This window comes from Methylophilus rhizosphaerae (assembly GCF_900100975.1).
In the GTDB taxonomy this organism is placed as follows: domain Bacteria; phylum Pseudomonadota; class Gammaproteobacteria; order Burkholderiales; family Methylophilaceae; genus Methylophilus; species Methylophilus rhizosphaerae.
In genome coordinates this window covers 1-53,097 of the sequence record NZ_FNFX01000005.1, presented here as the reverse complement: position 1 = coordinate 53,097, position 53,097 = coordinate 1, and the positions used below count along the sequence as shown (strand labels likewise).

Sequence of the window (53,097 nt, the reverse complement as noted above, 5' to 3'; positions counted from 1 at the left end):
CCAGCGTCGCGTCGTTTTCATGAATCCGCTGGATATCACCCGCATGGGGCTGGAGGCAGGGGACTGGGTCAATCTGGTCAGCGTCTGGCAGGATGGCATCACACGCCGTGCAGACAAGTTCCTGGTAGTCTCCTATGACATTCCGCCAGGCTGCCTGAGTGGCTATTATCCGGAAACCAATAACCTGGTGCCGCTGGAAAGCGTCGCGGATGGTTCGCGCACACCCACTTCGAAATCCATTCCCGTGATTCTCGAAAAAACCACTGCACCTGGAGTCCCTCATGCTGTTTGAATCCCGTCATGAATCTGTGCCTGATGAAGCTTCCGTGCAGGAAGATGTTGTCCCGGAATATGCCTCGCTGGATAACAGTACCGTGCTGATGCTGGGTATCCTGGAACTGCTGCATGCAGAGCACGAACAGGGTCGTGGGCATATTTCGCTGGCCGTGATCTGCAAACGCCTGGGTTTGCGCATGAGTACGCTGCAACGCCTGATGACGGCTTTAAGCGAGCAGGCACTGGTGGAAATCTCCGTGCAGAAAGACCGGCTGGTGGCTGTACTTACACCGCAAGGCGAAGAGGTTTCGCTGGCATTACAGCTTACTTAAAGGGCCTGCCACCGCTGCAAAACTTCAGCCGTGCCGCAGATGGCTGAAGTATAATGGCCGGCATCAAAACTCCTCCCTGCCTGGCTACCCATGAAGCTTTATGTCTCGTTTGCCGCCCGCATACGTGCAATGATTGATGAAGGCGTGTTGCGGCCGGGAGACAGGATTTTCTCGGTACGGCAGGCCAGCCAGAAATACGAGCTCAGCATCAGCACGGTGTTACGCGCCTATCTCTTGCTGGAGCAGGATGGCATTATCAGCAGCCACCCGCAGTCCGGCTATTACGTCACCCCACGCCAGCGCCTGCAGCAGCGGCAGGCTTCCCCGCTCGCCAAGGATATTAACCTTGCTGAAATAGATGCGGGCAACCTGGTACTGACTACGCTCAAATCCATCCGCGAGTTCGGCACCGTGCCGCTGGGGTCGCCATTTCCCGATCCACAATTGTTCCCGCTCAAGAAAATCCACCAGTACCAGAAGGCTCTGACGGGTGATGAGGGTGAGTGGGGCATTCTGAGCGACCTGCCGCCCGGCAACGAACGCTTGCGTCAGCAGATTGCCCGCCGTTACCTGGCCAACGGCATGGATGTGTCGCCGGAGGATATCGTCATCACGCATGGCGCGACCGAAGCGATCACCCTGTGCCTGCAAGCCGTGGCCAAGGCTGGCGATACCATTGCGCTGGAGTCGCCCGGCTATTATGCACTGGCACACACGGTGGAACGCCTGGGCATGCACGTGGTGGAGCTGGCGACAGACCCCGCATCCGGTATCGACCTGGAAGCTTTGCGAACTATGATGGCCGAGGTGCGCATTGCCGCTGTGATCCTCACCTGCAATTTCCAGAACCCGCTGGGCTTTGTCATGCCGAATGTCAAAAAACAGGCGCTGGTGGCCTTGCTGGCAGAACAGCAGATTCCGCTGATTGAAGACGATGTCTACAGTGAACTGTATTTCAGTGATGAGCCGCCATTACCTGCCAAGGCGTTTGACCGCGCAGGCATGGTGCTGCACTGCTCGTCATTTTCCAAATCACTGGCACCCGGTTACCGCGTGGGCTGGACCCATGCCGGACGTTACCGGCAGGAAGTCGAACGGCTGATGTTCCTCAGCAGCCTGTCACTGCCGCCGGCCCCGCAAATCGCCATTGCCAAATTCATGCAGCGCGACAGTTTTGAGCAGCACCTGAAGCAATTGCGGCACACCCTGCGTTCAAATTATGTCCTGATACGCAACGTGATCGAGCAAAGTTTCCCGGCAGGCACGCAACTGTCCGAGCCGCAGGGTGGCTACGTCATCTGGGTCAGGCTGCCACCGGCACTGGATGCACTGGCTTTGTACCGGGCTGCCATCGACAACGGCATCACCGTCGCGCCAGGCACGATTTTCTCACGCAAAAAAGACCTCACCCACTATATTCGCCTGAACTTCAGCCACTTGTGGACATTGACCATAGAGCAGGCCGTGCGCGATGTCGGCGCACTTGCCTGCGAGATGCTGGCGGCAGACAAGTCAGCCAGAACCAGTTCAGAGTAAGGCATATAGCTGCATTACCCGTTCGCCATCACCACTTGCCGCATACGTTGTGCAAGCTCCCTGGCATAGATGAGTGAGTGCACATTGGTGAAACTCATGACCAGGCCATGCCCGCAGGGATACTCCAGTGTCCAGTCCGAAAGTGCTTTTACTGCCAGGCCAGCTTCGTTGAGGTGCTGCACCAGGTATTGGTCGTCAGCATCCTTATTAAGACGTACCACCAGGTGCATGCCGCCTGCCTGCAATTCTATGCGTACTTCCTGACCAAAAACTTCCGTGAGTGCCTGGGTGAGCAGTTCCCGCCGCTGCTTGTAGAGTGAACGCATTTTTTTCAGGTGCCTGGAAAAATGACCCTGGTTGAAAAATGCGGCGACCGTGGCCTGTGTTAACCACGGGCAGCCATTCTGGAAAATCTGGCAGATGTGTTCGAGATGGTTGACCTGTGCTGCGGGAATCACCACATAGGCGAGCCGGAGCGCTGGTGACAGCACTTTGCTCAGGGTGCCGCAGTAAATGACGCGATCCTGGGCATCCAGGCTTTTGAGGGCGGGCAGCGGGCGCGAGGTGTAGCGATATTCACCGTCGTAATCATCTTCGATGATCCAGGCCTGCTGGCTGGCAGCCCATTCCAGTAATGCCAACCGTCGTTCCAGCGATAAAGTCACGCCCAAGGGGCTTTGGTGCGATGGCGTCACCACGGCCATACGTGCCTGTGGTGCTTTTGCAATGCCGCTACTCACTACCATCCCCGCCTGATCCACCGGCACAGCCACAATGTTGCCACCGGCGGCGCGCATCAGTGCCGAGGCGGCAGGGTAGCCCGGATCCTCCATCCAGACCTGATCGCCGGGTGACAGGAAGGCACGGCATATCAGGTCCAGCGAGCCTCTATAGCCATCGGTGATGATGACCTGGGCAGGCGTGCAATAAATGCCACGGGAGACATTCAGGTAGGCGGCCAATGCCGTGCGCAGGGGCATCAAGCCAAGCGGGGAGGGGTAGGCCATATCCGCCGCCGTGGCCGACTTCAGAATCTGGCAGCCGAGTTTGGACCAGAGTTTGCGTGGAAATGCATCCAGCGCGGGCAAGCCCAGGCTGAGCGGTGGCGGGCGGGTGCCCTGGCTGTGAAATGGCAGGGAAGGTGCGTGGGGTAATGCCCCGGTAAGAACATGTTGTATGGGATGTGCGCTTAAAAACGGGGCGATGACAGTACCGGCCTGGCCACGTGACAGGAAGTAACCTTCACCCAGCAGCATTGCATAGGCGGTTTCCACCGTGCCCCGGGCGAGGTTCAGTTCGGCAGCCAGGCTGCGCAACGAAGGTACACGATCACCGGGTTTGAGCAGGCCTTCGGCAATGGCTTCACGGAAGCGCTGGTATATCTGCAGGTAGATTGGCTGCGAGTGGTTTGCGTCGAAATGAATATTCATGTTGCCCTCATCATGGCCCAGTTGTTTTGTGAAAACATGGCTCTGCTCATTATGTCACCAACTGGTTAAAGTGCGTACCTGACAATCAATCACCGGGAGGTAAACATGACAACACACGCTGCCCGTACGCAGCTCGCTCTCAAACACGCCGAGAGCGAGGCCGAGATTCTGGCCTGCTTCAATGTCATGCGCGAGTTGCGCCCCAATCTTGCCAGCGCGGAAAGCTTCCTGGCGCAAGTGCAGCGTATGCAAACACGCGGATATCGCCTGCTGGCCGCACTGGAAGATGACGTTCCCATCGCGCTGGCCGGGTATCGCGACAAGGAAATGCTGATTCATGGCCATTTTATTTACGTGGATGATTTGGTTACCACTGCCAACCATCGCGGCCAGAAACTGGGCGAGCGCTTGTTGCAGTTTATTTTTGAGTTGGCAAAAACACAGCATTACAGCCGGGTGATTCTGGATACCGGACTGGGCAATGCGCTGGCACAGCGTTTTTATTACCGTATGGGCATGCTGGCCACCGGTATGCATTTTGTCTATGAAGCAGGAATTAAGCTGGAATTAGGGAGTTAACATGAAAAATATCCTGTTTATCCGCTGCAGCCCAAAAACAAGCGGCTCTTATAGCGGCACATTTGCCGAGTCGTTTGTGACCCAATTACAGGAGGTTTTGTCACCGGCCAATGTGGTGCTGAGGGATCTTGGTCGTGCGCCGCTGCCGCATGTCACGCATGCGCATACACTGGCATCAGAGAAACAGGAAGGTGCGCGCAACGAGGCCGAGCAGGAAGCCCTGCGCCTGTCAGACACCCTGATTGAGGAGCTGGAGGCTAGCGATGTGCTGGTGATCGCCACGCCCATGCATAACTTTACGCTGCCTTCCGTGCTCAAGGCCTGGGTAGATCATGTGGTACGTGCGCACCGTACCATCAGGTTGACGCCGCAAGGCAAGGTTGGCCTGATTGGTGACAAGCACACTTATATCATCGTGTCGTCTGGCGGCCATCATTCTGCGCAACCGGCCTGGCAACCGGATTTCCTGACGCCCTATCTGACCGAAATCCTGCGCACGGTTGGCATTACCCGTATTGAATTCATTTACCTGGAAGCCATGAACCATGGCCCGGCAGCGGCTGAACAGGCGGTGAGCGCTGCGCAGCTGCGCACACAGGCCATCCTGGCAACACTTACATCTACAACCATTTAATTATTCAGTTATTTTTTGAATCTGAAAGGAAACATCATGACACTACGCCTGGCATTCTGGGAGCTTTCTCCTGCGCTGATGAAAAACTACACCACACTGAATCAGCAACTGGAACAAAGTACTTTGGGCAAAGCACTGGTGGAATTAATTTACCTGCGCGTTTCACAGATCAATGGCTGTGCCTATTGCCTCGGGCTGCATGCCAAGGCCCTGCGCGCGGCTGGTGAACCTGATGCACGGATTGACCAGGTCGGCGGCTGGCAGGTCAGTGACCAGTACACGGAAAAAGAACGCGCCGCGCTGGCCTGGGCCGATGCGGTCACACATATCACGACTTCAGGCACGTCAGACGAAGTGTTTGCGGCACTCAAACCGCATTTCACCGATACTGAAATCTCCGACCTGACTTTTACCATTATCACCATGAACGCCTTGAACCGCCTGGCGGTCAGCCTGCGTAAGTAATAGCTGGCGCCGGATATGCACTGCAGGCATGGCTGCATATCCGCCGGGCTTTTATTGTCTGCGGATTCCTACAGAAAATTCAGCGGCAACTGTCTACATTGATGCGTCGCACGCCCGCATGATAGAGCTTCCCTCGAGTTTATTCATGAGATAACGCTCAGCATTGCTTCGTGTTTGGCAATCGCTGGCGTGATTGCCGGAGCGTGTTATGCCAGTTGTTTTATTGATTGTGCGGTTTGGATTGCGGCATGTAGCCGTCAATGTGTGAGCGTGCCCGGCATGACGCAACCGACAGTTTCCAGCCAGACATCCAGTAGTGCCATTTCGCTTATCGCCATTGCCGCAGGCGTGGTGGGGTTTGCATTGCTGGTTCTTTCCATTGGCGCAATTGTGGCCATGGTTTCCTTGGGCGAGGCACCGGAACAACCGCCTCAGCGTACACCGCCAGCTACCCATGACAATGCCATAGAAAAACAACCTGCGCATACGGCCGTGCCGCCAGGCCGGAATACCCTGCGCGATTAAAAAGTCACCGGCAACAAACTATCCTTCTTTGCTGAACAGCACGCCTCCGCAAGATTCCGGTTGTGCAGAATCAATCACGCGCCGGCGATGAGATACAATGCATGTCATCCTGGTTGAACAAGTGCATCCATTGAAAAATACGGAGTAAACAAATGATGGATTTTAAAGTGTTGTCTGCATTCTATCTGATCCCGCTGTGCATCTCTGCCATTGGCGGGCTGCTGGAGTTCCGTAACTGCAAATTCGCGACCACCAGGCACGCCATTAGTAAGGCGTTTTTTCTGGCGTTCCGTAGCATGGTCCCGGTACTCAACATCTTCTCTGCCATTCTTTACCTTATCACTTGCGGTACCTATACCTGGAAAAAATCAGGCGCCTGGAAGAAATCCGGGCAATAGAAATCGTGCCTGTTTTCTATCGGGTGAATCCACCTGAATAGCGATGTTTTCCATACTTTTCCCGCATTACCGGCAGGCGATGGCCTGACAGGTATCCTGCTGAACCAGCAAGGTAAATTTTTTTAATACTGCTGGTCATTTTGACCCGTTTGGTCGATGATTTGGTTCAAGTATCAGGGCTACGGTGCCGATATCACATCATGATCAGCAGTATCGTTGTGTGACCCGGCATTACTTTGCCATACACTGGTATTGACGCTGCTTGTTCGAGGTTGCATGCCTTATTCCGGGAGAGTCCAATGAAAAAATTTCTGTGCCTGCTGAGCCTGGCCTGGCTTACTTGCCTGGCTGCACCTGCAGCGGCGGCAGGGGATCATGTTGCGCTGGTCAAAAGTGTTTCCGGTAGCGTTAAAGTGATGCGCGCAGGAAAAACGCTGGACGTGGCGAGTGATACCACATTACAGATTGATGACCAGGTGATTGCCGCACCTAAGGCCACCGCGGCGATTGTTTTCAGGGATGGCACCTTGCTGACCCTGGGGAGTGGTGCGGATATCCTGATCCGGGATTATGTATTTGAGCCTAAAGCTGACAAATACGCATTTTCGCTGTATATGGCCAAAGGTTCAGCCATTTATGAGTCCGGCAAGATTGGCAAACTGGCGCCAGAATCGGTCAAGGTGGAAACGCCGACTGCCACGGTAGGCGTGCGTGGAACCCGTTTCCTGATTGAAGCGAATTGAGGCTGCCATGTCATCTTTTCTCGTATTGAAACATCCCAAGCATTTATTTTCCGTCGTCCTGTTAGGGCTGCTGGCCATGCTTTCCGGTTGTGCCGGGACAGGTAGCCGCATTACCTTGCTGCCTGAAGTCCTGCAGGTGGTGCGCGCCCGCCTGCCGACGGAAGTCACCGTGTTCGGTTATGACGATGCTGCTGGCAAGCCGGATTACAATCTCGCACTGTCAGCACGGCGTGCCAATGCCGTGGCGGAACTACTCCGGAAAATGGCGCCGGACTTGCCGGTGAATGTGCAGTACTTCGGAGACAAGGCGCCACTGATCCCTACGCCCCCCGGCGTGCCGGAACCACGCAACCGGCGTGCGGAGATTTTTGTTCTGTAGACCGGTATCATGCAGCGCCTGCATCCTGTGTCCGCGAAACTGTCCCGTCGTCAGGCATGGGTGTTCCTGGCGGCCAGCCTGGTACTGGCAGTGCTGGTTGGTGTGGGTGGCCTGGTCCAGTTGGCACCGGTGGCGCAACTGGATCGGGTGATCTTCGATACATTGCAGGCACAGACTGCACCCGGGCAAGCGGCGCGTGATACCGTGGTGGTCGATATTGATGAAGTATCCCTGGCTGCCGTGGGCCAGTGGCCATGGCCACGTTACCGTATCGCCGCGCTGGTTGAGCGGATTGCCGCCGGGCAACCCGCAGCCATCGCGCTGGATATCCTGCTGCCGGAGGCAGACCGCACTTCACTGAGCGAAATCCGGCGGACGTTCAAGCGCGATTTTGACGTCGATATCTCTTTCGGTGGTGCGCCCCCCCGGCCTGCTGGATAACGACGGTTACCTTGGCCAGCAAATGATGCGTGCCGATGTGATCGGTGCGCGTTATTTCTACTTTGACCACGCCACGCGGGATGACAGGCCGTTGCGTCCCGGGCTGGGGTTTGACGGGCGTATTGATTTGCTGGCACCTGACCAGGCCACTGGCGTGCTGGATAACGTCGAGGCCATAGCCCGCCAGACGCGTGTGAACGGGTTCATCAATATGCGAGTGGATGATGACGGCGTGTTACGGCGCATGCCATTGCTGGTGACCTATCACGGCGTGATGCATGCCAGCCTTTCCTTGGCGGCCGCAATGCGTGTGCTGGGAGCATCGTCCGCCCGCGTAACCTCTGGCCGTGATGGTCTTTCCCTCCGGATTGGCCAGCGCGAAGTGCCGGTGGATGCATCCGGCTATGCGCTGCTGCGTTTCAATGGTCCGTCAATTCATTACGGTAGCATTCCGGCCGTCGAAGTGCTGGCCGGCCGCGTGCAGGCAGCATCATTACGCGGCAAGGTCGTTTTTATCGGCTCCTCGGCCGCCGGGCTGAATGATTTGCATGTGACTGCGGTAGACCACAATTTTTCCGGCCTCAAGCTGCAGTCGGTACTGGCACAGAACATCCTGGATGGCCGTATGCTGCGGGTGCCGGTGTGGGGCGGGATGGTGGCGCTTGTCACGGGGGGATTGCTTGCCTGCCTGTTGGGATGGCTGTTCGTCAGCGGGCGTAGCCTGGCACTGCTGGCTGCAGTCAGCCTGTCCGTTGCCGCCCTGCTGCTGGCACTGGCGACAGCGGCCTTCCTGCATGCCGGTATGGTTATTCCGGTGGCCGTGCCATTGCTGGTGCTGGGCCTGTTGCAGGTGCTCTGTATCGTGACGCGCCAGGTCTTTTACCGTCGGCACGCACAACGGTGGCGGCAGCAACTGGAAAATGCGCGTCAGGTGACCATTGAGTCGATGTCTGCCGTAGCTGAAACACGCGATCCCGAAACAGGTGCGCATATCAAGCGCACCCAGAATTATGTGCGTGCCATTGCACGGCAGTTGCAGCGTACGGGGCGTTATCTCGATATCCTGACCGAGGAATATATTCAGCTGTTGTTCCTCTCCGCTCCCTTGCATGATATCGGCAAGGTTGGCGTGCCGGATCATATCCTGCTGAAACCCGGCCCGCTGACGGATGAAGAGTGGGTCACTATGCGCAAGCATGCCGAGTTTGGCCGGCGCATTATCCTGAGTGCCGCCGACCGGATTGAAGGGGATAATTTCCTCATCATTGCCGGCGAGATTGCTGCCACGCACCATGAAAAATGGGATGGCAGCGGCTATCCGCTTGGCTTGCAGGGGACTGCCATCCCGCTTTCCGGCCGCATCATGGCGGTGACCGATATTTACGATGCCTTGATTAACCGGCGTTGCTACAAGGAACCCTTCCCGCACGCACAGTCCATGGCCATGATGCGTGAACTGCGTGGTAAAACCTTCGATCCGGAGGTACTGGATGCTTTCTGCGCGATTGAAAGCGAGATTCAGGACATTGCTGACCGTTTCCGTGACGAGGATGTCGCGGCCTCATAAAACCGGCCAGCCCCGGTACGGCTACCAATGCTGCCGCTTATTGGCAGGCACTGCCAGCATGGCCAGTTAATGGATGTCCACCACGGCGGTGACCAGCCGCATCACAATCGGCCTGACCATCAGGACGCACACAAAGGCGACCGGCATGGCCAGTGCATAGGCATGTCCCACGCGCAGCAAATAGCCGTGCTCAATGCCACTATTGGCGGCCACAATCACCATGGACATTAAAAACGCCATGATACCGGCCATAAAGAAGGCGAATACATAAGGGGTAAACCGTTTGGGGATTTTCCGCCGCTGATTGTTTGATTGACTCATTCATACACTCCAGATTTCGAAGCGACACTTTATCCGGGTTCTTTTGCCACCGGTAGAGGATTGATTATTGAAGCAGCTTATAGATAAACTATCGAATCTCCACGTTCATTCGATAGTGATATGGATACATTAAGAAGCATAGAAAGTTTTGTCAAAGCGGTACAGGCTGGCAGTATTGCCGCCGGCGCCCGGTTGCAGGGAATCACGGCTGCGGCGGCCAGCCAGAATATCCAGCGCCTGGAAAAATCCCTGGGTACCCGCCTGCTGGTACGCACTACGCGCAAACTGGCGATGACCGAAAGTGGCGAGCTGTATTACGCGGAAGTACAACACCTGGTGGAGGAGCTGGCGCGGGCACAATCTGCGGTGACCGAGTTCCACGGGCAACCGCAAGGACGGTTAAGGATTGGTGCTTCGGTAGCTTTCGGGCGGCATGTGCTGATGCCTTTAATCCCGGCGTTTACCCGCAGTTTTCCCAAGGTTTCCATTGAAATTGTGCTGTCCGACAGCAACCTGGATCATGTCACCGAAGAGATTGACGTGAGTATCCGCTTCAAGGAGCAGCTGGAACCTGGCCTGGTTGCCAGGAAAATTGCCACGGTGCCTGTGCTGTATTGCGCCTCGCCTGACTATTTGCAGCGCAAGGGTGTGCCGCAGGTACCTGAAGAGCTGTCAGCACACACTTGCCTGATGTATCGCGTGCCGGTGGATGGCCGCCTGTTTGGCTGGGCATTTGAGCGTAATGGTATCCGCTATGCGCCGGTGATCAAGCCTGGCATCGTTTGTAATGACATCGACTCGCTACGCTGCCTGGCCGTGGAGGGCGCGGGTATCACGCGCCTGGCTGCATTTGTTGCACGGGATGACCTTGAAACAGGCGCGCTGGTGGCCTTGTTCCAGGCGGGTCCGGTGAGTGATACGCAAGCAGGTCATTCCGTGCAGTCTGAGAGTGTGCCACTGGAGTTTTATGCCTGCTTTCGTGACAAGCATGCCGTGACCAATAAGGTCAGGGCGTTGATGGATTACCTGGTCAGTGCCATCCCGCAAACCTGGTAAATCCTCGTGGCTTTCCTGCAAGTTGTGCCAATTTTTACTAACTGGACGCACACTTATGGCGGATGATGGCATCACATGCAAATAAGGAGAGAGAAATGGGAAGTTTCAGTATCTGGCACTGGATGATTGTGCTGGCTGTGGTGACCATGATTTTTGGTACCAAGCGCCTGCGCAACCTGGGTGGTGACGTGGGCGGGGCGGTCAAAAGTTTTAAAGAAGCGATGAATGAACAACCTGCTGCCATAGAAGACCAGTCCAAAAATGTTTGAAGTCGGTTTTTCCGAGATCATCGTGATCGCTGTGGTCGCACTGATTGTCATCGGTCCTGACAAGCTGCCCAAGCTGGCCAGGACCTATGGCCTGCTCTATGGCCGGGTACAGCGTTATGTCTCCGGCATCAAGCAGGACATGGAACGTGAAGTGGCGCTGGACCAGATGAAAAAAGCCACGGCAGAGGCCCAGAAAAAACTGTTGGCCTTTCAGTCGCAAATGATCAGCATGGAGGCGGCTGAAGCGGAAGTCATTGCCGAAATGCCACTGCCTGAAGTGGTTGAAGCAGTACCTGTTGCAGAAGCCGTGAAGTGAGTCCCGCCATGGAACAAAAATCCCTCACCGAGACCATGAGCCACTTTTATGCGCTGAGGACTACCTGCATACGTATCGTGATCGGCTTGCTGCTCGCATTGGCGGTGACCTTGCCGTTTGCCAATCAGTTGCACCAGTTTTTTGTCGCCCCGTTGTTGAGCCAGTTGCCGGCCGGCGGCCAGATGATTGCAACGTCGGTCACCTCGCCATTCCTGATTCCCCTGAAAATCGCGCTGTATGTGGCGATTGCCCTGAGTTTGCCCAACACCTTGTACCAGGTGTGGAAGTTTGTACAACCGGGTTTGTACCCCAAAGAGAAGCTGGTCAGTGTCATCGGCGTACTGTCCAGCATCGTGCTGTTCCTGCTGGGGGCAGGCTTTGCCTTTTATGTAGTGATCCCGGTCGTCTTCAAATTTATTATCGGCAGTGCGCCTGCCGGGGTGGCGGTGATGACCGAAATCGGCAATTACCTGGATTTCCTGGTGTCTATCATGCTGGCGTTCGGGGTATCGTTTCAAACCCCGGTCATCGTGGTCGCCATTGCCTATATGGGCATGGTGGATATCAGTACACTGAAAGCGGTCAGGAGTTATGTGATTGTCGGCGCGTTTGTGATTGGCGCGATTTTCACGCCACCCGATATCATTTCGCAATGTATGCTGGCAATCCCGTTATGGCTGTTGTATGAACTGGGCGTGCTGGTGGCGAGTGCGCTGGTTTACAAGCGTGACCGGGAAGGTGCGCAGCTACTGCCCAATCCCTGAATCACCGGTAGATATAAAAAAAGCCATAAGGTCACTTATGGCTTTTTGCTCTTTGCAGTGTATCAATCGGACACTCGCCGAATAGCTCCCGGTAATAGCGGGAAAACAGGCTCATGTGCCAGAACCCCCATTTGGTGGCGACATGGGCGATGCTGGAGAAATCCTTGGGTGCATTCAGCAGCTCCTGCCGGATACGCTGCAGGCGTACATTACGCATATAGGAGACTGGCGTGATGCCAAGTACCCTGATAAAGGCGTGATTCAGTGTCCTGCGGCTGACCCTGAGGGAAAGACAGAGTTCTTCGATTGATAGCGGAAACGCCGGATTGGTTAAGGTAGAGCTCCGGACGCGGTTGACAATATAGCGCGGGATTCTGTGATCAAAATGCGGATGGGTGTTTTCACTGGCGTGGAACAGGGCGTGCAGGCAGGCGGACATGAGATCCTCTTCAAAGCTTTGCCATTTTTCCTGCAGATTGATGTCCTGGGCATCACTGGTGTCGAACTCCATGCCATACATCAAGGTGGTCAGTAACAGCCTGGCCACATTGGGATGCAGCAGTTCCACCGGTTTGATTGTACTCATCACCTTGCGGAAATCTATCCAGTCAATTTTCTCGGCGTATTCTTCGAGCCGCCTGGCCGGAATGACGGCCACGGTGATTTCCGAAATCATCGAGGTCTTGAAGTACAGCTCGGCATTTTTATCGAGTGTGATCAGCGAGTGTGTCCTCACCGGCAGCAAGCCCCAGCTTGCCTCGCCTTCAATAATGGTCGGCAGGCCAATCACGTAACAATCCTGCGGCGCGCTGGCAATCTGGTCGACGGCACGGTTCATGGTCTCCGTGAAAATCTGGATACCGTTATGACTGATGCTGTTGACTGAACCAGAGAACGAGCCCTTGGCCAGTTGTGTATAGTCCTGGGACCAGAACGGCACCGCCTCGGCCTGCTCAAGCACGTCGGTGGTGTTGCGTCTCACCAGATGAAAGCTCGCATCGACCAGCGGGTCAATGTCGAGAAAAGTTTCTTTAAACCCCATGTTATCGCTCCTGATATCAACCCTCCAACGTACGGGGTTGTATCTGTCAAAAAAGTCCATTTATATCAATAAATATTGACTAATCTGCTGTTTTTGTTGTTCTTTTTTGTATTTCCGTGCTGCGTCGACCTTAATCGGCCTGTTTTCCTCTGGAAATACTCTTGGAAAGTCTACTGTAGAGATGAAGTTGCCGCTTGAATAGCAATAAATGGCATAACCCGCACGGTTTTTTATCAAAAAAGAGAGGTTTGCCGTTTCTTGTCACACCCCCTTCATGAACACCGTTATCGTCACATCGCTTCATGCATGTTTACCAGCTTGCCGCAGGCAACAGGTGGGGATATCACAATAGCATGGATGCTGAAATGAAGTGTGCATGACGGCACTGCAGGGGCATTTCAGGCATCCGGCAAACGGGTTGGCGCTGGTTTAACACCGCTTCCCTTGCTCCTTCCGCTCCTTTCAAGCCTGCCTGGTAAGCACTAATTAAAACAGCAATCACTATTTGAGAGGGTTTGTATGCGAAGGAAAAAGACAGCGTGCCTGCTGGCCGCCGTGCTATCGGGATTAAGCGCCTGCGGGCAGGCGGAAGAGGGCAGCATGACTGCGACCGGCGAGGGGGATGCCTTCAGTGCATCGCCACATCATCTTTCAGGCAATGCGGGCTTGTACAGCGATTACCTGTTCCGGGGCATTTCATATGGTCGCGGCCATGTCACTGCCCAGGCTGCCATTGACTACAGCCATGATAATGGCTTCTTCCTGGGTCTGGGTTATACCAATGTGAATAAAGACGCCATTTATGGCAATACCTACGAGATTGACCTGTATGGTGGATGGAAGAAAGCCTTTGCCAATGAGCTCACACTGACCACCGGCCTGATTACCTATTATTACCCGCAAAATAATCACTATGTCCACCAGCATCCGCACGTGACTGAACTCAATGCGGCGGTGGATTACAAGCAGTTCAACCTCAAGTACTCACATTCGCTGACAGACTGGTTCGGCGTCAATACGGTCTCCATGGGACACGGCATGATAGGCCATCACGAAATGGGGACCGGTGACTCCAAGGGCAGCCATTATATTGAAGCCAGTTACACCACGCAGTGGCCGGATACCGGCATCAACTGGGTGTTTCATGTGGGGCATCAATCGGTGCATAACTACCACATTGCGGATTACACCGACTATTCGGTCGGCATCAATAAAGATTTTGCGATTGGCAGCCTGAAGGGCTGGAATGCCGGTTTAAGTTATTTCGTACTGGATGCGGATGACGACTGGTATGTCGCCGGCGATGGTTACAAAACCGCCAGGAACAAATTGTTTGGATATTTGCGCCTGAGCATGTAAGGCAGGCGGGCAATCGTGATGGCGGATCAGTGGGGTGACGGGTTCAAGCAGCCTGTATCCATATTCCGGCACTGCCGCCACCTGCGGATTGATCGCCCCTTCCATCGCTTGCATCCATCACATGAAGGAGGGGGCTTTTCCCCCAATAGCAAAAAATGGCATCACTTGGCCTTCATCAATAGTTCACAAAAGGGATATGCCGATTTTTGCTAAAGCGCATGAATGAAGCTGGCTATATTGGAGCTTCATTCAAACAACACCGGGCCTGAAGGCCGAAGGAGGAAATATGAGTATGAACATGGGGGCAGCAGTGAATAGCCGTGCGTCCCAACCTTACGCAGCCGAGACCTGTGTCCCTGATGCGTATCATTTTTCAAAATCGCAATCGACAGGCACACGCTTCGTCATGATGGTGACTGCGCTGGTTTCTGGTGTATTCGCCGGCAAACTTATGCATGGCAGCATGCCTATGGAAACAGCACTCACATCTCTATTTGTGTTACTGGCATTTGTGGGTGGTTTGCTGTCTACCTGGTCGCCATGTGGCTATTCCAGCCTGAGCCTGCTCAGACCGGCAGGCCGCTACTCGTTCGGTTCAGTGATGCGCTGGGCGCCAACCTTCTTCACCCATGCGGTGGGTTATGCCATTGGTGCCGTGATTCTGGGCAGCATGCTGGGCTTTACCGGCTGGTTGCTGTTCTCGGAAGCGCCTGCACAGTATGCCATCGCTGGCCTGGCTATTCTGGCTCTTGCTTACGGTGCACACCAGTTCGGTTTCCTGCGCATGCCTTATCCGCAACGCCGCGCCCAGGTGCCACATGATGCGCGCTTCCGCTTCAGATCTTCCGTCATCGGTTTGCTGTATGGCTTTTCACTGGGCATGAACTACCTGACCTATGTGCAAACACCCATGCTGTACATCGTGACTGGCGTGGCCTTGTTCAGCGGTGGCGTAAAAGCAGCCATTGCCGCCATTGCCATTTTCAATATCGGCCGCTGCCTGCCTGTAGCGGTTAACTTCTTACCTGTTAAGGATCAGTCAGTCCAAGCCTGGCTGGCCCGTTGGCAGGAAAGCGCAGTAGAAATCGATGGTTTCCTGTTACTGGCGATCGGTTCCGCAGCCTTAATGCTGCTGGTGCTGTAAACCTGACATGAAATCAGAAGATGTCATCCATTTAAAAATATCAGGAGGATTTATGACAACACTCGATCATCCATCGGTGATTCGTCAAGCGAAGCAAACTAAAGGCTACGCTGGAGGGTTAGTACTAGCAGCACTCATGTTATCCAGCAGCATGGCGATGGCAGATGCAACGCCTAACCAGCTCGGTTCGGAAATTACTGCCAAGTTGCAGGACGAGACTTCTATCGCCATTGCACCAGCCAGCGATTCCAAGCGCGTCTATGTGCTGGACCCAGGTAATTTCCATATGACGTCTACCGTGTATACGATAGATGGCAAATCCAGCAAATTACTGGGCATGACCGATGCCGGTAAATTGCCAAACGTCATGGTGGCTTCAGATGGCAAGTTTCTGGCCATTGCCAACACCATGTACTCCCGCGTGGCCCGTGGCAAGCGTGATGACTATCTGGAGTTGATAGACACCCAAACGCATCAGCCTATCGCCGATATCGACATTCCTGAAGGTCGTTTCCTGACCGGTGTATTTGAGCGTACGGCTGGCTTGAGTGTTGATGACAAGCACCTGCTGTTCCAGCAATTCTCACCCTCACCAGGTGTAGGTCTGGTTGATCTGCAACAAAAGGCTTTCGTGAAGATCATGAACGTGCCTGATTGCTACCATATTTTCCCAACGGCCAATCAGAACTTCTTCATGCACTGTAGAGACGGTTCTTTGATGCAGTTTACCTATGATGCCAAGGGCAATACCAAGCAGAAGCCAACCAAGGTTTTCCATACTGAAAAAGAGTATTTACTGAATAACCCATACTACTCCAATTCAAATAACCACCTGGCCTGGCCGACGTATGAAGGCAAGATTTTCCAGGCCAAATTATCTGAATCCGGTGCCGAGTTCCTCAAGCCGATTGAAGTGTTTACGGATAAGGAAAAGGCTGATAAATGGCGCCCGGGTGGCTGGCAAACCATTGCTTTCCACAAAGCCCGTAACGAGCTGTACCTGCTGGCCGACCAGCGTGAAAAATGGACACACAAACTGCCTAGCCGTTATGTGTTCGTGGTTGACGCGACTTCCGGCAAGCGCCTGCGTCGTATCGAGCTGAAGCATGAAATCAACTCCATCGCCGTGAGCCAGGACGAAAAACCGTACTTGTACGCCGTGTCCGAGGAAGCGAAAACACTGCTCACTTTTGATGCAGTGAGCGGCAAGGCCTTGTCAAGTATTGATGAACTGGGCCGTGCACCTTCCATGATTTTCATTGCGGATAAGTGAGAACGTTATGGACTCGATGGTGAATGATCCTACGGTTGCGATATTTGCGTCATTGTTTGTGGCGCTGATTCTCGCCGCGGCAGCAATTCCCAAGCTTCGCAGCCAGGACGAGTTCCTGGGCGTGGTGGCGAACTACAAGCTGTTGCCTAATTTCCTGGTAGCCCCCTTTGCGAAGTTATTGCCCTGGGTGGAACTGGGATGTGCAATCGCCTTGCTGGTACCTGCGCTACGTACAGGCGCAGCCAGCGTCGCCGCTGGCCTGTTCATCCTGTTTGCGATCGCCATTGCCATCAACGTCGGCAGGGGACGCACCCACATTGATTGTGGCTGCGTACGTCGCCCGACCAGCATGAGCCGCATCGGCATGTTCCATGTCCTGCGTGCGCTTGCCCTGTCGGGAGTCAGCCTCTATGCCGTAGCTGTCCCGTTAGATATCAGTGGGATTTCCGTAGAGGCGGCCCTGATCGGCCTGGCTTCTGCGGCCATGCTGTCTCTGCTCTATCTGGGCGCTGACATGATTGTTGGCTTTCCCACCGCAAAAAACAATTTAGATATTTATAAAGGAAATACAAATGAGTAACGGAATCTTGATTGCATCAAATGTGCTGTTATGGGGGTCTTTCCTGGCATTGGCTGCGCTGATGCTGGGGGTGATCCGTCAAATCGGTCTGCTACATGAGCGTTCGGCGCCACTGGGCGCGATGATGATCGATCATGGCCCGGACGTTGGCGAGCGTTCCCCGATCTTCAATGCCAATACCTTTGACGGCCAGCCTGTACTGGTGGGTCGCTCCATCACTCCAGGCCGTCCAAGCCTGCTGATGTTCACAGGCCCTTCCTGCCCGATCTGCCAGAAACTGTTGCCTATCATCCGCGACGTGGCCGGCATCGAGGAGACCGATGTCGTGCTGATCAGTGACGGTACACAAGCCGAGCACCGCGAGTTCCTGCAGAACCACCCGCTGAATGGGGAGTTGTATGTGGTGTCTGCTGAAATCGGTATGCGCTACCAGGTATCAAAAGTACCTTACGGCGTATTGCTGGACCAGGATGGCAAGATTCTGGCCAAAGGCCTGTGCAACACCCGTGAGCATGTGGAAAGCCTGTTTGAAACTATTCGCCATGGCCATTCTACTTTGCAGAATTATCTGAAAGATGATTCTACTGCGACCAAATTCAAACAAGTCACCGCGAACAAAGTGCATTAATTGCCTGGTCGCGAATAATACGGAGAGTACGAAATGAAAAAAAATACAGGGTTTGACTCAAAAATTGAGAAGCTGGCACGGACCACCGCCAGCAAAACCGGCAGACGTAGTTTTATCGGCCGCCTGGGTGGTTTCCTGGCAGGTTCAGCCTTGCTGCCACTGTTGCCGGTAGACCGCCGCTCACGCCTGGGGGGTGAAGTACAGGCTGCGACCACGGGTAACCTGACCAGAAGCGGCTTCAAGCCACAGGACAAGGATCCCAAGGCTTGTGACTACTGGCGCCATTGTACGATCGACGGTAACTTGTGTGACTGCTGTGGTGGTACGCTGACTTCCTGCCCACCAGGCAGCAGCCTGTCCCCAAGCTCCTGGGTAGCAAGTTGCTTCAACCCGGGTGACCAGCAGACTTACCTGATTGCTTACCGTGATTGCTGTGGCAAACAGACTTGCGGCCGTTGTAACTGCGTCAATACACAAGGTGAGTTGCCGGTTTACCGTCCGGAGTTCAACAACGACATCGTCTGGTGTTTCGGTGCTGACAATGATGCCATGACTTATCACTGCACCATTTCACCAATCGTTGGTAAAGCCAGCTAATCCTGGACAAGCAACTCAGGTTTTAATGTAGAAGATAATCAGTATGTGGTTTAGAAGCTTTATTCTAATGGCAAGCACACTGATGGTGATGGGATCTGCCTGGTCCGCTGAGCTTCCTGCCAGGGAAAAATTCAAGCGGCCGGACAGTATCCCGGCACCCACGTCCAATCCCCTGACCCCTGAAAAGATCACGCTGGGAAAAACCCTGTTTTTCGATGCGCGCCTTTCACGGACAGGGGAAATGGCTTGTGCAACGTGCCATGCACCAGACAAACGCTGGAGTGACGGGCGCATCCTGCCCCTGCAAGCCGACGGTGTCAAAAATGCCCGCCGTACTCCCACGGTGCTCAATAGCGCCTGGTTAAGTACGCTGATGTGGGATGGCCGCGCCGGCACACTGGAAGTGCAGGCCGTTTTGCCCATTACCACGGTACACGAAATGAATTTTGACCTTGCCAGCCTGGCGAACCGTTTAAACCAGATCCAGGGCTACCGCCCGCTGTTTGCGCAGGCGTTTGGCAATGACACGATTAATCCGGAACGGATTACACAAGCACTGGCGAGTTTCCAGCGCACACTGGTCTCCAATCAGGCGCCGTTTGATCAATGGATCAACGGCGATGAACAGGCCATCAGCGAAGAGGCCAAGCGCGGGTTCGCCGTGTTCAATGATAAAAATAAAGCCAATTGTGCCGCCTGCCATAGCTCATGGCGTTTTACCGATGATGGCTTTCATGATATTGGCCTGGCCAGTGCGGACCTGGGGCGTGGCACCAGGGTACCGGCGGAAGTCACCTTGATGCAGTATGCGTTCAAGACACCTTCGTTGCGTGACTTGCCGATTAGCGGTCCCTATATGCATGACGGCTCCATGCACGACCTGAAAACCGTGATCAGGCATTATAAAAGTGAGGCTATCCAGCGCCCCAGCCTGTCCACCGACATGCATCAGTTTGAGCTTTCTGAGCTGGAAGAGAGTGACCTGATTGCATTTATTAAAAGCCTGGATGGCGGCCCGCTGGGCATTCAGGCGCCCGCCATGCCGCAATAGCCATGATCGAATGAAACGGTGTTTATGAAGAGATATATATTATTAATGATGAGCATGCCACGCAAATTCGCTACCTGGGGGCTCTATACGTTGCTGGGTGCTGGCACCTTATTCCTGGTGAGTTGCGCGACCATGAACAGTCCCGCTGACAGCACGTCCGCACCTACGCATACCATGACGCTGTCCGACCACGAGTTTGCACCGGTGGATTTTGTGCCGCAGGCTGGCGACAGGATCCTGATCAGCAACCACTCGGATATTTCTCACAGTATCTACGTCACTTACCCGGATGGCACTATGGTGAATCTCGGCGTGCAAACACCGGGCAAAACTGTCAGTTGGGTTGTGCCAAAAGAGGCCAAGGGGGAATTTCTGCTGCAATGCTGGATACACCCCATCATCCGGGCCACACTGGACGTGAATGATACCCGGGTGTCGTCCTCCGTTTCGCCCGTTTCCTCTGTTGTTTCATCAGGACTTTCCGGCCAGGAGATACGCAATGGCAGACAAAATATCTGTAGCAGCAGAAATCGAAGAGCCTGAACGGCGCAAAGTCTTTCGCAAGGTGTTCCGCAAACTGGGTGCGGCTACCGTCATTACCGTGTTTGGCAAAGCCATACTGGATTCGCGCCCGGCGCCTGCCGCCAGTGTCCTGCGGCCACCTGGTGCGCTGCCTGAAGCGGAGTTCAATGCCGCCTGCATCCGCTGTGGCTTGTGCGTAGAAGCCTGTCCTTACGATATCCTGCACCTGGCCAGCTGGAGTGACCCGGCACCCACCGGTACGCCTTATTTTGTCGCACGCACCGACCCCTGCCGCATGTGTACCGATATTCCGTGTGCCCGCGCTTGCCCGACCGGCGCGCTCAGTCCTTTACTGACCGATATCAAGAAAGCCGATATGGGCGTGGCTGTGCTGGTGGGGCATGAAACCTGCCTTAACTACAAAGGCCTGACCTGCAGTATTTGCGTGCGCGTGTGCCCGATTATCGGGGAAGCCATCTCGTTGAAACCGGTTAAGAATGAGGTAGGTTTGCTGCAGATTCCTACGGTAGATAGCAGTAAATGCACCGGTTGTGGCACTTGCGAAAAACACTGCGTACTCTCCGAAGCCGCGATCCGCGTGTTGCCCCGCGAACTCGGCCTGGGGGTCGAAGGCGCGCAATCGGTGGGCCGCTGGTAAACGCTATGCGTCGTACTCTTGCCTTCTTCTACCGCAATCGCTGGTTATTCAGCCGCCGCGTGATGCAGTTGTTAATCATTGCCGCTTTTGCGATGGAGTTGCCAGAAGGGGGCTATTTCGCCCAGGGCAATTTATCCTCCAGTACCTGGTTCGGCATAGGGTTGACTGATCCCTATATCTGGCTGCAATCCCTGTTGGCGGGCGCTCCCCTGGGTAAAAGCGCATTGATAGGCATGCTGATTGTGGCTGGCTTGTATGCCCTGTTTGGTGGCCGTATTTATTGCAGCTGGGTGTGCCCGATCAACCTGCTGACGGATTTGTCGTACTGGATACGCCAGAAACTGCATATCAAAAGCAATTTCACGCTGTCGAAAAACCTGCGCGTGGCGATCCTGTTGCTATCCCTGTTACTGTCACTGCTATCCGGCAAGCTGGCGTGGGAAATGGTCAATCCTATCACCCAGTTCCAGCGCGAGCTGATGTGGGGCTCCATGACGGGTGCGATGGTGCTGGCGAGTATTTTCCTGTTCGATATTTTCGTGACACGCCGCGGCTGGTGCAGCCATCTGTGCCCGGTCGGTGCGTTTTATTCCGAACTTGGCCGCTATGGCCGCTTGCGTGTCAAGGCGACGCAATCCGGCGCCTGCAATGGCTGTGCCGAATGTATCAAAGTCTGCCCGGAACCGCATGTGCTGGCGCCGGTAGTGGCCAGGAAGGCGGACCTGGTGACTCATGGGGATTGTACGCGTTGCGGCGCCTGCCTGGATCAGTGTTCCACCGGCGCATTAGCCATGAGCCTGAACCTGAAGCGTGCGGGTTCGTTTAAAGGCATTCCTGTTGTCAGCCAGGATTAGGTGCTTCCTCTCTACCTGGCAAGGCCTGGAGCATGCTTGTTTGACGCCAGTATGTCAGCGTTGTAACTCATGCCGATTCTTGCCATTCGGGCGCCATGGCCAGCTTTAGAATTTGATTACCGCAATTATTTTGGATTTCAGGAACATTATGCATACTCAACCATTTGCTTCATCTGGCCGACCGTCCAAAGCCACAGGCGCGGCACTGCTGTTAGCGGCCTCCCTGGGTTTAAATACACAAACTGTACTGGCCGACGGCTTGGCCCTTGCCGACAAAGGCGGCTGCCTGGCGTGCCACAATGTGGACTCACGTAAAGTCGGTCCTGGTTACAAAGAAGTGGCTGCCAAATACAAAGGCCAGGACGTGCAGGACATGCTGATTAAAAAAATCAAGGAAGGTGGCCGGGGTAGCTGGGGTGTACTGCCTATGCCGCCTAACGCCGGAAAATTAAGCGATGACGAATTTAAAGAAGTCGTACAGTGGATCACCTCCTTGTAAATCTCTAACTTGCAGATGTACAAGTTACGGGGCTGAGGCCCCGTTTTTTTCGTCGCAAATATTCATTGAGTGCGTGTGTGATGCTGGCATACTCTTTTGTGTGCAGGCATTCAAAAGCAAGTATCGGAGTGTTTACCTCCTGGGGGTCAGGTCTAATGTCATTCATTCATAAAGACTTAATTCAATACGATGAATAAAGAGACAAAAATGCAGATGCTCGACCCGCGCTGGCAGCAAGTGCTGGCACGGGATGTCAGCGCGGATGGGCAGTTTTTCTATTCAGTGAAAACCACAGGCGTGTATTGCCGGCCCTCTTGTGGCGTGCGCCAGCCTAATCCCGAAAATGTCGAGTTTCATGCCACTGCTGCGGCAGCGGAGCACGCTGGTTTCCGTCCTTGCAAGCGTTGCAGGCCCGACCAGCTGGATTTGCCGCTGGATATCCAGGGAGCGGTGTTCCAGCAACGGGTATGGCAGGCTTTGCGCGAAATTCCTTACGGTACGACGCTGAGTTACAGCGAACTTGCCAGCCGGATTGGCCAGCCGAAAGCGGTACGCGCCGTTGCCAGTGCCTGTGCTGCCAATACGTTGGCCGTGGTGATTCCCTGTCATCGGGTTGTCCGCAATGATGGTTCGCTTTCCGGTTACCGCTGGGGGCTGGCACGCAAGCAGGCGTTGATTGAAAAAGAGGCCAGGGAGTGAGCCTGGCCTCGCCTGAATAACCGGAAAGTGTTATTGTTTGAGCGGTCGTGTATCAGGCAATAGTGCCGTCATGATACCCAGCAACGGCAGGTAAGCGCAGATGCCATACACCCAGACGATGCCCAGTGAGTCTGCCAGCATGCCCAGGCCGGCGGCGCCTATGCCGCTAATGCCGAACATCAGGCCAAACATCACCCCTGACACCATGCCCACCCGTCCAGGTACCGCTTCTTGCGCATACACCACCAGCGCGGCAAATGCCGATGACATGACCAGGCCAACCACGACTGACAGCGCAGCCGTCCAGAAAAGATTGGCATAGGGCAGCAACAGGGCAAATGGCGCCACGCCCAGAAAAGATGTCCAGATCACGGCCTTGCGGCCTATTTTGTCCCCGACCGGGCCACCGGCGAAGGTGCCGAGTGCGACGGCTGCCAGGAAGGCGAATAAATACAATTGCGATTGTTGTACCGCCAAGCCAAACCGTTCAATCAGGTAAAACGTGAAGTAATTAGTGAAAGCGGCGATATACACAAACTTGGCGAACATCAGGATGGCAATCACGACCAGGGCGCGGATAATCTGGTGCCGGCTCAGGTGTGCAGTCACATGCTGTTTTGCCGCCATGAGATGGGCATGTGCATGGCGTACACGCCAGCGGGTAATTTTCAACAGCACCCAGATGGCCAGTAATGCCGCCAGCATGAACCAGCCAATCGCCACTTGCCCGAACGGAATCACGATCAGCGCGGCCAGCAAGGGGCCGATGGCAGAGCCGGTATTGCCGCCGACCTGGAACGTCGATTGTGCCGTGCCAAAACGCCCGCCCGAAGCCAGCCGTGCCACGCGTGATGCTTCCGGGTGAAAGGTGGATGAGCCCACCCCAATCAGGGAGGAGGCGATCAGCAACATGGTATAGCTGCTGGCAATGGCCAGCATGCCGACGCCCAGCAAGGTGACGCCCATGCCCAATGGCAGCAGGTAAGGCTTGTGGTGTTTGTCGGTATATAAGCCTATCCACGGTTGCAGCAAGGAAGCCGTGACCTGGTAGACCAGTGAAATCCAGCCTATCTGGGCAAAGCTCAGCGCAAAACTGGTTTTCAGCATGGGATAGACAGAGGGTAATACCGCCTGTATCAGGTCGTTGAGCAAGTGCGCAAAGGCGGCTGCGCCGACCACTTTGAAAATGAATCCTTCAGGCTGCACCGGCGGGAGTTGCCTCTGGTGGGTTGCGGGATTTGAAGCAGGGGTTGCGATGTTTTCCATAGTCGTGTCGATATTCAATTAAATCGTGCAGCCAATATAAGGCTTTGAATCAGGTCCGTCTCGCTCTATAGTGACAATATATGTCGTATTTGGGACATTTTCGGCAATGAGCACTGATCCGTCAAAAAAATACCTGGATTTTCATGATGCACTACGGCCCATGGCCGCCATGGATGTCAATTGGCCCACAGGCACCTCGACTGGCTGGCACAGCCATCCGCGCGGGCAATTGCTGTTTGCGATTGAAGGCATGATGATGATCAACGTGGCTGGCGGTGCCTGGGTGATTCCGCCTAACCGGGCATTATGGGTCCAGGCGGGAGAAGCACATGACGTGAAAATGTCTGGCAATGTGCAGATGCGTACGGTGTTTATTGATACATCAAAAGTCGATGCGCTGCCTGCCAAAACCCGTGTGCTGAATGTTTCCCCCTTGCTGCGGGAGCTGATTGTGGCGGCAACTTCAATCCCGTTAAATTATGCGGTTGGCAGCAGGGATGAGCGTGTGATGCAACTGCTGATTGATGAATTGCACGGTGCAGATGTGTTGCCTTTATTCCTGCCCATGCCTGCTGACCCTCGTATTGGCGAAATATGTAACGCCCTGATCAACTACCCGGCAGATACTTCTACCGCAGCACAGTGGGCGGGAAAGCTGGCGGTTTCATCCAAAACCATTCATCGAGTATTTTTCAAGCAAACCGGCATGAGTTTCGCACAGTGGCGCGAGCAGGCCAGGTTATTTATTGCAATACGCAGGCTGGCGGCTGGCGATAAAATTATTGATGTGGCGCTCGATTGCGGCTACGCCAGTCCAAGCGCATTTACCGCCATGTTCAAACGGCATTTTGGCGTACCCCCCTCCGAATACTCGTAATTCCTTAAATAATTAAAGCTGCGCCACAATGGTTTCAGTCAGCCAGTCCATAAAAATACGCACCCGTTTTGACAAGTTGCGCCGGTGGGGAAAGAGGATGGAAACAGGCATGGGTGGCGCGGTGTAGTCGTGCAACACTTCTACCAGGTCACCGCTACGCAGTAACTCGTGTGCGCCGAATCTGGGTGCCTGCATAATGCCGAGCCCGGCTGCGCAGGCGGCACGGTAGGCATCGGTATTGTTGACGCAAATACGGCTGTTCATTTTGCAGGCATGGACTTGATCACCTGCGCGATATTCAAAGGCATCAAAGCGTTTGTGGCTGCTGGTCTGGTAATGGATCAGGTAATGATGCTCCAGGTCAGCAAGGGTTTCAGGCTCACCATATGCCGTAATATAAGACGGGCTGACAAAGTTGGTTTGCTGCATTTCGCCGATTTTGCGCATAAACATACCGGTTTCTTCGGCTTCGCCGGTTCTCACCACACAGTCATAGCCTTCGCTGATCAGGTCTACTTTGCGATCTTCACTGCTGATATCTATGGTCAGGTTGGGATAACGTTGCAGAAAGGCAGGCAGGGCAGGGATAACCAGGTGGCGCGCCATCGGATGCGACATATTGACGCGAATTAACCCTGAAACCTGCCGGTCATCACTGATGAACAAGGTTTCCAGTTCCTCAATTTCGCTGAGTACATTTTTGCTTTTTTCATAAAACAATTGCCCATCCGGTGTCAGCTGTACCTTACGTGTAGTACGGTGAAACAGCTGGGTTTGCAGTTTGCTCTCCAGCTGCTGCACCGCCTGCGAAATGCTGGCTTTGGGCAATCCAAGACTCTCAGCCGCTTTGGTAAAGCTACCAAGTTCGGCCACACGTACAAAGCGTTTCAAACCTTCATTACTATCCATAGTCTTACCGGTAGTGGTATAAATTGTTCATGAATATTGAACAGTATAATCAAATGTTGATTATTTATCTTTGAACTTGTAATCAATAAACTGCGTATACATTTGATCACAACAGGAGATAACACATGCGTGCAAAAATTGGATTAATCACAGGTGCCAGCCGTGGCTTGGGTAAGAATACTGCATTGGCGATGGCAAGGCAGGGTATCGATGTGGTGCTGACCTATCATAGCCAGCAGGCATTGGCCCAGGAGGTTGTTGATGAAATTAAGGCCCTGGGTCGCCAGGCAGTCGCTTTGCAACTGGATGTTGCGCAGGCTAAAACGTTTGCCGCATTTACGGACAATTTGAAGCAGGCATTGCAGGCCAATTGGCAAACGCAGCAATTTGATTTCCTGGTGAATAATGCCGGTACGGGTATCCATGCGCCTTTTGCCGAGACCAGCGAGGAAATGTTTGACAGTATGGTGAATATCCACCTGAAATCCACATTCTTCCTGACCCAGAAACTGCTGCCGCTACTGGCGGATGGCGGACGTATTGTGAATATCTCCAGCGGCCTGGCACGCTTTACCTTGCCAGGCTACAGCGCTTATGCCGCCATGAAAGGGGGGATTGAAGTGTTGACCCGTTATATGGCAAAAGAACTGGGTGCCAGGCAGATTGCCGTGAATACCGTTGCGCCTGGCGCGATTGAAACTGACTTTGGCCAGGGCCTGGTGCGTGATAACAAGGATGTGAATGCGTTTATTGCGTCGCAAACAGCGCTGGGCCGGGTGGGTGTGCCGGACGATATTGGCCCGATGATTACTGCCTTGCTGTCAGAAAACAATCGCTGGGTAAATGCGCAGAGAATTGAAGTGTCTGGCGGCATGAATATTTAAGCCATGAATATTTAGGTCGAGATAGGCGCATTAAAAAACAGGCCGCGAATAGTGCGGCCTGTTTTTGTTTAGCGTGGATAACCTGGCGGTGGAGGAGGGGGCGGGTAATTACCAGGGGTGCTGGTGGCTGGGGCAGCACCCTGTGAATACGTTCTTGCCATGCTGGCCGGCACCGGGATGCGGTGTCCTTCCGCATACATGCATTGATAATAGGCATTATCATATTTCTGCTGGGCATTGCCGCCGCTTTCAGCCGCCGCATTGGCGCCAATGGCACCGCCTGACAGTGCACCCATGCCGGCCCCTATGGCTGCGCCTTCACCGCCACCTGCGGCGGCACCGATCGCTGCGCCGACCACTGTGCCCACTGCTGTAGTTTTTGCCAGGCTGGCGTCATATTGCTGGTTCACGGTTTGGCCGCCAATTTGCGTCAAGGCGTAATTACGACAGGAGAGGTCACTGGTCCTGAACTGGTTAAAATCCTTACCTGTGCCTGGCAGGGCCATGCTGCTGGGGCCCGTGGGCGTCGTTGCACAACCCGCGATCAGCAGGCAGCCGGCAAGGAGGGGAAGCGTAGATTTCATCATAGTGTACTTGATCCCGGTCGCTTATTTGGCTGAACTGGCTGGTGGTGACGGTGTCACTTGTTTCCATCCGGCCGGACATTCCTTGACGTAAGGATAGTAGCCATCCGCTTGCTCGCAGTAGTACCAGTAGCCTTGTGCGTTGTTGTTGCCTGCACTGGCTGCAGGTGGAGCGACCTGGGCAGGCGCGGTGGCGCCACTGCCCTGTTCGATGTATACCTGCGGTTGTGGTGGCTGGGCAATGATCACGGGTGGCGGACCATAGGCATACGGGTAGCCATAGGGATACCCGTACGGGTAAGCGTGGAATGGATAAGGCGAACCGAAATACACGCCGACACCCCCGTGCCAGCGCGGCCCTGGCGGGTGTGCCTGGGCCAACTGGCTAGCCAGGCACAGGCCGGCCAGCAGGCTGGTGAGTAACAGGTGTTTTATTTTCATTGTGATATCTCCAACAATTACGAATATGCTTAACCACTAAGACACAAGCATAATCAAGATTATCCGTTCGACACAGTCCTTTTTGTATCGGAATGTATCGGGTGGCCGCTGCACCGTGCGCGGCGCCAAGCCATTTTTTTGTAGGCGGAGGACCGGTGACAGGGTATGCTATTAATGAACTCTACAGAAGGTGTTTGAATGATGGCACAGCAATCCGTCCAGCAGATTAACTTGTCCTATGACCGTCACCAGGACCGGTTGCTGCTGAAAACGGCCATTAACCAGGACCAGGAAGTCCGCGTCTGGCTGACGTATCGCCTGGTGCGGCAGATGTTCTCCGTGTTAAACCAGGAGGCGCATTTACCGGTAGCCCCCGCGCAGGCGAGACTGGCAGACATGCCTTCCCCGGCAGAAGCGACGCGTCAGTTTGCGCAGGAGGCGGAAGCGGTGCATGGACTGGATACACTGGATTTTGATACCGCTTACCAGCAACGTGCTTCGTCGATCGGGCCGGCATTATTAGCCATTGAGGTCAGGTTTGTCTCGATTAACGATCAGCTGCATCATATGCAGCTGGTGTGTGAGGGGGGCGCAAACGTGAATATGGGGTTAAATAAAGAGGTGGTGCTGGCGATCAGCCGCATGTTGCAAATAGCAAGCAAAGATGCCGGCTGGCTTTTGAGCGCGCAAAAGGAACCCGGGGCTGTTTCCAGCATCGTAATGCAAGAACCCACAGAAAAACAGGTGTTACATTGATGGATAAGACCTATCTCGGAGACAGTGGTCTCTGTGTCTCTAGAATAACCTTGGGAACCATGACCTTTGGTGACCAGAATACCCAGGAAGAGGCTGAAAACCAACTGGATTTTGCACTGGCGCAAGGGATCAATTTCATTGATACCGCAGAAATGTACCCGGTGCCGCCACGGGCGGAAACGGCGACACGTACTGAAACCATACTGGGCCACTGGATTAAAAAACAATCGCGTGACCGCTTCGTGCTGGCTAGCAAGGTGGCCGGGCCCCGCCGGGGCATGGACTGGATCCGCGGCGGCCCCAGTGGCATGGACAGGGCCAATATCCGCCAGGCCGTGCATGACAGCCTCAAACGCTTGCAGACAGATTACCTGGATGTGCTTTACCTGCACTGGCCGGAGCGTAATGTGCCGATGTTCGGCCAGTACCAGTTTGATCCGGCAGCAGAGCTGGATGGGAGCGGCCAGCCTATTGCTTGGGTACCTGTCCAGACCCAGCTGGAAGTGATGGCTGAACTGATCCGGGAGGGGAAAATTCGTGCCATCGGCCTCAGCAATGAACAGCCGTGGGGAGTGATGGAGTTCCTGCGCGTGGCGCGTGAACAAGGCCTGCCACGTATCGCCGTATTACAGAACTGCTATAACCTCATGAACCGTGGCCTGGAGTTCGGCATGGCAGAAGTCCTGTATCGCGAGCGTATCAGCCTGGCTGCCTACTCGCCGCTGGCATTCGGCCACCTGAGCGGAAAATATGTTGAAAAAACCAATGCGCAGGGCCGGGTCACCTTGTACCTGGGCTATGCCCAACGCTACAAGAAACCGGGTGTGCCCGCGGCTTCTGCGGCCTACGCCAAACTGGCGCGTGCACATGGCCTCACGCCTGCCCAGATGGCACTGAGTTTCGTCTATCACCGCTGGTTTATGGGGACTACCATTATCGGTGCGACCAATATGACCCAATTGCAGGAAAATATTGCCGCGTATACCGTGCACCTGAGTGAAGAGGTATTGCGCGAAATTGAACACCTGCATTTGACCATGATGAATCCTGCCCCTTAATCCCCGTGTGTGACCCGCGCCGTGATTGACGTGCGGCAGTGAGCGAGCAATAAGGAAATCGTATGCTAAGAATATCATTGCGCAGTGCCATCCTTCTTTTTATGCTGATTGGTGTGGCACATGCAGCAACCACCAGCGATATGCAAACTGCACTGCACACCTGCCAGACGGAGTTTGCCGACGATGCCAGTCGTCGTCTGGTGTGTTTCGACCAGGTGGCCGAACATTATGCCCCCGCCGAGGTAGCTGCGCCGATGCTTTCTGCCGGGCAGGAGAAGCTGGTGCAGGCGGTGGGCGCCAGGACCGCTTACCTGGCACGCAAATGGCATTTGAATGCGGACGATGAATTGCACTTCACCGACCTGGAAACGCATCAGCTCAATTATCTCGTCGCAAGTTACTCCAGTAACCCCAATGAGGTGCCGACATCGCCCTCCCGGCCCAATACGCAGGACAGGGACTTAAGCCATAACGACCTGCATTTCCAAATCAGCCTGAAAACCCAGCTGCTGAATTTATCTGACTGGTTGCCGGAAAACCGGTGGGTACACAGTGCACGCCTGTGGGGGGCTTATACCCAGCAGTCTTTCTGGCAGGTCTATAACCAGGGCGAGTCCCGGCCCATGCGCGACCACAATTATTCACCCGAGCTTATTTTGTCGCTTGGCTTGAACAAGCCTGGTGAACCCAAGCAATGGGCGGCACTGCCGGATATGCTCAATCTGGGGATGGTGCATGAATCCAATGGCCGCTCCGAGCCGCTCTCGCGTAGCTGGAACCGGATTTACCTGCAAGGCGGCTGGCAACTGAATGACCGTTACAGCCTGTTATTCCGGCCATGGTGGCGGGTGCCGGAAAGCAAGTCGGACGATGACAATCCGGATATCAGTAAATACATGGGTTATGGCGACATGACCTTGCGCTGGGAAAATGAAGCCAATAACACGGCAGCCAGTGTGACTTTACGTAACAACTTGCGCAGCGATAACAAAGGTTATGTAAAATTCGATGTGCAGTACAAGCCGTTAAAAAGTGAGAGTGTCAAGTTCTATGCCATGCTGGCCAGTGGTTACGGCGTATCATTGCTGGATTACAATCAGGCACAAACCATGTTCGGCATCGGCTTTGCCATTGGCGAGTAGCCCTGTGCATGCCAGCCAATATTGGCGCTATTGGAAATTTCATTATCCATGTGTTCATTTCGTCAGATAGTACAACGCTTCTTTGCTTCTTCGCAGGCCAGTAGTTTCCTTCTTTTGCTGGCCACCTTACTGGCCCTGTTGATAGCGAATAGTGCGTTTGCGCCACACTATCATTTGTTTTGGCATCGCCACTGGTTGCACTTGAGCCTGGAAGCGTGGGTCAACGATGGTCTGATGGCGGTTTTTTTCCTGCTGATCGGCCTTGAGCTCAAGCGTGAGCTGATGGTGGGTGAACTGTCCAGCCTTAACCATGCTTTATTGCCAGCGATTGCAGCCATCGGCGGCATGCTGGTGCCAGCCTGGATGTTCTGGCAATTCAACCAGGGGTCGCCATACCAGGCTGGCATAGGTATCCCGATGGCAACGGACATTGCCTTCGCCCTGGGCGTGTTATCGGTGCTGGGCGCGCGGGTGCCTGCCTCGCTCAAAGTATTCCTGGTGACCCTGGCGGTGATAGATGACCTGGGGGCTGCCATCATGATTGCGGTATTTTATGCAGCCTCGCTGTCGCTTCACTACCTCGCGGCGGCATTGGTGGTGCTGGCGGCACTATACCTGTTCAATCGACTGCGAGTGTGGTCGCTGACCCCCTATCTGCTGGGTGGGGCAGTCATGTGGTGGCTGACCCTGCAGTCCGGCGTGCATCCTACGCTGGCCGGGGTGGCGCTGGCATTTGTGATTCCCTTCAGCCACACGCACGGCTCACTTTCGCATATGGTGGAAAAAGCGCTGCAATGGCCGGTCGCTTTCCTGATCCTGCCGGTGTTCGCTTTTGCCAACACCGGCTTGCAGATCACTCCGCAAAGCTTGCCAGCGCTATTTTCCCATTCCTACAGCTTCGGCATCATCATCAGCCTGCTGCTGGGCAAGCCGATCGGGATCACGCTGGCCGCCTGGCTGGCTGTATTGACCCGGATATGTGCCTTGCCATCCCAATTGCGCTGGGGCCATATTGTCGGTGTCGGCATGCTGGGCGGTATCGGCTTTACCATGTCCATTTTTATCACCAACCTGGCGTTTGATGGCCAGGATGCAGTGATTCAGCTTGCCAAGATGGCTATCCTGACCGGTTCATTGTTTTCGGCCATGGCTGGCTGGTTGTGGTTAAAAGCAGTTTTGCCATCAAGTAGAGATGACATTACGAATCTGTAGCCGAATCCCAGCGATTGGTTAAAGTTTCTGCTGCTTTGCCAGGAAAAAATAGTACGCCAAACATTCCCGCAACTTCCAGAAATCAAATGCTGACTGGTTGATTCACGCTGAGCTTGGTGTGCGCCAGCGCTAGCGGAAATACAGTTTTCATACTGATTGGTAGGAATTTGCACCGTCATTAAATAAAATTTAGTTTGCTGGCACGCGCCAACACTGCTGAAACAATTCTATCGCAGCGCACACCATCGAAGGAAAACGCATCAAGCAGGGCCGTGTCGACAGCGCCGGCTAGACCTTCTCTCAGTAGGCTGCGCGCGCGGAAAAAGCGCGTACGCACGGTTGCTTCAGGAATTCCGAGCGCTTGTGCTACTTCGGGCACTTCCATCTCTTCCACAGCACGAAGTATGAATACGGTACGGAATGCATCGGGTAACATATCAATCCGCGACTCCAGGATTCCGCGCAATTGGACACGTTGAGTTTGATGCTCCGGTGTTTCATGAGAACTGGCCGTCAAAGCAGCTTGAATTTCAGGATCAGGCATAGTCATAGCCACCTCCAGGGGAATAATCTCGGCTCTCTTGCGTCGCAAGCGACCTAAGGCTTCGTTGACGACGATGCGTACAAGCCAGGTTGAAAGTTTGGCATCGGCACGAAACTCCCTCAGGGCTTGCCAAGCTCGCAGATAGGCATCTTGTAACGTTTCCTCGGCTATTTCATTGCTTTTCAGGATGCCTCTTGCCGTACGAAACAATAATTGATTATGACGACGCATGATCGTTTCAAAAGCCTGCGCATCACCAGTTGCTGCCCGGGCAACGAGCTCGGCTTCTGGCGTGGTAGATATTCTCATGAAAATACACCACTATCCTCATGCACCTGAAGCATATCAATGAGAACGGTGTCTTCGAGGCGGCGACCGGCGCGCAGTAACGCTAAGGACTGTGATGAATGGACGTGTGCCGCGTGGCGGAGCATGTTCATAAAAGGCTTAGTTTCTTGCGCCAGCTGATGACGCTGGTTAAGCATACTTTTTTCTGTACGCATCACTCACTCCTGTTCGTTAGCAAATATCATGTCTTTTGGTAAGCGTTTGATTATCTGCCCTTCAACATGATGGGCTTTTATTGCCGATCAGGCTCAAGAACTCACTTCGTAAAGCCGGATCCTTTAAAAAAGCGCCTCGCATCACTGAATTGCGCATCAAAATATCATTGTCTTTAACCCCACGCCAATGCATGCAGAAGTGATTGGCCTCCATCACAATGGCTAATCCGTTCGGGTAGATTTTTTGCTCTAGTTCATTGGCCAGCATCACTATCGCCTCCTCTTGAATCTGCGGTCTGGTCATTACCCATTCAGTCAGTCGTGAAAATTTGGAAAGGCCAATCAAATTAGACAAAGCATTGGGAAGAACGCCGATCCACACTTTGCCCATCATCGGGCATAAATGGTGTGAGCATGCACTACGTACGGCAATGGGGCCAATCACCATTAACTCATTGAGCCCAGATACGTTAGGGAATGTCGTAACCACCGGAGGCGCTTCATAACGCCCGCGAAACACCTCTTGCACAAACATCTTGGCAACACGCTTTGCGGTATCGATGGTGTTGTGGTCATTTTGCGTATCAATCACCAGTGCGCGCAAAACACCTTGCAGTTGATGCTCGACTTCAAGGCGCATCTCATCCAATTCACCCTCTTGAATGAACGCCGAGATATTGTCATTGGAATTAAAGCGCTCTCCCGCATTAATAATTCTCTGGCGAATCCGCTCAGAAACGACCGGGCCTGGCATTTCTTGATCGGTTTTTGATTTTAATTGCATTAACATAACACTTTCTCTTGTTCGTAAAGTTGGCGACTATTTATTTGGTGAGTCGCCTTACATTGTGGTGATAAACCAATTTACCTCCCAACCACCCTCCGAATAGCAATGCACTCAAACCGAAACTATCCAGTATCAATGAAACTGCATTCGGTTGCATGGATTGAAAGTTTTCCAATCTCAATAACAATCGTGCACTAAACAAGGCGCAGGCTGCCAGCATCAATCCCATATGCCAGTATGTGGTGTGCATCGCAGGGCCTTCAGGAACATAAGATAGCTCCAGGAGGCCCGCAAGCATGGCTATAACAGCCATGCCACAACCGATTGCCAGCAGGCCCGCAGACCAATGCCATGTATTATCGCCTGGCCATAAACTGGCAAAATCAGCCACTGCGGCCAGCGACCAGCACGTAATGGGAAAGTGCACTAGCGCAGGATGCAATGGGTGATTTTGTTTCATAACAGAATACTTGCCAGGGTGAGAAAGCCTGCAACCGCAACGCCTGCATGAATAATAACCACTGCTTTCGGAGGTAATTTTTTACGCAAATGAAACGAAGCCAGGAAAAAACCACCCAAGGCCGCAATGAGTAGTAAAACAAAACCAATGATCACTTTTTGCGAGGCGTTACCCTGAAGCAGCAAGATGATTAACAGAATCAAACCTGTTGCGCCAAACAGGGCATGAATGAGCGATAGAGGCCAAGGGGCAAGTTGACCACGCAAAACATGAGCGGCAAGCACTAATCCACCAACCGCTGCGATGACAAGTACGATGAGGGTATAACTAAACATAATTTTTCTCCTGGAAAGTGATGGTTGTGTTAAACAAGCTATCTGAAGAACTCCTCTTAGCTGCTTTTGTTATTGTTCGAATTTGTCTGGGAAAGTCGCAATGGGCACCACGCTTAGAGCCGGAGCAGAGCCCAACGGCAATCACCGGCATGGTGAAACGGCGCACACTGGTTGACGAGTATTTGACATAGAGCATCTTCAGAAAACTGTTTACGATATAGGCGCAGATCTCGTGCGCTTGCCCATTAGATGGAGACAGTTTTCGCCGCGTTCCCAGGCCTAAGAGAGCTCGCTCACTGTTTGCCTTGTCAAGTCTGCACAGTCTCCGGTTTGCGTTGCATCCTCTCGTGGCAGGACAGACACACTCCTTCGTGCTGCGATCGTTCGAACACTCAGCCCCGGTTCTTGTATGTAGCTTCGGCGGGTCTTCCCGCGCTCGCTATGACCGTTCCACCTTGGGTTAACGCGGATCAACACAAAACAGGCAGTACCCAAAGGAAACTAATAAAAATTAAGATGAAATAATCAAACCTGAAATATGATTATTGAAGAATGGAAGAGGATGCAGGTGAAAATAATGTAGCGCTTAACTAGTGTCACTATTGCAGATGCAATTCAAGATGGTTTTAAAATAAAACAATATTAATCAATAAGTTAAATGTGTTTTTTGACGGATTTTACCTTTGCCATGAAATACTGGTTACGTAAAATCATGAGTGTTTTTTACGGGTGCTACGCAAGCTTTTTGCCTTGGGGGTGCGTATTATCAATCCTAACGAGATGCATCAAGTGATGCGCTCCTCACCCAATCAAGGAGAATATTATGTGGACTAAACCAGCTGCGACTGAAATGCGTTTCGGTTTTGAAGTAACCATGTACGTGATGAATAAATAATTCACGCTTCACTTGTATTATCTTCATTTGCATCAAGATAAACCCGGCCACGTGCCGGGTTTGTTGTTTCTAACGCCTGCTTGAAGCGGTTAAAAGCAGCGCTTTTTTTCCATCCCTGTATGTGGCGCGGATGGGTTTCTCTCATGTTTTCCCTGGTGCCGTTTGCAAGGTGAGTCTGCCATTCAGGGCGCAAGGGATTGCTCTATCGGGTCACCAGTGGCCACAATGGTGTAATCCGCACTATCCAGATCCGGATTCTCCGCTTCGAAACGTGCTTTGCCAATCCGGTAGCCTTCTTCCATATCTTGCGCGATGACGCTGGAAGTCCAGAACGGCAGGTCTGCTTTTGGTTTGCTGGCACTGACATAAAATAGGGCCATTACATCTCCTCCTCACGTCCGAATAAATCATTGGGCAACGGCCAATGGCTGCTGCCAGCCTATGGGCTTATCTGTATGAGTCTATCTTAGGCCAATCCTGCTAGCCAATACCGTAGGATATTTAACGATTTTTCTGTCAGTCAATCTTGTTGGCAAGTCCGGGCACGGTTATGGATTCCTACACCGGATTCAGCCAGCACTGCCTAGTGTGGAACCTGGCGAGCTTGCACAATGACACTACTTCTAACTATTTTCATGGAGAGCACGCAATGATTGATGCCAAGGAAATTAAAAATGATATGCCAGTGATTACCACCGGGGCAGAACAGTTTGCCGAAGTTGACCATCTGGTCGGCCCGGATGTGATCAAGCTGAAAAAAGATGCTTCCGGCACGCATCACTATATTCCGCTAAGTTGGGTGATCTCTACCGAAGGCGGCCGTGTAAAGGTTAACCGTACGTTATCGCAAGTGAAAGAGGACTGGGGAGCCGATGAGGCGGCTTGCCAGGTCACGGCAGCCAGGCATTAACCAGGCATAAAAAAGCCCCTCAGGCTGAGGGGCTTTTTTTGTGCGTATGATTTAATGTATGGCTGCCTCGGCGCGAAAAGCGTTACGTAATTGTTTTACCTGGTCATGATTGCGTTTGGCACCTTCCAGCTGGCGTACCACCACAAACCTGACATGGGTAGGCAAGTCCTGCTCTGCCGCTTTACGATAGGCGTTCAACGCGACATCCTCACCGCGTTCCGTCTCGTTCAATACCGCCACTGTATCGTTCCTGGTAAAGGCGGTTTTGATATCAATCCAGCGCCTGTGCAGGGCGCCACCAATCGAGCTGGAAGCTGCCGGTTCACCCCCCAGGGAACGTACCAGGTCTTGTAGCTCGCGTACGCTGGCGCCCACTTCCTGCGAGCGGCGCAGGAAAAATTCTTTCAGGCGGGGATCGTCTACATTTTCCGCTGAACTGCGGAAACCTTCCTCCCCGTCTTTTGAGACTTCAATCAAGTCATTTAAGGTGGAAATGATATCGTCATTGTCTGCCATGTCGTTCTCCTGAAAGTTGATGATTAAATCGCAGTTCCAGTATAGTGCGTGGCGGAAAAGCGTGGCATCGGACAGGTCGTAAAACCTTGTCAGAATTACTTTATCTGCGTGTGAGGGTTAATGCTTGGCTTGCTGTCGTTTGCCTGTCGTCGACTCGCCAGAACTACCGTTAAGCCCGGTATGGCTATTGTCAGGTTGTAGATCAGGGACATTCAGTGTCATGGTATTAAAGGCAAACAAGACCTTATGTGCATGGAATTCTTTCATGAGGTAAAGGTTGACTGCCTGCTGGATATCCATAAACAGGTTGAAGTCCGTCGTGGTAATGAAATAAACGGTTTCGAACACCAGTGCGCTGGCACCAAATTCCTTGAAATGAGAACGGTCAAACCGCGTGTTGTCGAAGGATTCAATCGCTTGACGCACAATGCCCGGAATCTGCGCAATCATGTCGGGCGGCGTGGCGTAATTGACATTGAAGTTAAACACCACGCGGCGCTCCTCCATACGCTTGTAGTTGTGTATGGTATTTTTTAGCAACTCGGTATTGCTGCAGATAATCTGTTCACCACTGATACTGCGGATACGCGTCGTTTTCAGGCCCACGCGTTCAATCGCACCGGCGACCTCGCCAAATACAATAAAATCGCCCACTTCGAACGGCTTGTCCAGGCCAATGGCCAGCGAGGCAAACAGGTCGCCGAGAATATTCTGTACAGCCAGCGCCACCGCGACACCGCCTACTCCCAGGCTGGCGACGAAGGCCGTGATATTGATGCCCACATTGGCCAGGATGGTTAACAGCAGGACAGACCAGATCGCGATACGGAAAATCCAGGACAGTACCGAGGTAATGACAGGATTGACCGCGGGCGTCGGGCCATTGATGGCGGCGATATGGTCACGGGCCCAGATACCCACGCCCCTGTTCAGCCACACTGCCACCTGAATGCCGATCACAATAAACGAGACATGATCCAAACGGGTTTCCCATTTAAGGGGAAGTTCCAGCACATGCAGGCCGAACAGGAGGGAAAGCAGCAGAATGGTCAGTTGGTGCGTGCCTTGCAGCACCTCCAGCACGACATCATCCAGCCGGGTGGCGGTGCGTTGTGCAATGCCGGATAGTTTTTTGATGCTGATCTGCCAGAGATTGTACAGCACCAGGTAAATGACCGCAGAAATGAGGGCGGCATACAACCATTCATATAGCGGGATTCCAAGCAATGTCTGCGCAGCCAGCCAGTCCGGCATCTGACTCTCCTTTATATTGATAGGCGTTATTGAGCCATTGATTTTAAGCAGGGCAGTATGATGAGGCTGTAGGAATCCACTGATTTCCCTGTCAGTGACCGCGCAAATTCTGGGGAGAGGGGCGTTTGTGGGAATCTGCGGCGGGTAAAAGGTGATTCTTCCTACACGTGAATCAGATACCGCCGAATGATGGGCCGCAGGGGAGACCGCATAATGGCGACTGGGCAGATTCCCATAGTGAGGCCTGCCGGAAACATGGGTTGCAACAATGAGTTGCAACATTAGTTGCACCGCACCAGGAGGTCATCATGAATCCCATTCGATTGTTTTATTACGTCACACCCAGAAGCACAGAAGCCAAATTACTCACGGCAGAAAAACCCAGCGCCCTGCGGTTGCTGCTGTTTTATGTCTTGCCACTGTCACTTATTCCTTGCCTCATGATGTATTTCAGGCTTTATCACAACTATCCGAAATTATTCATGGATAACCTGCCCGGCAACCGTTTGCTGATCATTAGCGCCGAGTTGCTGTTCCTGCAAGTCGGGGTGATCCTGATTATGGCCTGGATTACACAAAACCTGGCCGAAATGGTCAATGTCAAACCGGGATTCCGTGACTCGCTGCTGATGATGTCTATTGCCACGACACCGTTATGGTTGACCTCGTTTTTTTACCTGGTGCCCAGCCTGAGCTTTAATGTGGTGATTCATGGTGTGGCCGTACTGATTTCTATTGCGCTGGTGTATCGCGGCGTGAAATATATTTTCGGTATCCGTGAACGCGGGGCGGTGGGGTCGCTGACGCTGGCAATTGTCTGTACCGCTGGCCTGGGATTTGCCGTGATTCTCATCGGTTCACTGATTTCATGGGAAGCGATTGAGCAATTGCAATTTACCGTGAAGAAAACCTTTTAATAGGCCATCACGAGGGGACTGGCCAAGCCAGTCTTTGCCGGTAATGCTTACTGGATAAGGTGATGTGTCAGTGCATAATGAATCAGTGCGGCATTGTTATGCACATTCATTTTCTTGAGGATTTTTGAGCGGAATACGCTGACCGAACCAGGGGCAATCGACAGTTCTTCGGCCACCGAATTCACGGTTTGTCCTTTGACCAGTTTGAAAAATACCTGTAGCTCACGCAGGGACAAACGGTCATGTGGCAGGGGCGTGGGCCACGGGGCGGCTGGTGCAGCAGGTTGCGGCCTCACATAAGGCTCGCCGCGCGCAATGGATTTAATTGCAGGAATGACTTGCTCACTGCTGGTGGTGTAAGACAAATAGCCCTGGCAGCCCAGGCGGGTAAAGTTGGCCATGCGGCCTGCGTGCTCACTGCCATTAATAATCAGGATAGGAAGGTGCGGGATGGCCTGTTTCAGGTCGCAGAACGTTTCCAGGCCATTTTTTTCGGGTGCCGAAATATCCAGTATGACCACGTCGAATACCTGCTCGCGTAGCGTGGGGATGGCCACACTAATATCTGCCGCCTCCTTTGCCAGGTGCAGCGTGCTATCGGCCTGCATCAGGTCGCGCAAGGCGCAATGGCTTAATTCATGGCCATAGATTAATAAGGTATTGATCATTTCTTGTCCGTCTCCAGTTGAGTTCAGGAGGGCCGGTAACACTTCTGGTATTACCGGCTTCATCTGAAGTATGTCATGCCTCACGCTCAGGTTGCCTGTGCTTATTGCTGCGCTGCAACAGGTTCAACATATATTGTTCCGCCGTGCTGAGTCCGGCGCTCTTCTGGTCCTCTGTATGTGTCAAGGGTACGAAACAGCTTCCTGACAAATAATGGTCAAGAATCAGGGGATGTACATAGCTATTACGGCAGATCGCCGGGGTGTTGCCCAGCCTGGTTGCCGCGATACGCACCGCTGCCACAATATTCTTTTTGGCTTCGGCTGTGTTACCACATGGTGGGCACTCACTCAATGCCAGCAGGGTGTGCAGGCTACCGAACCAGGTACGGAAATCTTTTGCCGTGTAATTGCCTTGCGTGATTTGCTGCAAATAGTCATTCACATCCGCGGAACCGATGGCGTGGCGCTGGCCTTGCTCATCCACGTACTGGAAAAGCGCCTGGCCTGGCAACTCCTGCAGGTGGCGGATCAGGCGGGCCATCCGGCGATCACGTAACGTCAGTGCATGTTCTACCCCGCTTTTGCCGCGGAAATGAAATATCACGGTGCTGCCTTGAATATCGACATGGCGATGACGCAAAGTCGTCAGCCCAAACGACTGGTTGGTTTTTGTATATTCATCATTACCAATCCGGATCAGGGTGTTTTCCAGTAAATCAATCAGCATGGCCAATACTTTTTGCCTGCTTAACCCCGGGCTGGACAGGTCGCTTTCTACCTGTTGACGGATGCGCGGTAATTGCAGGCCAAATGCGATCATATGTGCGTATTTCTTTGCTTCACGCAATTTCCGCCATGCCGGGTGATAGAGGTACTGTTTGCGGCCTTTGCTGTCCCGGCCAGTTGCCTGCAAGTGACCTTGGGCGCTGGTGCATATCCATACCGATTGCCAGGCGGGCGGTATGGATAATGCTTCAATACGCTTCAGTTGCTGCCTTTCTTTCACTGGCTGGCCCTGGGCATCCAGGTAGCGGAATTTTCCGCGATGCCACTGTCGGCTGAAACCGGGCGTCGCATCCTGGATATAGTGCAGTTTTCCTCGTGTGGCATGGTTATCTGCGGCAGGCATTCAACACACCATTAATTGCTGGCAGTCTTATCGCCTCCCTTGACGTTCCAGATGACGTTGCCAACATCATCTGCGACCAGTAAATGTCCCCGCTTGTCCACCAGCACGCCGACCGGGCGGCCTTGCGCTTCGCCGTTGACATTGAGGAATTCGGTCAGCACATCAATCGGTTTGCCGGTGGGTTTGCCACTTTCAAACGGCACAAAAATGACCTTGTAACCACTATAGGGAATACGGTTCCATGAGCCGTGCTGGCCGACAAACATGCCATTCTTGAATTGTGCCGGCAGGTTGTTGCCCCTGGCCGCCGCCAGGCCCAGGGAAGCGGTATGCGACCCCAGCGCATAATCCGGCGGGATGGCTTTGGCCACCAGGTCGGGCCGCTGTGGCTGGATGCGATTATCCACGTGCTGTCCGTAATAGCTGTAAGGCCAGCCATAAAATGCACCTTCTGATACCGAGGTCATATAGTCCGGCACCAGATCGCTGCCGAGCTCATCACGTTCATTCACCACCACCCACAAATCACCGCTATCAGGCTCCCATGCCATGCCGTTGGGATTGCGCAGGCCGGAAGCATAGATGCTATGTTTGCCGGAAGCCGGCTCCACCTCCCAGATAGCTGCACGTTCTTTTTCAGTTTCCATGCCATTTTCACCGACATTGCTGTTGGAGCCGACCGTGACATAAATTTTGCTGCCATCTTTATTGGGCAGGATATTTTTGGTCCAGTGATGATTGCGCTCTGCCGGCAGGTCAGTCACTTTGGTGCCTTCGGCGGTGATTTCGGTCTGCCCCTGCTGGTAAGGGAATTTCAGCAGGGCATCCGCGTTGGCGACATAAAACGTATCGCCGACCAGTGCCATGCCAAAGGGCGAGTGGAGATTGCTGAGAAACAGATGCCGTTCGTCGGCGACGCCGTCACCATCCGTATCACGCAACAAGGTGATCTGGTTCATGCTTTCTGCGCTGGCGCCGCCGTCTTTCATGAATTTGCTGGCAATCCAGCCTTTGAGGCTAAACCCTTCCTGTTTCTCATGGTGGTTGGTTTCTGCCACCAGGATATCGCCGTTGGGTAATTCATACAGCCAGCGCGGATGATGCAGGTCTTCGGCAAACGCGACTACATTGGTGCCGGGGGCTGATAGCGGTTTTTTGCCTTCCGGCCATCCCACGGCTTTTGCCACTTTCACCGTCGGTATCCAGCCCGGATTATAGGAGGATAAATCCGGGTCAGGGCCTATGCCGGCGGCTTCCGGCAGTTTTGCTGGCTGCGAACAGCTACTGAGGGCAAGCAATGCCGTGGCGAGAATGAGCGGGAAGTGGATGTTCGGACGTGGCTTTATTGACATCACGCGTGACTCCTTTGCAGCAATAAAAGTGACCATGTTAGTGACGCGCGACAAGCATTTGATGGATGCCGGTCACCCCTTGCTCGAATTGTATCGCGCAAGCGGCCATACACAAGCGCCAGAGGCGGTAGGTGCGCTCACCTGCCAGCGCAGTCACTTGTGAATGATGTTGTTCCAGGTTCTCTAGCCAGCGGTGCAAGGTCAGCGCCTGGTGACGACGCAAACCTTCAACACTCAGTATCTCGAATTTTGCAGTCTGCATGGCTTGCTGCAGCTGGGGTAATGTCGCTAACTCGCCATCGGGAAATACCTGCTGATTAATGAGCGCGGTAGAGATTTCGTGTTGCCAACCCGGGCTTTCGCTGGTGACGCCGTGATGCAGCAGCAGGCCGCCGGGCTTGAGTACGTTGTACATTTTTGCAAGATAGGCAGGCAGGTGTTGCCGACCCACATGGCTAGGGATGGCGGTATTGGCCACTTTGTCGTAACAGGGAATGTCCTGCAATTCGCGATAGTCTCCCAGCGTGATGCGGACCTGTTTTTCCAGCCGCTGCCGTTTGACTTCTGCCACGGCGTCAGCATATTGTGCCGGGCTTGATGTGAGGCTATGCACCAACGCGCCGTAATGCCGGGCGGCCCAGCAGGCGAACTCTCCCCAGCCCCCTATATCCAGCAGATGGTCCCCGTGCTGCAGGTGCAGCTTGAGGCATACCAGGTCCAACTGGTTGTGTTGCGCTTGCGCCAGATCCTGCCGGGCATCGCCAAAATAAGCACAGGCATGCAACATGTGCTTGCCCAGCCACAGACGGTAGAAACCGGCAGGCGCTTCATAGTTGAGTGTCGTGGCGGGGTAGGTGGATTGGGGCGGCGTAGCGTTTTCCGGGTAGGCCGGCAGGTCATCATCCTGTTCCGCCAGCATGAGGGCACGGAATACCATGCCCAGCTTTTCGTGCAGGGAGAGCGCTAATGACTCAAAGTGATAAAGCAGGCGCATGGCGGCATTGAAATCCCCCAGGATCTGCACCTCTCCGCCAATATAGGCTTCTACCAGGCGCATGGGGTCGATGAACAAGCCCATGTCACGCAATAGCGGTGCCTGTTCCAGGCAGAAGGTAAACGCAGGCGCGCCTTCACCTACAGACAGTATGCCGCCATTCCACAGCCGAATGGCAAATGCATCCGGAAACCCCTGAAACAAGCGGTTCAGGATGGCGTGTGCTCTTAGGGTGCTGCTTCGCTCCTCCACCGCTCCCAGCGGCCATGCATACTCAGCTGGCATACTGCCAGGCTGCATATTGTCAGTTGAGTAATACTCCATGGAAATCTCCTGCCGGTGCTTCAGTGGTCAGAGCGCGCAAGCTCAAAAAGGCCAGTGTAAAAATGATGCATTGTTTCCGGCATAGGTCAGGCACTGATTGTCTTGTCAGACCTCTCTGACAAAGCAAGCGCTGGCTGGCCGCGCGATGGAATGTTCCGGCAACCATGCCTGTTCCACCCGAGGTTGCGCTTGCAATCGCGCATTCCTACATGCAAATCAGTGGCGGGCCGATGCTGGGTGCCTGCCCGGCACCCTAGAATTCAAAGGGTAGCCAACGATATCTATGTACTTTTTTCAAGGAGTAGACAGATGAGAATACTGATTTTCCTGCTGTTGGTCATGCTGGGGAGTAGCACGGCAACTGCCTGGGCAGCGCCCCCGGCGAAAAAACCGCCGGTCAATAATGCAGTTCCCCCCTGCGATGATTCTGTAGCGTCGCAAAAGCCCTCTTGCCATATCGATTCCGATAGTGTGAATGTCCCGCCGCGAACGCCGGATGAGCGCGGCGTGGTTATCCCGCCCGAAGTGCCGGCAGAAGGCTTGCCCAACCGTGAGAAAACACCCGGAAATCCGGTGAACGGTGACACGCATGACGGCCACCTGAAAAAGTAGCAGGCCAGCCCCGGCGATGACGCAACCGTGAAATACCTGGCTGGCCTGCTGGCCTTTGTCTGGTATCCACCCTTTATTTTCTGGAGAATATCTATGGAAACCGTTGAAGAAAAAATCAATCCGCCCCAGCACCAATTGGTTCAACCGGGGTTGGAAGAAGAGATGATTCCCACGCCTTGTTATATTGATGCGGACTATAGTGGCAGCGAGAAGCTGAAAGATAAGGTGGCCATTATCACCGGTGGCGACAGTGGTATTGGCCGTGCCGTCGCCGTGCATTTTGCCGTGGAAGCCGCGGATGTCGCTGTTGTGTACCTGGACGAACACGAAGATGCGCAGAAAACCCGGCAGTTGGTCGAGTCTTATGGGCGGCACTGCCTGCTGATTCCGGGCGATGTTTCCGATGAGCGCTTCTGCCAGCAGGCGGTGCGGGAGACCCTGCAGCAATTCGGCAAGCTGGATATCGTGGTCAACAATGCAGCCCAGCAATATCCGCAAACCAGTATTATGGAAATCAGCCAGCGCCAGCTGGAGCATACCTTCAGGATCAATATTTTCTCCATGTTTTACCTGGTGAAAGCGGCTTTGCCGCACTTGCCGAAAAAGAGCCACATCATTAATACCGCCTCTGTCACGGCCTATCGTGGCAGCCCGGAGTTGCTCGATTACTCGGCCACCAAGGGCGCGGTGGTCTCTTTCACACGCTCGTTGTCCAAGCAGCTGGTGCACAAGGATATTTACGTGAATGCAGTCGCACCCGGGCCGGTATGGACCCCGCTGATTCCCGCCAGTTTTGATGAACAGAAAGTCAGCGAGTTTGGCCTGCAGGTGCCGTTGAAGCGCCCGGCCCAGCCGAGTGAAATTGCGCCGGCTTATGTCTTCCTGGCCGGGCAGTCCTCCTCTTATATGACCGGGCAGGTCATACACCCGAATGGCGGGGAAATTATCAATGGCTAGGCCGGGGGGAGATCCCGGCAACAAATACAGCCAAGCTTTAATGTCTGGGTAGGCACTGGCCAGGGCTCAGGATTACTGTCCGAATAATCCTACAGAAATTTCCGTCATTGTTACATGGGCGATGTTTTGGGGTTTATTCATAATCATTCCGGCATTCATTAATTTTAAAGAGAACATTTCAAGGAGAATGATTATGAACCGTAAACTTGCCCTTGCCACCATATTGACGCTTGTCAGCCTGACAGCGTGCCATAAAAGCGACTCTGGGTCGGGGAGTAGTGCCTCAGCCGGGGATACTGCCAGCAGTGGGGAAGCGATCAAATTTGTAAAAACCCAGGATGGTTCACCCTTGGAAATCAAGCCGGAATTGTTTGATACCCCGGCAGCCAAGGAATTTCTGGCGAGTGGTAAAAATCCTTATGTCGGGAAAGAGGATGCCATTAAAGAAGGTAAAAAAATCTTCCAGCTGTATTCCTGTACTCAATGCCACGGCCCTGATGCGGGTGGTCAGGTCGGCCCCGCGCTGACCGGTCCTAATTATCATTACGCCAAAGATGCGACCAACAAAGGCATGTTTGAAACCGTCTGGAACGGCACCAATGGCGGCATGGGTGCCAAGGGCAAAGGCTTGATGGATCCTACTGATCCCAATAATGGCATCACACCTGATGAGTTGCTGAAAGTCATTGCCTGGGTGCGCAGCCATGGTCAGGCAACCGGTAACGAAGACAGTTAATGTGGCCATATCTTCCTACATGACATTCGTAGGCGTGCTTACATACAGCCCATAGTGAGGTGGGTAGGATGAACACATGCCTGCGAGTAGCAGGCCATTCTCCAACCTGATAAGGAGTATACGATGAATAAATTATTATCCACGATGTTAGCCTGTGTATTTGCATGCGTTTCCATTTTTGCGGTGGCGGCACCAGAGGTGCCACCCCCACCCGCGCATCAGCAGAAAAACCAGGTGCCGGATTCCACCGGTAACGGTAACTACCTGGAATCCCAGCCAGACAATAATGGCGCAACTGACACTACCACTGGCCGCCAGCCTTCTGACCAGAAACGCTCCAAAGCCAGCAATATAGAAAAAAGCAAAAAGGTGAAAGAGAAGCCTGCTGACGGCGGCGTCAATGTCAACCAGAGCCAGCCATAGCGGTTTGAACGCCTGCCTGTGCGTGATGACGTGATACAGCAAAGGCAGGCGTGTTTGTCAGATTGAATAATTCCCGGAGAGAACCATGACCAAGCAAAACCTGAAACACTGTATGGAGTTGTGCAAGAAGTGCGCCGAAGCGTGTGAAAACTGTGCGATTGCCTGCGAGAGCGAGGCCAGGCCCATGATGCGTAGCTGTATTGAGCTGGATATGGATTGCGCGGATTTTTGCCGACTGACCGCTTCTTTTATTGCCCGTGGCAGTGACTTTATTGAACTGGTCTGCCAGGATTGTGCAGAAATCTGTACTGCCTGCGCCGAAGAATGCGGCCAGCATGCGACGGCGCATTGCCGCCAATGCGCGGAAGCCTGCCGGGCGTGCGCGGAAGAGTGCCTGAAAGTCGGCGCAGCGGCATTTGCTTAATAGTTGGAACAATGATGCTGGATAGACTGGCGTTACAGTCTATCCAGAGGTTGCAGTAAACGTAAGCCCCCGCATTGCGGGGGCTTTTCATTTTCATAATCCCAGTCTGCCGGATGATCATCTATCCGATTTAACGAGTAGGCGATTCTCGGTGATTTTTAGTGCGGGCATGATTTTATTCAGCCTCACTTCATATTATCCGGCAGTTATCTCTTGCGGCGGAATCTCTTGTAACGTGGTGGATGTCACGCAGGGATATGGCGTTTGTGGCGACGAGGATGTGGGTGGGGCGTTGGGAAGCCATGCGTTAAATGACAGGCATGGCAAAAAATTGAAAGCAACTACCCATAGGAATCATGGGATTCCTATGGGCAAGATCATGGGTGGTGTGCTTATTGGGCGACCACAATTTCGTCTTTCACGGCAGTCACGCCTTTGACGCTTTTGGCAATAGTCACCGCTTTATCAGCTTCGGCTTTTGATTTGGCGTGACCGGACAATTGCACCAGGCCATTGCTATCAGTTTCAACGCTGATGTCAGTAGCGCTGACCACCTTATCTTTTGCAAATGCGGCTTTGACTTTGGTGGTGATGACCGCATCATCGACTTTCGTCCCCACGGAATCACCATCTGCGGCGAAACCAGCCATAGGCAAAGCTAACGCGCTGATCAGTAAAAGAGACTTGAATACATTTTTCATGATCTTTCCTTATTTATGTGTATGGAGCCCTCATTATTCAAAAATCATCCGGCAGAAGGTAGACCAGCTATTCTGATACTCGCGTAAGACTTGGCTGACGCGGATTTTCCTACGTGAAGCGCTAAATGCCAGACTGGAACACGCCCGCGTTGGTATACCATAGCGCTAATTCATCCATTCTCAATCACGCCATGCAATTACATTACCAAATCCTGGGCCAGGGTCAGCCGCTGGTCTTCCTGCACGGATTATTCGGTTCGGGCGATAACTGGGGCGCTATCGCCAGGTATTTTTCGCAGCACTACCAGGTGAACAGCGTCGATCTGCGCAATCATGGCTGCTCGCCGCATAGTGATACGCAAACTTATCCTGAAATGGCAGGCGATTTACTAGACACCCTCAACGCACTGGGCGCAGATCAAATTCATCTGCTCGGCCACTCCTTCGGTGGCAAAGTCGCCATGCAGTTTGCCACGCAATACCCGCAACGCGTGAACAAGCTCATTGTGGTGGATATGGGCATACGTGCCTATGCAGATGCACATACGCAATTGATCGCTGCGATGCAGGCCGTAGACTTAAGTCAGGCGCAATCGCGTGGTGAGGTCGATAAAGCTTTGGCAGCAGCTATTCCCAATCTTGCCGTACGCCAGTTTTTGCTTACCAACCTGGTGAAAACAGAAGGGCAATTGCATTGGCGAATCAATTTGCCAGCGCTTCGGGCGAACTACGCTCATTTCCAGGCGGCCCTGCCAGCACATTATGAAAAACCGTGCCTGTTTATTCGCGGTGAACGCAGTGATTATGTGCGGCAGAAAGATATAGTCGAGATTCAGCAGCAGTTTCCCCGAGCAGAGTTTGTCAGTCTGCCCACAGACCATTGGGTGCATGCGGAACAACCGCAACTGTTTATCCAGGCAGTAGAGGACTTTCTTTCTTAACGCTATACAAATAATCAGGCCACACACTGGTGGCCTGATCTCATGCATTAAACCGCGACGACTGGAAAATCAATTTCCGTTTGTGCAATGTGGTTGGTGTAGTTGGTCAATGTGTTTAACGCCACATGGGCAATCACTTCCAGAATCAGGCCATCATCCACACCTGCTGCGTGTGCTTCTTCGATATCTGCATCGGCAAGAATACCGCGCTGCTGCACAATTTTAACTGCCAGTTTCAACAAGCTTTCTGTCACCGTATCTGTTGCTTCAGCTTTGCGTGCGGATTGAATCGCTTCAGTATTCAGGCCTGTGCCTCTGGCAATCAGGCTATGCGCAGACAAGCAATACTGGCAACTATTAGCCTGACCAATCGCCAACGCCAGTGACTCTCTTTGTTTTGCGGTTAAGCGGCCTTTGGTTACACCTTCGCTTAATCCCAGGTAAGCGTTTAAGGCAACAGGTGCCTGCGCCAAAGTGGCAATCAAGTTAGGCACTTTGCCCAGTTTGGCTTTCACTGCATCCAGTGTTGCATTGACTTCTGCGCTAGCAGTTTCACGGTTAATGGTTTGAATACGTGCCATGATGAATCTCCTTGTTTGGTTAATTAAGACGCTTTGTGCGTTGGAGATATCATGCAATACTCATGATTATCAAAGGTCTCGTTATGTTGATTAGGAGTATCGTTTGGATCCGTTATTGCCCTTGTTGAATCAAATTTCGCTTTCAGCCCAGGTATTTTTTACCGGCGATCTTTGCCAGGTAGTGAATTTTGATGGGGCGGGGCAGTTGGGCCATATTCATTTGTTACGCTCTGGCCAGCTCGACCTGATGTTCAGGGGCAAGCCGCTCGCCCGCATAGATCAGTCCAGTGTAGTGTTCTTCCCCAAACCGACCATTCATGTGCTCACACCTGTGGCGGGTGAGCCATGTGAACTGGTATGCGCCATGATTGATCTTGGTGCCAAAGTGCGCAGCCCGCTGGCGACAGCATTACCCGAATTTGTGATTGTGCCCTTGAGTAATATGCAGCAGATTGCACCCACCTTGCAGTTATTGTTTCATGAAGCGTTTGCGCAAGACTTGGGACGGCAGCCCGCGCTGGATAGGCTGGCAGAATATTTCCTGATCCAGATTTTGCGACATGTGATTCAGAACGGCCAGTTGCAGCAAAGCATTTTCGCCGCATTGGCAGAGCCGCGTTTGGCGTTGGCAGTCAAAGCGATGCACGAGAATCCATCCCATCCGTGGACACTGGAAACCCTGGCAGATGTCTCCGGCATGTCACGCGCCAGGTTTGCCGCCAACTTTAAAACTACGGTAGGCACCACACCGCTGGATTACCTCACTGACTGGCGGCTCTCGATTGCACAAAACTTGATCAGGCAAGGCAAGCCACTCAAAAGCATCGCCACACAAGTTGGTTACCAAAGCTCAGCCGCATTCAGCCGCGTATTTGCAAAACGGCTAGGCACCACGCCAACGGAGTGGCAATAAGCATGCTGCTCAAACTTTATTTAAAAATATTTCAGGGTTCATACAATATTTCCAGTTGTGAAACGTCTTCACAGCATGGATATACATTTAGAAAATAATCTAAGAATGGCACAGCAAGATTCTGTCATCACAGAAACCTTCAATAAAGAAAAAGCCAGGCTACGGAATTTCATCCGCAAAAGCGTCCCCAATGCCGGTGACGCAGATGATATTTTGCAGGACGTGTTCTATGAGTTTGTTTCAGCTTACCGTCTACCAGAGCCGCTCGAACAAGTCGGCGCGTGGTTATACCGTGTCGCAAGAAACCGCATTATTGATCGCTTTAGAAAGCAAAAGCAGGAAGTCATACTAGAACAGAGTGAAGGCGACGATGCACTATGGCTGGAAGCTATACTTTCAATCGAACCTGAAACACCTGTAACACTTTATGAAAAAAAGCAGTTAGTTGAGCAGGTCGTAGTAGCGCTTAATCAATTACCGATTGAGCAGCGGCAAGTATTTGTCGCACATGAGTTAGATGGCAAAAGCTTCAAACAAATTGCCGCAGAAACCGGTGTTGCTATCAACACCTTATTAGCAAGAAAAAGGTATGCAGTCACTTTCTTACGGGAAGCGCTGCAAACCAGTTACCAATCATATTAATGACTAAATTATTGGAGAGATGAATGAAAAATTGTAAAAGTAAATGTGCCGCATTCGCAGCGTTAGCCGTAGTCTGCATCGCGGCGTTATCGTATGTGGTCATGCTGTTGTGGAACCACGTAGTCGTGTCATTAGCCGATGGCATTCATGCGATTGATTACTGCCACGCAGTTGGGCTGTTGATTCTAAGCAGAATTCTTTTTGGCGGATTCAGAGGGCGTCATGGGCATCATAGACATTGCGGTAGTGAAGCAATGACAGCTGATGAACAAGAGAAAGTGCGTTGTGGGTTGTTCAATCGTTTTAAATCTAAAAAGGATGCGGAATAATTGCATTTGAGATTTTTAAATTCTAGGTAAGTTCTAAATGAAAACGGCTTCGAACAATAGAAGCCGTTTTGTCATCGTTGGAGCTAATATTTAGTTCTGAATTTCTTAGGTAATTGCTGATCTCCATCGGTTTGCTTTTGATATCACCTTGGCGCTGTCCATCAGCTTAAAAAACTTTGCTTAGAGTGCGATTTGTTAAATCAATCCCAGACGAATATTCTATGTTGTAGTCATTTGCAGCAATATACACAAGGCCAATTTCTGGTATGAGTTCTGTCAATTTAAATAAAATTAATGCACTAGGCTTAGGGCCCAAAGATGCAGCAAGTACATTATGAGATTTAGTAATAGGCTCAATTTTTTCCCGTAAGAGTTGTACGGATTGGTCAGAAGGATCAAAACAGTTAAAGTCGAAAAACATGTCAGCCTCTGTAGGCTCTTCAACTCCAAATACGTTTCTTACTTTATTTTCTAACTGATCTCCAATTTGATGCCCAATTAACATCAGCTTTGGCTCGTATCTTTGCTTAAGCTGAGATAGCCTTTCTTCGTCATAGCCAGATAGGACTAGAATACATGTCGGGAGATCAGGATATGCAATGCCTGATCGCTTTAGAACAAGGTTGGGAGATTTGGCATCTCGACTTAAATAACTACCGTAAGTTAGTGGCCTAAAATAACTAAACTCGGTTGAAATCTTCGCTTCTGAAAGAAAGTGAAGTAAATACCAAATCATATCTCTAGGGGTCGTGGTTGCATGAAGTCTCACTGTTGACTCTGTAGTGAGTTGGTTTTTAAATTCTGCGAGTAGAGACTTATATAGTGAAATGGAGTCGTGGTAGTCGTGAGCCGACGAGGGTGTCCTGAATTTTGTGTAAACGGCGGTTGATTACTGCCGAGGCATTCTGTCCTCGAACTGTATGGTAAACCTGTTTAGCGCAGGTTTCCAATCTCGCAGTGGCATAGACCACTTTTCACTGATGTTCTGTAAGGCAAGATAGAACAATTTAATCAGTGATTCATCATTCGGAAATGAGCCGCGATTTTTGGTGATCTTACGCAGACTCATGTTCACTGATTCAATCGCATTCGTGGTGTAAATCACTCGCCTGATTTCCGGTGGATAGTCAAAGAATGGAATAATGCGCTGCCAGTTGCTGCGCCAGGATTTTGCGATTAAGGGATAAGCCTCACCCCATTGATGTTCAAAGTCCATGAGCGCCATTTCAGCTTCAGCCAGTGTGGCAGAGCTGTAAATCAGCTTGAGGTCAGCCGCCACCTCTTTACGCTTGTTCCAGCCCACATAATTCAGGCTATTGCGCACCATGTGGACGATACAAAGCTGGACAGTAGCTTGTGGGTAGACAGTTTCAATCGCTTCCGGGAAACCCTTTAATCCATCCACGCAGGCAATGAAGATGTCTTGTACGCCACGGTTCTTGAGTTCGGTGACGACGGCCAGCCAGAACTTGGCCCCTTCAGTCTGGGCGATCCATAAGCCCATGACTTCCTTGTGACCGTCCATGTTAACGCCGATGGCAAGGTACACCGCTTTGGCACGTACACTGCCTGCATCTCTGACTTTGACATGGATGCAATCCAGATAGACGATGGGGTAGATACTGTCGAGTGGGCGAGACTGCCACAGCTTGACCTCATCAATCACCGCATCAGTGACATTGGAGATTAACGTCGGTGAAATCTCTGTGCCGTACATTTCGGACAAGTGCTGTTGAATCTCACGTACTGTCATACCTCTGGCATACAGGGAGATGATTTTGTCATCAAAGCCCGTCCAGCGGGTTTGATGTTTGGGAATCAGTTGTGGCTCGAAGCTACCTGCGCGGTCTCGGGGAATTTCAATCGGTAGTTCGCCAAAGTCCCCTTTGAGCGTCTTGCGACTTTTACCGTTGCGGGTGTTGCCTGAGGCATTCTTCACAGGCTCATTTTTATCGTGGCCTAGGTGATCTGCCATCTCTGCTTCAAGAGCACGTTCAACCAGCGCTTTGGTTAGCTGCTTGAGCAGTCCATTCTCGCCAATTAAATCTTCAGGCTTTTTATAGTTGCCCAACAATCCATCAATCAGATCGTTGGGCAGGGATTTTGATACGGTCATTTCTACTCCAAAAGTACGTGCGCAGTTTCCTGCAAAATGACCGTTTACACAAAATTATTTATACCCTC

General features: G+C 52.9%; 70 protein-coding genes (1 of these 70 only partly in view). 46 read left to right on the top strand and 24 right to left on the bottom strand.

From position 1 onward, the window contains the following. The 3 genes from BLP53_RS12085 to BLP53_RS12075 form a co-directional block, all read left to right on the top strand. Positions 1–292 carry the 3' end of an FdhF/YdeP family oxidoreductase gene (locus BLP53_RS12085; protein ID WP_091472440.1) on the top strand. It extends 2,033 nt beyond the left edge of the window, so only the last 292 of its 2,325 coding nucleotides appear in the window; its start codon lies off the left edge, out of view; the stop codon is at positions 290–292. After that, positions 282–608, top strand: coding sequence for a helix-turn-helix domain-containing protein (locus BLP53_RS12080; RefSeq protein WP_091472439.1), 327 nt, complete (start codon positions 282–284; stop codon positions 606–608). The genes BLP53_RS12085 and BLP53_RS12080 overlap by 11 nt, the downstream gene beginning before the upstream one ends. A 90-nt stretch (positions 609–698) precedes the next feature. After that, complete coding sequence (locus BLP53_RS12075) at positions 699–2,144, top strand: aminotransferase-like domain-containing protein (protein ID WP_091472438.1); 1,446 nt, start codon at positions 699–701, stop codon at positions 2,142–2,144. 14 nt (positions 2,145–2,158) lie between these two features. Here the strand turns inward: BLP53_RS12075 and pdxR are convergent, their stop codons facing one another. Then, complete coding sequence (gene pdxR / locus BLP53_RS12070) at positions 2,159–3,574, bottom strand: MocR-like pyridoxine biosynthesis transcription factor PdxR (RefSeq protein WP_091472437.1); 1,416 nt, start codon at positions 3,572–3,574, stop codon at positions 2,159–2,161. Positions 3,575–3,679: 105 nt separating this feature from the next. On the opposite strand from pdxR, the gene BLP53_RS12065 reads away from it, so the two are divergent. From BLP53_RS12065 to BLP53_RS12030, 9 genes are all read left to right on the top strand, one after another. Further along, on the top strand, positions 3,680–4,153 hold the full coding sequence (locus tag BLP53_RS12065; RefSeq protein WP_091472436.1) for a GNAT family N-acetyltransferase: 474 nt from the start codon (positions 3,680–3,682) through the stop codon (positions 4,151–4,153). A gap of 1 nt (position 4,154) precedes the next feature. Next, positions 4,155–4,787 (top strand): FMN-dependent NADH-azoreductase, encoded by a 633-nt coding sequence (locus BLP53_RS12060; protein ID WP_091472435.1) that lies wholly within the window; start codon positions 4,155–4,157, stop codon positions 4,785–4,787. 36 nt (positions 4,788–4,823) lie between these two features. Then, positions 4,824–5,252 (top strand): carboxymuconolactone decarboxylase family protein, encoded by a 429-nt coding sequence (locus tag BLP53_RS12055; protein ID WP_218119046.1) that lies wholly within the window; start codon positions 4,824–4,826, stop codon positions 5,250–5,252. 279 nt (positions 5,253–5,531) lie between these two features. Further along, entirely contained in the window at positions 5,532–5,777 is a 246-nt protein-coding gene (locus tag BLP53_RS12050) for a hypothetical protein (RefSeq protein ID WP_091472434.1), read from the top strand. A 152-nt stretch (positions 5,778–5,929) separates the two neighbouring features. Further along, positions 5,930–6,175 carry a hypothetical protein gene (locus BLP53_RS12045; RefSeq protein WP_245652836.1) on the top strand — a complete coding sequence of 82 codons (246 nt, stop codon included), beginning with the start codon at positions 5,930–5,932 and terminating at the stop codon, positions 6,173–6,175. 299 nt (positions 6,176–6,474) lie between these two features. Next, positions 6,475–6,918, top strand: a complete 444-nt coding sequence (locus BLP53_RS12040; RefSeq protein WP_091472433.1) for a FecR family protein — start codon at positions 6,475–6,477, stop codon at positions 6,916–6,918. Between the two features lie 7 nt (positions 6,919–6,925). Beyond that, positions 6,926–7,297: an OmpA family protein gene (locus BLP53_RS12035; protein ID WP_091472432.1), complete on the top strand. Its 372-nt coding sequence runs from the start codon at positions 6,926–6,928 to the stop codon at positions 7,295–7,297. A gap of 9 nt (positions 7,298–7,306) precedes the next feature. Next, positions 7,307–7,738: a CHASE2 domain-containing protein gene (locus BLP53_RS13725; protein WP_218119045.1), complete on the top strand. Its 432-nt coding sequence runs from the start codon at positions 7,307–7,309 to the stop codon at positions 7,736–7,738. Next, positions 7,689–9,305: an HD domain-containing phosphohydrolase gene (locus tag BLP53_RS12030; RefSeq protein ID WP_218119044.1), complete on the top strand. Its 1,617-nt coding sequence runs from the start codon at positions 7,689–7,691 to the stop codon at positions 9,303–9,305. Before BLP53_RS13725 ends, BLP53_RS12030 begins: the two co-directional genes overlap by 50 nt. 66 nt (positions 9,306–9,371) lie before the next feature. On the opposite strand, the gene BLP53_RS12025 is transcribed toward BLP53_RS12030, so the two are convergent. Further along, positions 9,372–9,626: a DUF2798 domain-containing protein gene (locus BLP53_RS12025; RefSeq protein WP_091472431.1), complete on the bottom strand. Its 255-nt coding sequence runs from the start codon at positions 9,624–9,626 to the stop codon at positions 9,372–9,374. Between the two features lie 120 nt (positions 9,627–9,746). Here BLP53_RS12025 and BLP53_RS12020 point away from each other — a divergent pair, with 120 nt between their 5' ends. The 4 genes from BLP53_RS12020 (at position 9,747) to tatC (ending at position 12,031) form a co-directional block, all read left to right on the top strand. After that, on the top strand, positions 9,747–10,682 hold the full coding sequence (locus tag BLP53_RS12020; RefSeq protein WP_091472430.1) for a LysR family transcriptional regulator: 936 nt from the start codon (positions 9,747–9,749) through the stop codon (positions 10,680–10,682). A gap of 95 nt (positions 10,683–10,777) precedes the next feature. Further along, on the top strand, positions 10,778–10,951 hold the full coding sequence (gene tatA / locus BLP53_RS12015; RefSeq protein WP_091472429.1) for a Sec-independent protein translocase subunit TatA: 174 nt from the start codon (positions 10,778–10,780) through the stop codon (positions 10,949–10,951). After that, entirely contained in the window at positions 10,944–11,267 is a 324-nt protein-coding gene (tatB, locus tag BLP53_RS12010) for a Sec-independent protein translocase protein TatB (RefSeq protein WP_091472428.1), read from the top strand. Before tatA ends, tatB begins: the two co-directional genes overlap by 8 nt. 8 nt (positions 11,268–11,275) lie before the next feature. Further along, positions 11,276–12,031 carry a twin-arginine translocase subunit TatC gene (tatC, locus tag BLP53_RS12005; protein WP_091472427.1) on the top strand — a complete coding sequence of 252 codons (756 nt, stop codon included), beginning with the start codon at positions 11,276–11,278 and terminating at the stop codon, positions 12,029–12,031. A 31-nt stretch (positions 12,032–12,062) separates the two neighbouring features. On the opposite strand, the gene BLP53_RS12000 is transcribed toward tatC, so the two are convergent. Further along, positions 12,063–13,073 (bottom strand): helix-turn-helix domain-containing protein, encoded by a 1,011-nt coding sequence (locus BLP53_RS12000; RefSeq protein ID WP_091472426.1) that lies wholly within the window; start codon positions 13,071–13,073, stop codon positions 12,063–12,065. 519 nt (positions 13,074–13,592) lie between these two features. Here BLP53_RS12000 and BLP53_RS11995 point away from each other — a divergent pair. The 12 genes from BLP53_RS11995 (at position 13,593) to BLP53_RS11940 (ending at position 22,937) form a co-directional block, all read left to right on the top strand. Next, the gene (locus BLP53_RS11995) at positions 13,593–14,432 is read left to right on the top strand and encodes a TorF family putative porin (RefSeq protein ID WP_091472425.1); all 840 of its coding nucleotides are present in this window, start codon (positions 13,593–13,595) and stop codon (positions 14,430–14,432) included. A 286-nt stretch (positions 14,433–14,718) separates the two neighbouring features. Next, positions 14,719–15,576 (top strand): methylamine utilization protein MauF, encoded by an 858-nt coding sequence (locus BLP53_RS11990; RefSeq protein WP_091472424.1) that lies wholly within the window; start codon positions 14,719–14,721, stop codon positions 15,574–15,576. A 52-nt stretch (positions 15,577–15,628) separates the two neighbouring features. Beyond that, the gene (mauB, locus tag BLP53_RS11985; RefSeq protein WP_245652835.1) at positions 15,629–16,849 is read left to right on the top strand and encodes a methylamine dehydrogenase (amicyanin) large subunit; all 1,221 of its coding nucleotides are present in this window, start codon (positions 15,629–15,631) and stop codon (positions 16,847–16,849) included. 7 nt (positions 16,850–16,856) lie between these two features. Beyond that, complete coding sequence (locus tag BLP53_RS11980) at positions 16,857–17,429, top strand: MauE/DoxX family redox-associated membrane protein (RefSeq protein WP_091472423.1); 573 nt, start codon at positions 16,857–16,859, stop codon at positions 17,427–17,429. Then, positions 17,422–18,057, top strand: coding sequence for a methylamine dehydrogenase accessory protein MauD (gene mauD / locus BLP53_RS11975; protein WP_091472422.1), 636 nt, complete (start codon positions 17,422–17,424; stop codon positions 18,055–18,057). Before BLP53_RS11980 ends, mauD begins: the two co-directional genes overlap by 8 nt. A 33-nt stretch (positions 18,058–18,090) precedes the next feature. After that, entirely contained in the window at positions 18,091–18,654 is a 564-nt protein-coding gene (gene mauA / locus BLP53_RS11970) for a methylamine dehydrogenase (amicyanin) small subunit (RefSeq protein WP_091472421.1), read from the top strand. Between the two features lie 67 nt (positions 18,655–18,721). Continuing rightward, a complete protein-coding gene (gene mauG / locus BLP53_RS11965) occupies positions 18,722–19,705 on the top strand; it encodes a tryptophan tryptophylquinone biosynthesis enzyme MauG (protein ID WP_176755295.1) in 984 nt (327 codons plus the stop codon). Positions 19,706–19,729: 24 nt separating this feature from the next. Beyond that, entirely contained in the window at positions 19,730–20,248 is a 519-nt protein-coding gene (locus tag BLP53_RS11960) for a methylamine utilization protein (RefSeq protein WP_091472420.1), read from the top strand. After that, entirely contained in the window at positions 20,205–20,885 is a 681-nt protein-coding gene (gene napG / locus BLP53_RS11955; protein ID WP_091472419.1) for a ferredoxin-type protein NapG, read from the top strand. The genes BLP53_RS11960 and napG overlap by 44 nt, the downstream gene beginning before the upstream one ends. Positions 20,886–20,890: 5 nt before the next feature. After that, positions 20,891–21,739: a quinol dehydrogenase ferredoxin subunit NapH gene (gene napH / locus BLP53_RS11950; RefSeq protein WP_091472418.1), complete on the top strand. Its 849-nt coding sequence runs from the start codon at positions 20,891–20,893 to the stop codon at positions 21,737–21,739. Between the two features lie 148 nt (positions 21,740–21,887). After that, complete coding sequence (locus BLP53_RS11945) at positions 21,888–22,238, top strand: c-type cytochrome (RefSeq protein WP_091472417.1); 351 nt, start codon at positions 21,888–21,890, stop codon at positions 22,236–22,238. A gap of 207 nt (positions 22,239–22,445) precedes the next feature. Beyond that, positions 22,446–22,937: a methylated-DNA--[protein]-cysteine S-methyltransferase gene (locus tag BLP53_RS11940; RefSeq protein WP_245652834.1), complete on the top strand. Its 492-nt coding sequence runs from the start codon at positions 22,446–22,448 to the stop codon at positions 22,935–22,937. 30 nt (positions 22,938–22,967) lie between these two features. Here the strand turns inward: BLP53_RS11940 and BLP53_RS11935 are convergent, their stop codons facing one another. Continuing rightward, positions 22,968–24,203, bottom strand: coding sequence for an MFS transporter (locus tag BLP53_RS11935; protein ID WP_091472415.1), 1,236 nt, complete (start codon positions 24,201–24,203; stop codon positions 22,968–22,970). A 106-nt stretch (positions 24,204–24,309) separates the two neighbouring features. On the opposite strand from BLP53_RS11935, the gene BLP53_RS11930 reads away from it, so the two are divergent. Beyond that, positions 24,310–25,080 carry an AraC family transcriptional regulator gene (locus tag BLP53_RS11930; protein ID WP_091472414.1) on the top strand — a complete coding sequence of 257 codons (771 nt, stop codon included), beginning with the start codon at positions 24,310–24,312 and terminating at the stop codon, positions 25,078–25,080. 12 nt (positions 25,081–25,092) lie between these two features. Here the strand turns inward: BLP53_RS11930 and BLP53_RS11925 are convergent, their stop codons facing one another. Continuing rightward, complete coding sequence (locus BLP53_RS11925; protein WP_091472413.1) at positions 25,093–25,989, bottom strand: LysR family transcriptional regulator; 897 nt, start codon at positions 25,987–25,989, stop codon at positions 25,093–25,095. A 125-nt stretch (positions 25,990–26,114) separates the two neighbouring features. On the opposite strand from BLP53_RS11925, the gene BLP53_RS11920 reads away from it, so the two are divergent. Then, positions 26,115–26,873, top strand: a complete 759-nt coding sequence (locus tag BLP53_RS11920) for an SDR family NAD(P)-dependent oxidoreductase (RefSeq protein ID WP_091472412.1) — start codon at positions 26,115–26,117, stop codon at positions 26,871–26,873. Between the two features lie 68 nt (positions 26,874–26,941). On the opposite strand, the gene BLP53_RS11915 is transcribed toward BLP53_RS11920, so the two are convergent. Then, the gene (locus BLP53_RS11915) at positions 26,942–27,460 is read right to left on the bottom strand and encodes a YMGG-like glycine zipper-containing protein (protein ID WP_091472411.1); all 519 of its coding nucleotides are present in this window, start codon (positions 27,458–27,460) and stop codon (positions 26,942–26,944) included. Positions 27,461–27,481: 21 nt separating this feature from the next. After that, the gene (locus BLP53_RS11910; protein WP_091472410.1) at positions 27,482–27,898 is read right to left on the bottom strand and encodes a hypothetical protein; all 417 of its coding nucleotides are present in this window, start codon (positions 27,896–27,898) and stop codon (positions 27,482–27,484) included. A gap of 198 nt (positions 27,899–28,096) precedes the next feature. Between BLP53_RS11910 and BLP53_RS11905 the strand changes: the two genes are divergently transcribed. The 4 genes from BLP53_RS11905 to nhaA all read left to right on the top strand — a co-directional run bounded on the left by BLP53_RS11905 (position 28,097) and on the right by nhaA (position 32,066). Further along, positions 28,097–28,654, top strand: coding sequence for a hypothetical protein (locus BLP53_RS11905; protein ID WP_245652833.1), 558 nt, complete (start codon positions 28,097–28,099; stop codon positions 28,652–28,654). Next, a complete protein-coding gene (locus BLP53_RS11900; RefSeq protein WP_091472409.1) occupies positions 28,654–29,712 on the top strand; it encodes an aldo/keto reductase in 1,059 nt (352 codons plus the stop codon). The genes BLP53_RS11905 and BLP53_RS11900 overlap by 1 nt, the downstream gene beginning before the upstream one ends. Before the next feature lie 62 nt (positions 29,713–29,774). Then, a complete protein-coding gene (locus tag BLP53_RS11895) occupies positions 29,775–30,854 on the top strand; it encodes a phospholipase A (RefSeq protein WP_091472408.1) in 1,080 nt (359 codons plus the stop codon). Between the two features lie 48 nt (positions 30,855–30,902). After that, positions 30,903–32,066: a Na+/H+ antiporter NhaA gene (gene nhaA / locus BLP53_RS11890; RefSeq protein WP_091472407.1), complete on the top strand. Its 1,164-nt coding sequence runs from the start codon at positions 30,903–30,905 to the stop codon at positions 32,064–32,066. A gap of 178 nt (positions 32,067–32,244) precedes the next feature. Here the strand turns inward: nhaA and BLP53_RS11885 are convergent, their stop codons facing one another. From BLP53_RS11885 to BLP53_RS11865, 5 genes are all read right to left on the bottom strand, one after another. After that, positions 32,245–32,919, bottom strand: coding sequence for an RNA polymerase sigma factor (locus BLP53_RS11885; RefSeq protein ID WP_091472406.1), 675 nt, complete (start codon positions 32,917–32,919; stop codon positions 32,245–32,247). Beyond that, entirely contained in the window at positions 32,916–33,113 is a 198-nt protein-coding gene (locus tag BLP53_RS11880; protein WP_091472405.1) for a hypothetical protein, read from the bottom strand. The genes BLP53_RS11885 and BLP53_RS11880 overlap by 4 nt, the downstream gene beginning before the upstream one ends. Before the next feature lie 61 nt (positions 33,114–33,174). Continuing rightward, on the bottom strand, positions 33,175–33,903 hold the full coding sequence (gene folE / locus BLP53_RS11875) for a GTP cyclohydrolase I (RefSeq protein ID WP_091472404.1): 729 nt from the start codon (positions 33,901–33,903) through the stop codon (positions 33,175–33,177). A gap of 34 nt (positions 33,904–33,937) precedes the next feature. Continuing rightward, positions 33,938–34,360: a DUF2231 domain-containing protein gene (locus BLP53_RS11870; RefSeq protein WP_091472403.1), complete on the bottom strand. Its 423-nt coding sequence runs from the start codon at positions 34,358–34,360 to the stop codon at positions 33,938–33,940. After that, positions 34,357–34,695: a hypothetical protein gene (locus tag BLP53_RS11865; RefSeq protein ID WP_091472402.1), complete on the bottom strand. Its 339-nt coding sequence runs from the start codon at positions 34,693–34,695 to the stop codon at positions 34,357–34,359. Before BLP53_RS11865 ends, BLP53_RS11870 begins: the two co-directional genes overlap by 4 nt. Before the next feature lie 823 nt (positions 34,696–35,518). On the opposite strand from BLP53_RS11865, the gene pqqA reads away from it, so the two are divergent. Next, the gene (gene pqqA / locus BLP53_RS13880) at positions 35,519–35,590 is read left to right on the top strand and encodes a pyrroloquinoline quinone precursor peptide PqqA (protein WP_081624291.1); all 72 of its coding nucleotides are present in this window, start codon (positions 35,519–35,521) and stop codon (positions 35,588–35,590) included. A 1-nt stretch (position 35,591) separates the two neighbouring features. Here pqqA and BLP53_RS13700 read toward each other — a convergent pair whose 3' ends face one another. Together BLP53_RS13700 and BLP53_RS11855 are read right to left on the bottom strand one after the other, a co-directional pair. Further along, a complete protein-coding gene (locus tag BLP53_RS13700) occupies positions 35,592–35,735 on the bottom strand; it encodes a hypothetical protein (RefSeq protein WP_176755294.1) in 144 nt (47 codons plus the stop codon). Positions 35,736–35,772: 37 nt separating this feature from the next. Continuing rightward, positions 35,773–35,970: a hypothetical protein gene (locus tag BLP53_RS11855; RefSeq protein WP_091472401.1), complete on the bottom strand. Its 198-nt coding sequence runs from the start codon at positions 35,968–35,970 to the stop codon at positions 35,773–35,775. Between the two features lie 170 nt (positions 35,971–36,140). Here BLP53_RS11855 and BLP53_RS11850 point away from each other — a divergent pair, with 170 nt between their 5' ends. Further along, positions 36,141–36,500, top strand: a complete 360-nt coding sequence (locus BLP53_RS11850) for a DUF2171 domain-containing protein (protein ID WP_245652832.1) — start codon at positions 36,141–36,143, stop codon at positions 36,498–36,500. Between the two features lie 51 nt (positions 36,501–36,551). Here the strand turns inward: BLP53_RS11850 and BLP53_RS11845 are convergent, their stop codons facing one another. Continuing rightward, positions 36,552–37,016 (bottom strand): PA2169 family four-helix-bundle protein, encoded by a 465-nt coding sequence (locus BLP53_RS11845; RefSeq protein ID WP_091472399.1) that lies wholly within the window; start codon positions 37,014–37,016, stop codon positions 36,552–36,554. A 117-nt stretch (positions 37,017–37,133) separates the two neighbouring features. Then, positions 37,134–38,270 (bottom strand): mechanosensitive ion channel family protein, encoded by a 1,137-nt coding sequence (locus tag BLP53_RS11840; RefSeq protein WP_091472398.1) that lies wholly within the window; start codon positions 38,268–38,270, stop codon positions 37,134–37,136. Between the two features lie 308 nt (positions 38,271–38,578). Here BLP53_RS11840 and BLP53_RS11835 point away from each other — a divergent pair, with 308 nt between their 5' ends. Then, positions 38,579–39,187 carry a YIP1 family protein gene (locus tag BLP53_RS11835; protein ID WP_091472397.1) on the top strand — a complete coding sequence of 203 codons (609 nt, stop codon included), beginning with the start codon at positions 38,579–38,581 and terminating at the stop codon, positions 39,185–39,187. A gap of 47 nt (positions 39,188–39,234) precedes the next feature. Here BLP53_RS11835 and BLP53_RS11830 read toward each other — a convergent pair whose 3' ends face one another. From BLP53_RS11830 to BLP53_RS11815, 4 genes are all read right to left on the bottom strand, one after another. Then, positions 39,235–39,855 (bottom strand): LuxR C-terminal-related transcriptional regulator, encoded by a 621-nt coding sequence (locus tag BLP53_RS11830; RefSeq protein ID WP_091472396.1) that lies wholly within the window; start codon positions 39,853–39,855, stop codon positions 39,235–39,237. 73 nt (positions 39,856–39,928) lie between these two features. Beyond that, positions 39,929–40,984: a DNA topoisomerase IB gene (locus tag BLP53_RS11825; RefSeq protein WP_091472395.1), complete on the bottom strand. Its 1,056-nt coding sequence runs from the start codon at positions 40,982–40,984 to the stop codon at positions 39,929–39,931. An 11-nt stretch (positions 40,985–40,995) separates the two neighbouring features. After that, positions 40,996–42,336 carry a PQQ-dependent sugar dehydrogenase gene (locus BLP53_RS11820; RefSeq protein WP_091472948.1) on the bottom strand — a complete coding sequence of 447 codons (1,341 nt, stop codon included), beginning with the start codon at positions 42,334–42,336 and terminating at the stop codon, positions 40,996–40,998. A 37-nt stretch (positions 42,337–42,373) separates the two neighbouring features. After that, positions 42,374–43,654, bottom strand: a complete 1,281-nt coding sequence (locus BLP53_RS11815) for an SAM-dependent methyltransferase (protein WP_091472394.1) — start codon at positions 43,652–43,654, stop codon at positions 42,374–42,376. Positions 43,655–43,963: 309 nt separating this feature from the next. Here BLP53_RS11815 and BLP53_RS11810 point away from each other — a divergent pair, with 309 nt between their 5' ends. From BLP53_RS11810 to BLP53_RS11790, 5 genes are all read left to right on the top strand, one after another. Further along, positions 43,964–44,266 (top strand): hypothetical protein, encoded by a 303-nt coding sequence (locus tag BLP53_RS11810; RefSeq protein ID WP_245652831.1) that lies wholly within the window; start codon positions 43,964–43,966, stop codon positions 44,264–44,266. 93 nt (positions 44,267–44,359) lie between these two features. Continuing rightward, entirely contained in the window at positions 44,360–45,223 is an 864-nt protein-coding gene (locus BLP53_RS11805) for an SDR family oxidoreductase (RefSeq protein WP_091472393.1), read from the top strand. A 193-nt stretch (positions 45,224–45,416) separates the two neighbouring features. Beyond that, positions 45,417–45,959 (top strand): c-type cytochrome, encoded by a 543-nt coding sequence (locus BLP53_RS11800; RefSeq protein WP_091472392.1) that lies wholly within the window; start codon positions 45,417–45,419, stop codon positions 45,957–45,959. Between the two features lie 123 nt (positions 45,960–46,082). Further along, entirely contained in the window at positions 46,083–46,382 is a 300-nt protein-coding gene (locus BLP53_RS11795; protein ID WP_176755293.1) for a hypothetical protein, read from the top strand. 85 nt (positions 46,383–46,467) lie between these two features. Next, positions 46,468–46,806: a four-helix bundle copper-binding protein gene (locus BLP53_RS11790; RefSeq protein ID WP_091472391.1), complete on the top strand. Its 339-nt coding sequence runs from the start codon at positions 46,468–46,470 to the stop codon at positions 46,804–46,806. A 392-nt stretch (positions 46,807–47,198) separates the two neighbouring features. On the opposite strand, the gene BLP53_RS11785 is transcribed toward BLP53_RS11790, so the two are convergent. Beyond that, the gene (locus tag BLP53_RS11785) at positions 47,199–47,507 is read right to left on the bottom strand and encodes a BON domain-containing protein (protein WP_091472390.1); all 309 of its coding nucleotides are present in this window, start codon (positions 47,505–47,507) and stop codon (positions 47,199–47,201) included. 125 nt (positions 47,508–47,632) lie between these two features. On the opposite strand from BLP53_RS11785, the gene BLP53_RS11780 reads away from it, so the two are divergent. Next, positions 47,633–48,448 carry an alpha/beta fold hydrolase gene (locus BLP53_RS11780; protein WP_245652830.1) on the top strand — a complete coding sequence of 272 codons (816 nt, stop codon included), beginning with the start codon at positions 47,633–47,635 and terminating at the stop codon, positions 48,446–48,448. A 47-nt stretch (positions 48,449–48,495) separates the two neighbouring features. On the opposite strand, the gene BLP53_RS11775 is transcribed toward BLP53_RS11780, so the two are convergent. Further along, positions 48,496–49,029, bottom strand: coding sequence for a carboxymuconolactone decarboxylase family protein (locus BLP53_RS11775; protein WP_091472388.1), 534 nt, complete (start codon positions 49,027–49,029; stop codon positions 48,496–48,498). A gap of 103 nt (positions 49,030–49,132) precedes the next feature. Between BLP53_RS11775 and BLP53_RS11770 the strand changes: the two genes are divergently transcribed. From BLP53_RS11770 to BLP53_RS11760, 3 genes are all read left to right on the top strand, one after another. After that, complete coding sequence (locus BLP53_RS11770; protein ID WP_091472387.1) at positions 49,133–49,942, top strand: AraC family transcriptional regulator; 810 nt, start codon at positions 49,133–49,135, stop codon at positions 49,940–49,942. A 105-nt stretch (positions 49,943–50,047) separates the two neighbouring features. Further along, positions 50,048–50,584, top strand: coding sequence for an RNA polymerase sigma factor (locus BLP53_RS11765; protein ID WP_245652828.1), 537 nt, complete (start codon positions 50,048–50,050; stop codon positions 50,582–50,584). Positions 50,585–50,607: 23 nt separating this feature from the next. Beyond that, complete coding sequence (locus tag BLP53_RS11760) at positions 50,608–50,913, top strand: hypothetical protein (protein WP_091472385.1); 306 nt, start codon at positions 50,608–50,610, stop codon at positions 50,911–50,913. 166 nt (positions 50,914–51,079) lie between these two features. Here the strand turns inward: BLP53_RS11760 and BLP53_RS11755 are convergent, their stop codons facing one another. Both BLP53_RS11755 and BLP53_RS11750 read right to left on the bottom strand, forming a co-directional pair. Further along, positions 51,080–51,649, bottom strand: coding sequence for a hypothetical protein (locus BLP53_RS11755; RefSeq protein WP_091472384.1), 570 nt, complete (start codon positions 51,647–51,649; stop codon positions 51,080–51,082). Positions 51,650–51,802: 153 nt separating this feature from the next. Further along, the gene (locus tag BLP53_RS11750; RefSeq protein WP_091470242.1) at positions 51,803–53,029 is read right to left on the bottom strand and encodes an IS256 family transposase; all 1,227 of its coding nucleotides are present in this window, start codon (positions 53,027–53,029) and stop codon (positions 51,803–51,805) included. Positions 53,030–53,097: the final 68 nt, after the last annotated feature.

Coding starts and splice junctions, on each gene's coding strand:
- BLP53_RS11750 (WP_091470242.1), bottom strand. CDS start 53,029: ATGACCGTATCAAAATCCCTGCCCAACGATCTGATTGATGGATTGTTG.
- BLP53_RS11820 (WP_091472948.1), bottom strand. CDS start 42,336: ATGTCAATAAAGCCACGTCCGAACATCCACTTCCCGCTCATTCTCGCC.
- BLP53_RS11855 (WP_091472401.1), bottom strand. CDS start 35,970: ATGGCCCTATTTTATGTCAGTGCCAGCAAACCAAAAGCAGACCTGCCG.
- BLP53_RS11840 (WP_091472398.1), bottom strand. CDS start 38,270: ATGCCGGACTGGCTGGCTGCGCAGACATTGCTTGGAATCCCGCTATAT.
- BLP53_RS11805 (WP_091472393.1), top strand. CDS start 44,360: ATGGAAACCGTTGAAGAAAAAATCAATCCGCCCCAGCACCAATTGGTT.
- mauD (WP_091472422.1), top strand. CDS start 17,422: ATGAGTAACGGAATCTTGATTGCATCAAATGTGCTGTTATGGGGGTCT.
- BLP53_RS11925 (WP_091472413.1), bottom strand. CDS start 25,989: ATGGATAGTAATGAAGGTTTGAAACGCTTTGTACGTGTGGCCGAACTT.
- BLP53_RS12050 (WP_091472434.1), top strand. CDS start 5,532: ATGACGCAACCGACAGTTTCCAGCCAGACATCCAGTAGTGCCATTTCG.
- folE (WP_091472404.1), bottom strand. CDS start 33,903: ATGTTAATGCAATTAAAATCAAAAACCGATCAAGAAATGCCAGGCCCG.
- BLP53_RS11915 (WP_091472411.1), bottom strand. CDS start 27,460: ATGATGAAATCTACGCTTCCCCTCCTTGCCGGCTGCCTGCTGATCGCG.
- BLP53_RS11845 (WP_091472399.1), bottom strand. CDS start 37,016: ATGGCAGACAATGACGATATCATTTCCACCTTAAATGACTTGATTGAA.
- mauB (WP_245652835.1), top strand. CDS start 15,629: ATGACAACACTCGATCATCCATCGGTGATTCGTCAAGCGAAGCAAACT.
- BLP53_RS12065 (WP_091472436.1), top strand. CDS start 3,680: ATGACAACACACGCTGCCCGTACGCAGCTCGCTCTCAAACACGCCGAG.
- BLP53_RS12040 (WP_091472433.1), top strand. CDS start 6,475: ATGAAAAAATTTCTGTGCCTGCTGAGCCTGGCCTGGCTTACTTGCCTG.
- BLP53_RS12080 (WP_091472439.1), top strand. CDS start 282: ATGCTGTTTGAATCCCGTCATGAATCTGTGCCTGATGAAGCTTCCGTG.
- BLP53_RS11835 (WP_091472397.1), top strand. CDS start 38,579: ATGAATCCCATTCGATTGTTTTATTACGTCACACCCAGAAGCACAGAA.
- BLP53_RS11980 (WP_091472423.1), top strand. CDS start 16,857: ATGGACTCGATGGTGAATGATCCTACGGTTGCGATATTTGCGTCATTG.
- BLP53_RS11755 (WP_091472384.1), bottom strand. CDS start 51,649: ATGATTTGGTATTTACTTCACTTTCTTTCAGAAGCGAAGATTTCAACC.
- BLP53_RS11795 (WP_176755293.1), top strand. CDS start 46,083: ATGAATAAATTATTATCCACGATGTTAGCCTGTGTATTTGCATGCGTT.
- napH (WP_091472418.1), top strand. CDS start 20,891: ATGCGTCGTACTCTTGCCTTCTTCTACCGCAATCGCTGGTTATTCAGC.
- BLP53_RS11990 (WP_091472424.1), top strand. CDS start 14,719: ATGAGTATGAACATGGGGGCAGCAGTGAATAGCCGTGCGTCCCAACCT.
- BLP53_RS11920 (WP_091472412.1), top strand. CDS start 26,115: ATGCGTGCAAAAATTGGATTAATCACAGGTGCCAGCCGTGGCTTGGGT.
- BLP53_RS11900 (WP_091472409.1), top strand. CDS start 28,654: ATGGATAAGACCTATCTCGGAGACAGTGGTCTCTGTGTCTCTAGAATA.
- nhaA (WP_091472407.1), top strand. CDS start 30,903: ATGTGTTCATTTCGTCAGATAGTACAACGCTTCTTTGCTTCTTCGCAG.
- BLP53_RS11940 (WP_245652834.1), top strand. CDS start 22,446: ATGCAGATGCTCGACCCGCGCTGGCAGCAAGTGCTGGCACGGGATGTC.
- BLP53_RS11935 (WP_091472415.1), bottom strand. CDS start 24,203: ATGGAAAACATCGCAACCCCTGCTTCAAATCCCGCAACCCACCAGAGG.
- tatC (WP_091472427.1), top strand. CDS start 11,276: ATGGAACAAAAATCCCTCACCGAGACCATGAGCCACTTTTATGCGCTG.
- BLP53_RS11880 (WP_091472405.1), bottom strand. CDS start 33,113: ATGCGTACAGAAAAAAGTATGCTTAACCAGCGTCATCAGCTGGCGCAA.
- BLP53_RS13700 (WP_176755294.1), bottom strand. CDS start 35,735: ATGAGAGAAACCCATCCGCGCCACATACAGGGATGGAAAAAAAGCGCT.
- BLP53_RS11865 (WP_091472402.1), bottom strand. CDS start 34,695: ATGTTTAGTTATACCCTCATCGTACTTGTCATCGCAGCGGTTGGTGGA.
- BLP53_RS12045 (WP_245652836.1), top strand. CDS start 5,930: ATGATGGATTTTAAAGTGTTGTCTGCATTCTATCTGATCCCGCTGTGC.
- BLP53_RS11910 (WP_091472410.1), bottom strand. CDS start 27,898: ATGAAAATAAAACACCTGTTACTCACCAGCCTGCTGGCCGGCCTGTGC.
- BLP53_RS11895 (WP_091472408.1), top strand. CDS start 29,775: ATGCTAAGAATATCATTGCGCAGTGCCATCCTTCTTTTTATGCTGATT.
- BLP53_RS12075 (WP_091472438.1), top strand. CDS start 699: ATGAAGCTTTATGTCTCGTTTGCCGCCCGCATACGTGCAATGATTGAT.
- pdxR (WP_091472437.1), bottom strand. CDS start 3,574: ATGAATATTCATTTCGACGCAAACCACTCGCAGCCAATCTACCTGCAG.
- BLP53_RS11815 (WP_091472394.1), bottom strand. CDS start 43,654: ATGGAGTATTACTCAACTGACAATATGCAGCCTGGCAGTATGCCAGCT.
- BLP53_RS11830 (WP_091472396.1), bottom strand. CDS start 39,855: ATGATCAATACCTTATTAATCTATGGCCATGAATTAAGCCATTGCGCC.
- BLP53_RS11885 (WP_091472406.1), bottom strand. CDS start 32,919: ATGAGAATATCTACCACGCCAGAAGCCGAGCTCGTTGCCCGGGCAGCA.
- BLP53_RS11930 (WP_091472414.1), top strand. CDS start 24,310: ATGAGCACTGATCCGTCAAAAAAATACCTGGATTTTCATGATGCACTA.
- tatB (WP_091472428.1), top strand. CDS start 10,944: ATGTTTGAAGTCGGTTTTTCCGAGATCATCGTGATCGCTGTGGTCGCA.
- BLP53_RS11760 (WP_091472385.1), top strand. CDS start 50,608: ATGAAAAATTGTAAAAGTAAATGTGCCGCATTCGCAGCGTTAGCCGTA.
- BLP53_RS11765 (WP_245652828.1), top strand. CDS start 50,048: ATGGCACAGCAAGATTCTGTCATCACAGAAACCTTCAATAAAGAAAAA.
- BLP53_RS11995 (WP_091472425.1), top strand. CDS start 13,593: ATGCGAAGGAAAAAGACAGCGTGCCTGCTGGCCGCCGTGCTATCGGGA.
- BLP53_RS11960 (WP_091472420.1), top strand. CDS start 19,730: ATGAAGAGATATATATTATTAATGATGAGCATGCCACGCAAATTCGCT.
- BLP53_RS13725 (WP_218119045.1), top strand. CDS start 7,307: ATGCAGCGCCTGCATCCTGTGTCCGCGAAACTGTCCCGTCGTCAGGCA.
- BLP53_RS11870 (WP_091472403.1), bottom strand. CDS start 34,360: ATGAAACAAAATCACCCATTGCATCCTGCGCTAGTGCACTTTCCCATT.
- BLP53_RS11785 (WP_091472390.1), bottom strand. CDS start 47,507: ATGAAAAATGTATTCAAGTCTCTTTTACTGATCAGCGCGTTAGCTTTG.
- BLP53_RS11775 (WP_091472388.1), bottom strand. CDS start 49,029: ATGGCACGTATTCAAACCATTAACCGTGAAACTGCTAGCGCAGAAGTC.
- BLP53_RS11905 (WP_245652833.1), top strand. CDS start 28,097: ATGATGGCACAGCAATCCGTCCAGCAGATTAACTTGTCCTATGACCGT.
- BLP53_RS11800 (WP_091472392.1), top strand. CDS start 45,417: ATGAACCGTAAACTTGCCCTTGCCACCATATTGACGCTTGTCAGCCTG.
- tatA (WP_091472429.1), top strand. CDS start 10,778: ATGGGAAGTTTCAGTATCTGGCACTGGATGATTGTGCTGGCTGTGGTG.
- napG (WP_091472419.1), top strand. CDS start 20,205: ATGGCAGACAAAATATCTGTAGCAGCAGAAATCGAAGAGCCTGAACGG.
- BLP53_RS12000 (WP_091472426.1), bottom strand. CDS start 13,073: ATGGGGTTTAAAGAAACTTTTCTCGACATTGACCCGCTGGTCGATGCG.
- BLP53_RS11945 (WP_091472417.1), top strand. CDS start 21,888: ATGCATACTCAACCATTTGCTTCATCTGGCCGACCGTCCAAAGCCACA.
- mauG (WP_176755295.1), top strand. CDS start 18,722: ATGGCAAGCACACTGATGGTGATGGGATCTGCCTGGTCCGCTGAGCTT.
- BLP53_RS12020 (WP_091472430.1), top strand. CDS start 9,747: ATGGATACATTAAGAAGCATAGAAAGTTTTGTCAAAGCGGTACAGGCT.
- BLP53_RS11850 (WP_245652832.1), top strand. CDS start 36,141: ATGGATTCCTACACCGGATTCAGCCAGCACTGCCTAGTGTGGAACCTG.
- BLP53_RS12055 (WP_218119046.1), top strand. CDS start 4,824: ATGACACTACGCCTGGCATTCTGGGAGCTTTCTCCTGCGCTGATGAAA.
- BLP53_RS12035 (WP_091472432.1), top strand. CDS start 6,926: ATGTCATCTTTTCTCGTATTGAAACATCCCAAGCATTTATTTTCCGTC.
- BLP53_RS11790 (WP_091472391.1), top strand. CDS start 46,468: ATGACCAAGCAAAACCTGAAACACTGTATGGAGTTGTGCAAGAAGTGC.
- BLP53_RS11825 (WP_091472395.1), bottom strand. CDS start 40,984: ATGCCTGCCGCAGATAACCATGCCACACGAGGAAAACTGCACTATATC.
- BLP53_RS11810 (WP_245652831.1), top strand. CDS start 43,964: ATGAGAATACTGATTTTCCTGCTGTTGGTCATGCTGGGGAGTAGCACG.
- BLP53_RS12025 (WP_091472431.1), bottom strand. CDS start 9,626: ATGAGTCAATCAAACAATCAGCGGCGGAAAATCCCCAAACGGTTTACC.
- BLP53_RS12060 (WP_091472435.1), top strand. CDS start 4,155: ATGAAAAATATCCTGTTTATCCGCTGCAGCCCAAAAACAAGCGGCTCT.
- BLP53_RS11780 (WP_245652830.1), top strand. CDS start 47,633: ATGCCAGACTGGAACACGCCCGCGTTGGTATACCATAGCGCTAATTCA.
- mauA (WP_091472421.1), top strand. CDS start 18,091: ATGAAAAAAAATACAGGGTTTGACTCAAAAATTGAGAAGCTGGCACGG.